Origin of the sequence: Marinobacter alkalisoli (genome assembly GCF_045449855.1) — a bacterium.
Classification (GTDB): Bacteria; Pseudomonadota; Gammaproteobacteria; order Pseudomonadales; family Oleiphilaceae; genus Marinobacter.
Genome location: NZ_JBJJLC010000037.1, coordinates 115,343 through 173,013 on the forward strand (window position 1 = coordinate 115,343; position 57,671 = coordinate 173,013).

51 protein-coding genes and 1 pseudogene (2 of these 52 running past the window's edge) are annotated in these 57,671 nt (G+C 56.4%); 14 read left to right on the top strand and 38 right to left on the bottom strand.

What is annotated here, in order from left to right:
* The 19 genes from ACJO5Y_RS15110 to ACJO5Y_RS15200 all read right to left on the bottom strand — a co-directional run.
* Positions 1-629, bottom strand: partial view of a sulfotransferase family protein gene (locus ACJO5Y_RS15110; RefSeq protein WP_406988339.1) — the 5' portion only. The gene continues 82 nt to the left of window position 1, outside the view; only the first 629 of its 711 coding nucleotides appear in the window; its start codon is at positions 627-629; the stop codon falls past the left edge of the window.
* A gap of 47 nt (positions 630-676) precedes the next feature.
* The gene (locus tag ACJO5Y_RS15115; RefSeq protein WP_406988340.1) at positions 677-1,417 is read right to left on the bottom strand and encodes a sulfotransferase family 2 domain-containing protein; all 741 of its coding nucleotides are present in this window, start codon (positions 1,415-1,417) and stop codon (positions 677-679) included.
* A gap of 52 nt (positions 1,418-1,469) precedes the next feature.
* Entirely contained in the window at positions 1,470-4,259 is a 2,790-nt protein-coding gene (locus tag ACJO5Y_RS15120; protein WP_406988341.1) for a glycosyltransferase, read from the bottom strand.
* Between the two features lie 48 nt (positions 4,260-4,307).
* Complete coding sequence (gene rfbA, locus ACJO5Y_RS15125) at positions 4,308-5,180, bottom strand: glucose-1-phosphate thymidylyltransferase RfbA (protein WP_406988342.1); 873 nt, start codon at positions 5,178-5,180, stop codon at positions 4,308-4,310.
* Positions 5,177-6,052: a dTDP-4-dehydrorhamnose reductase gene (gene rfbD / locus ACJO5Y_RS15130; protein ID WP_406988344.1), complete on the bottom strand. Its 876-nt coding sequence runs from the start codon at positions 6,050-6,052 to the stop codon at positions 5,177-5,179. The genes rfbA and rfbD overlap by 4 nt, the downstream gene beginning before the upstream one ends.
* Positions 6,049-7,197 carry a dTDP-glucose 4,6-dehydratase gene (locus ACJO5Y_RS15135; protein ID WP_406988345.1) on the bottom strand — a complete coding sequence of 383 codons (1,149 nt, stop codon included), beginning with the start codon at positions 7,195-7,197 and terminating at the stop codon, positions 6,049-6,051. The genes rfbD and ACJO5Y_RS15135 overlap by 4 nt, the downstream gene beginning before the upstream one ends.
* A gap of 109 nt (positions 7,198-7,306) precedes the next feature.
* A complete protein-coding gene (locus tag ACJO5Y_RS15140; RefSeq protein ID WP_406988346.1) occupies positions 7,307-8,599 on the bottom strand; it encodes a glycosyltransferase family 4 protein in 1,293 nt (430 codons plus the stop codon).
* A complete protein-coding gene (locus ACJO5Y_RS15145; RefSeq protein WP_406988347.1) occupies positions 8,503-9,522 on the bottom strand; it encodes a capsular polysaccharide export protein, LipB/KpsS family in 1,020 nt (339 codons plus the stop codon). The genes ACJO5Y_RS15140 and ACJO5Y_RS15145 overlap by 97 nt, the downstream gene beginning before the upstream one ends.
* A gap of 73 nt (positions 9,523-9,595) precedes the next feature.
* A complete protein-coding gene (locus tag ACJO5Y_RS15150) occupies positions 9,596-10,681 on the bottom strand; it encodes a KpsE/RkpR family capsule polysaccharide export protein (RefSeq protein WP_406988348.1) in 1,086 nt (361 codons plus the stop codon).
* Positions 10,678-11,340 carry an ABC transporter ATP-binding protein gene (locus ACJO5Y_RS15155; protein ID WP_406988350.1) on the bottom strand — a complete coding sequence of 221 codons (663 nt, stop codon included), beginning with the start codon at positions 11,338-11,340 and terminating at the stop codon, positions 10,678-10,680. Before ACJO5Y_RS15155 ends, ACJO5Y_RS15150 begins: the two co-directional genes overlap by 4 nt.
* Entirely contained in the window at positions 11,337-12,131 is a 795-nt protein-coding gene (locus ACJO5Y_RS15160; RefSeq protein WP_406988352.1) for an ABC transporter permease, read from the bottom strand. The genes ACJO5Y_RS15155 and ACJO5Y_RS15160 overlap by 4 nt, the downstream gene beginning before the upstream one ends.
* A gap of 9 nt (positions 12,132-12,140) precedes the next feature.
* On the bottom strand, positions 12,141-13,892 hold the full coding sequence (locus tag ACJO5Y_RS15165; protein ID WP_406988353.1) for a polysaccharide biosynthesis/export family protein: 1,752 nt from the start codon (positions 13,890-13,892) through the stop codon (positions 12,141-12,143).
* Positions 13,889-14,299 carry an RT0821/Lpp0805 family surface protein gene (locus ACJO5Y_RS15170; RefSeq protein WP_406988355.1) on the bottom strand — a complete coding sequence of 137 codons (411 nt, stop codon included), beginning with the start codon at positions 14,297-14,299 and terminating at the stop codon, positions 13,889-13,891. The genes ACJO5Y_RS15165 and ACJO5Y_RS15170 overlap by 4 nt, the downstream gene beginning before the upstream one ends.
* Positions 14,300-14,431: 132 nt before the next feature.
* Positions 14,432-15,379, bottom strand: coding sequence for a hypothetical protein (locus tag ACJO5Y_RS15175; RefSeq protein ID WP_406988356.1), 948 nt, complete (start codon positions 15,377-15,379; stop codon positions 14,432-14,434).
* A gap of 210 nt (positions 15,380-15,589) precedes the next feature.
* Entirely contained in the window at positions 15,590-17,656 is a 2,067-nt protein-coding gene (locus ACJO5Y_RS15180; RefSeq protein WP_406988358.1) for a YjbH domain-containing protein, read from the bottom strand.
* A 211-nt stretch (positions 17,657-17,867) separates the two neighbouring features.
* The gene (rfaH, locus tag ACJO5Y_RS15185; RefSeq protein WP_406988359.1) at positions 17,868-18,350 is read right to left on the bottom strand and encodes a transcription/translation regulatory transformer protein RfaH; all 483 of its coding nucleotides are present in this window, start codon (positions 18,348-18,350) and stop codon (positions 17,868-17,870) included.
* A 3-nt stretch (positions 18,351-18,353) separates the two neighbouring features.
* Positions 18,354-19,112: a 3'(2'),5'-bisphosphate nucleotidase CysQ gene (gene cysQ / locus ACJO5Y_RS15190; protein WP_406988361.1), complete on the bottom strand. Its 759-nt coding sequence runs from the start codon at positions 19,110-19,112 to the stop codon at positions 18,354-18,356.
* Between the two features lie 130 nt (positions 19,113-19,242).
* Entirely contained in the window at positions 19,243-20,325 is a 1,083-nt protein-coding gene (locus ACJO5Y_RS15195; protein ID WP_406988362.1) for a Fic family protein, read from the bottom strand.
* Between the two features lie 247 nt (positions 20,326-20,572).
* Positions 20,573-21,271 carry a Fic family protein gene (locus tag ACJO5Y_RS15200; RefSeq protein WP_406988363.1) on the bottom strand — a complete coding sequence of 233 codons (699 nt, stop codon included), beginning with the start codon at positions 21,269-21,271 and terminating at the stop codon, positions 20,573-20,575.
* Positions 21,272-21,594: 323 nt separating this feature from the next.
* Between ACJO5Y_RS15200 and ACJO5Y_RS15205 the strand changes: the two genes are divergently transcribed.
* Entirely contained in the window at positions 21,595-22,956 is a 1,362-nt protein-coding gene (locus ACJO5Y_RS15205) for an MBL fold metallo-hydrolase (RefSeq protein WP_406988365.1), read from the top strand.
* A 242-nt stretch (positions 22,957-23,198) separates the two neighbouring features.
* On the opposite strand, the gene ACJO5Y_RS15210 is transcribed toward ACJO5Y_RS15205, so the two are convergent.
* The 4 genes and pseudogenes from ACJO5Y_RS15210 to ACJO5Y_RS15225 form a co-directional block, all read right to left on the bottom strand.
* Positions 23,199-23,342 carry a hypothetical protein gene (locus ACJO5Y_RS15210; protein ID WP_406988366.1) on the bottom strand — a complete coding sequence of 48 codons (144 nt, stop codon included), beginning with the start codon at positions 23,340-23,342 and terminating at the stop codon, positions 23,199-23,201.
* Positions 23,343-23,412: 70 nt separating this feature from the next.
* Positions 23,413-24,921, bottom strand: coding sequence for an O-antigen ligase family protein (locus ACJO5Y_RS15215; RefSeq protein ID WP_406988368.1), 1,509 nt, complete (start codon positions 24,919-24,921; stop codon positions 23,413-23,415).
* A 51-nt stretch (positions 24,922-24,972) separates the two neighbouring features.
* Positions 24,973-25,326 carry a pilin gene (locus ACJO5Y_RS15220; protein ID WP_406988448.1) on the bottom strand — a complete coding sequence of 118 codons (354 nt, stop codon included), beginning with the start codon at positions 25,324-25,326 and terminating at the stop codon, positions 24,973-24,975.
* An 11-nt stretch (positions 25,327-25,337) separates the two neighbouring features.
* Positions 25,338-25,443, bottom strand: a pseudogene (locus ACJO5Y_RS15225) (pilin); the annotation flags it as partial.
* Between the two features lie 412 nt (positions 25,444-25,855).
* Here ACJO5Y_RS15225 and pilB point away from each other — a divergent pair.
* The 12 genes from pilB (at position 25,856) to yihG (ending at position 39,863) form a co-directional block, all read left to right on the top strand.
* Positions 25,856-27,571 carry a type IV-A pilus assembly ATPase PilB gene (gene pilB, locus ACJO5Y_RS15230; RefSeq protein WP_406988369.1) on the top strand — a complete coding sequence of 572 codons (1,716 nt, stop codon included), beginning with the start codon at positions 25,856-25,858 and terminating at the stop codon, positions 27,569-27,571.
* A 2-nt stretch (positions 27,572-27,573) separates the two neighbouring features.
* The gene (locus tag ACJO5Y_RS15235; RefSeq protein ID WP_406988371.1) at positions 27,574-28,791 is read left to right on the top strand and encodes a type II secretion system F family protein; all 1,218 of its coding nucleotides are present in this window, start codon (positions 27,574-27,576) and stop codon (positions 28,789-28,791) included.
* 86 nt (positions 28,792-28,877) lie between these two features.
* Positions 28,878-29,753, top strand: a complete 876-nt coding sequence (locus ACJO5Y_RS15240) for a prepilin peptidase (protein ID WP_406988373.1) — start codon at positions 28,878-28,880, stop codon at positions 29,751-29,753.
* Positions 29,753-30,352 carry a dephospho-CoA kinase gene (gene coaE / locus ACJO5Y_RS15245; RefSeq protein ID WP_406988374.1) on the top strand — a complete coding sequence of 200 codons (600 nt, stop codon included), beginning with the start codon at positions 29,753-29,755 and terminating at the stop codon, positions 30,350-30,352. The genes ACJO5Y_RS15240 and coaE overlap by 1 nt, the downstream gene beginning before the upstream one ends.
* Complete coding sequence (locus tag ACJO5Y_RS15250) at positions 30,345-31,424, top strand: hypothetical protein (RefSeq protein WP_406988376.1); 1,080 nt, start codon at positions 30,345-30,347, stop codon at positions 31,422-31,424. Before coaE ends, ACJO5Y_RS15250 begins: the two co-directional genes overlap by 8 nt.
* Positions 31,421-32,152, top strand: a complete 732-nt coding sequence (tsaA, locus tag ACJO5Y_RS15255; protein ID WP_406988377.1) for a tRNA (N6-threonylcarbamoyladenosine(37)-N6)-methyltransferase TrmO — start codon at positions 31,421-31,423, stop codon at positions 32,150-32,152. Before ACJO5Y_RS15250 ends, tsaA begins: the two co-directional genes overlap by 4 nt.
* Positions 32,153-32,237: 85 nt before the next feature.
* Entirely contained in the window at positions 32,238-34,589 is a 2,352-nt protein-coding gene (locus tag ACJO5Y_RS15260) for a hybrid sensor histidine kinase/response regulator (protein ID WP_406988379.1), read from the top strand.
* A gap of 39 nt (positions 34,590-34,628) precedes the next feature.
* A complete protein-coding gene (yacG, locus tag ACJO5Y_RS15265) occupies positions 34,629-34,817 on the top strand; it encodes a DNA gyrase inhibitor YacG (protein ID WP_406988449.1) in 189 nt (62 codons plus the stop codon).
* A 160-nt stretch (positions 34,818-34,977) separates the two neighbouring features.
* Complete coding sequence (locus tag ACJO5Y_RS15270) at positions 34,978-35,538, top strand: YfaZ family outer membrane protein (protein WP_406988381.1); 561 nt, start codon at positions 34,978-34,980, stop codon at positions 35,536-35,538.
* Between the two features lie 135 nt (positions 35,539-35,673).
* A complete protein-coding gene (locus tag ACJO5Y_RS15275; RefSeq protein ID WP_406988382.1) occupies positions 35,674-37,893 on the top strand; it encodes a hypothetical protein in 2,220 nt (739 codons plus the stop codon).
* A 105-nt stretch (positions 37,894-37,998) separates the two neighbouring features.
* Positions 37,999-38,928 carry a glucosaminidase domain-containing protein gene (locus tag ACJO5Y_RS15280; protein ID WP_406988384.1) on the top strand — a complete coding sequence of 310 codons (930 nt, stop codon included), beginning with the start codon at positions 37,999-38,001 and terminating at the stop codon, positions 38,926-38,928.
* The gene (gene yihG / locus ACJO5Y_RS15285; RefSeq protein ID WP_406988386.1) at positions 38,928-39,863 is read left to right on the top strand and encodes a 1-acylglycerol-3-phosphate O-acyltransferase, YihG family; all 936 of its coding nucleotides are present in this window, start codon (positions 38,928-38,930) and stop codon (positions 39,861-39,863) included. The genes ACJO5Y_RS15280 and yihG overlap by 1 nt, the downstream gene beginning before the upstream one ends.
* Positions 39,864-39,879: 16 nt before the next feature.
* Here yihG and ACJO5Y_RS15290 read toward each other — a convergent pair whose 3' ends face one another.
* From ACJO5Y_RS15290 to zapE, 5 genes are all read right to left on the bottom strand, one after another.
* Entirely contained in the window at positions 39,880-42,576 is a 2,697-nt protein-coding gene (locus ACJO5Y_RS15290; protein ID WP_406988388.1) for a helix-turn-helix transcriptional regulator, read from the bottom strand.
* 278 nt (positions 42,577-42,854) lie between these two features.
* Complete coding sequence (locus ACJO5Y_RS15295) at positions 42,855-44,216, bottom strand: DUF1329 domain-containing protein (protein ID WP_406988389.1); 1,362 nt, start codon at positions 44,214-44,216, stop codon at positions 42,855-42,857.
* Positions 44,217-44,249: 33 nt separating this feature from the next.
* Positions 44,250-46,103 carry a DUF1302 domain-containing protein gene (locus ACJO5Y_RS15300; protein WP_406988391.1) on the bottom strand — a complete coding sequence of 618 codons (1,854 nt, stop codon included), beginning with the start codon at positions 46,101-46,103 and terminating at the stop codon, positions 44,250-44,252.
* Between the two features lie 454 nt (positions 46,104-46,557).
* A complete protein-coding gene (locus ACJO5Y_RS15305) occupies positions 46,558-47,742 on the bottom strand; it encodes a thiolase family protein (protein ID WP_406988392.1) in 1,185 nt (394 codons plus the stop codon).
* A 188-nt stretch (positions 47,743-47,930) separates the two neighbouring features.
* Positions 47,931-49,028, bottom strand: a complete 1,098-nt coding sequence (gene zapE, locus ACJO5Y_RS15310; protein ID WP_406988451.1) for a cell division protein ZapE — start codon at positions 49,026-49,028, stop codon at positions 47,931-47,933.
* 243 nt (positions 49,029-49,271) lie between these two features.
* On the opposite strand from zapE, the gene ACJO5Y_RS15315 reads away from it, so the two are divergent.
* Positions 49,272-49,718 (top strand): Z-ring associated ZapG family protein, encoded by a 447-nt coding sequence (locus ACJO5Y_RS15315; protein WP_406988394.1) that lies wholly within the window; start codon positions 49,272-49,274, stop codon positions 49,716-49,718.
* Between the two features lie 271 nt (positions 49,719-49,989).
* On the opposite strand, the gene ACJO5Y_RS15320 is transcribed toward ACJO5Y_RS15315, so the two are convergent.
* The 10 genes from ACJO5Y_RS15320 to mlaE all read right to left on the bottom strand — a co-directional run.
* Positions 49,990-50,733 carry a Nif3-like dinuclear metal center hexameric protein gene (locus ACJO5Y_RS15320; RefSeq protein ID WP_406988395.1) on the bottom strand — a complete coding sequence of 248 codons (744 nt, stop codon included), beginning with the start codon at positions 50,731-50,733 and terminating at the stop codon, positions 49,990-49,992.
* A 252-nt stretch (positions 50,734-50,985) separates the two neighbouring features.
* Positions 50,986-52,047, bottom strand: coding sequence for a histidinol-phosphate transaminase (gene hisC, locus ACJO5Y_RS15325; protein WP_406988397.1), 1,062 nt, complete (start codon positions 52,045-52,047; stop codon positions 50,986-50,988).
* A 200-nt stretch (positions 52,048-52,247) separates the two neighbouring features.
* On the bottom strand, positions 52,248-53,555 hold the full coding sequence (hisD, locus tag ACJO5Y_RS15330; RefSeq protein WP_406988399.1) for a histidinol dehydrogenase: 1,308 nt from the start codon (positions 53,553-53,555) through the stop codon (positions 52,248-52,250).
* A 220-nt stretch (positions 53,556-53,775) separates the two neighbouring features.
* Positions 53,776-54,420: an ATP phosphoribosyltransferase gene (gene hisG, locus ACJO5Y_RS15335; protein WP_406988401.1), complete on the bottom strand. Its 645-nt coding sequence runs from the start codon at positions 54,418-54,420 to the stop codon at positions 53,776-53,778.
* A 29-nt stretch (positions 54,421-54,449) separates the two neighbouring features.
* Positions 54,450-55,712: a UDP-N-acetylglucosamine 1-carboxyvinyltransferase gene (gene murA, locus ACJO5Y_RS15340; protein ID WP_406988402.1), complete on the bottom strand. Its 1,263-nt coding sequence runs from the start codon at positions 55,710-55,712 to the stop codon at positions 54,450-54,452.
* A gap of 30 nt (positions 55,713-55,742) precedes the next feature.
* Entirely contained in the window at positions 55,743-55,985 is a 243-nt protein-coding gene (locus ACJO5Y_RS15345; RefSeq protein WP_406988403.1) for a BolA/IbaG family iron-sulfur metabolism protein, read from the bottom strand.
* A gap of 119 nt (positions 55,986-56,104) precedes the next feature.
* Positions 56,105-56,422 (bottom strand): STAS domain-containing protein, encoded by a 318-nt coding sequence (locus ACJO5Y_RS15350; protein WP_406988405.1) that lies wholly within the window; start codon positions 56,420-56,422, stop codon positions 56,105-56,107.
* Positions 56,419-57,072 (bottom strand): MlaC/ttg2D family ABC transporter substrate-binding protein, encoded by a 654-nt coding sequence (locus ACJO5Y_RS15355; RefSeq protein WP_406988406.1) that lies wholly within the window; start codon positions 57,070-57,072, stop codon positions 56,419-56,421. The genes ACJO5Y_RS15350 and ACJO5Y_RS15355 overlap by 4 nt, the downstream gene beginning before the upstream one ends.
* Before the next feature lie 55 nt (positions 57,073-57,127).
* Complete coding sequence (gene mlaD / locus ACJO5Y_RS15360; protein WP_406988408.1) at positions 57,128-57,577, bottom strand: outer membrane lipid asymmetry maintenance protein MlaD; 450 nt, start codon at positions 57,575-57,577, stop codon at positions 57,128-57,130.
* Positions 57,578-57,634: 57 nt separating this feature from the next.
* Positions 57,635-57,671: the 3' portion of a lipid asymmetry maintenance ABC transporter permease subunit MlaE gene (gene mlaE, locus ACJO5Y_RS15365; RefSeq protein WP_406988410.1), read on the bottom strand. Its footprint extends 746 nt past the window's final position; the window shows 37 of its 783 coding nt (coding positions 747-783); the start codon falls outside the window, past its right edge — the gene reads right to left on this strand; it ends in the stop codon at positions 57,635-57,637.

Below are 57,671 nucleotides of genomic sequence, written 5' to 3' on the forward strand. Positions count from 1 at the left end.
TCCCGTATTTTCTTTTCTACACTCACCTTGCTATTTATCGCAGAGTTTTTATGAGGAAAAACATTATCTCCTTCCTCTAAGCCAGCCCATGTCGAAATACTTTTCCTATATGAAATGTCTTTTATGAATTCTTCAGCGACCACAATCTTACATCTATCCCACTCTATACCTTTCAAAAACTTTTCTATAAAATCACAGTAAAACCCTCTATTTATATACTCATAAGGATTCACAGATACAGAACCATAATCTTTGTCAGGTTTTGAGAAAAGTGCTTCTTCAATAGGCCTATTCTCAAGCCCATTCTCAACTGAAAAAAAGTAGTTAGATATTGCTCGATCAATCGGATTTCTAATCGATATTATCACTCTATAATTATCGAAATTACTTGCTATTAACTCAGAAACTTCAGGATACTCAATATAGCTAGTCGCTTTATCTATATTAACAAAACCTTCTTTCCCCGCATTTATAATCTCACTTTCCCAGTTTTTGCTTAATAACGGCTTCCTTTCTGGTCTTATTGGGTAAGGCAAGTATGCCTTTCCGAAACTTCCAAGAAAATTAACCAGAGAGGTTGTTGCACACCTTTGGCAGCCTACTATAAACAACCACTCATCTTTAATCATTCTAGTCACCTAAATTGAAATATATACACTAATCACAACATGAAAATTTATTGAGAATAATATCGCTTGAGCAAAACTTCATAAAGCGTACTATCATATTCGTTCGCATCCATCAATTTAGAAAATACCTCCGGCGATATTCTCTGTTCAAACTCCTTGAGTTTTTCCTTCAGGGCCTTATTAATATCCCGACTTACATTCTTCTCCACAGGCTTGAGCTGAATATCTTTGAATCCATGTTCACGAAGCCAGGTTTCCAAGCGTGCCATGGAGTCTGCAAACTGCTCGACGATTCCAACGAACGGTAATGTCCCCAGTGCCTTCTCAGCACGGGTAAATTCGTCCCCTTGTTTCTCACCAAACATCATGGCTAAACGCTGCATATGAAAATTTCGGCACTGCCTGTCGTGCGGGAGTGCTAAACGGGTTTCAATATAGCCAGACAAGTCTGTATTTCTGGCAAGTACCGCACCAAAGCTGTCACCACCCTGCTTAGTTTCGAAGGCATAGGCAGAGGCAATCCGATCAATGGGATGGCGCATGAAAATTACGGGGAGCACCTTGATGCCCTCCAGTTTTGGCGGCGGAAGGTAAGCCGTATGGGATGAAAACACCTTGGCTTGTGGATTATCCTGTATCCACTGGGCAACCTGTTCCCGATTCTGTTTGAGATTTCCCGGGAATTCCTGGGTTACCCACTCGTCGCCTTTGAAGTTTTCTTTAAAGGCCGCGTCCAAGGAAGTTCCGGCGTTTTTGAAAAGGTGATAATGAAGAATGACTTTCCGCATGTATGTGTTCCAGAGTTAACCCGGCATGGTAGCCGGGCGACCATGTGTTTACTCAGGCACTCAGCAACGCCCGAATGCGATTGGGCGGATACACACCCACGCCCTCAAGCACGCCCTTCATGCCCTTGATTCCGTTTTCCAGACTGTAGTTGCTTCGCGCCAGTGCCAAGGCGTTGTCAGAGATCTGCTGCCAACGCGTTTCACTCTCGTACAATTCCTTGATGGCGTCTACCCAGGCTTGGGGCTCTTCCACGATCATCGCGCTTACGCCGTGTGTTAGCCCGGTAGCTTCTGCTGCTACTGGCGAGAGTACCTGAGGTACACCGGCAGACATACCCTCCAGTACTTTGCCTTTAATACCAGCGCCTGACAGCAACGGCGCTACAATAACCCGGCGGTTCTCGAACACGTCGTCCAGGTTTTCCACGAAGCCTTCGAGCACCACGTCGTCGGCTTCAAACTTGCTGAAGCTCTCTGGCATGTTACTGCCGTACACGTGGAATTTAGCATCGGGTAACTGCTTTCGCAGAAGCGGCATGACTTTCTCGGCGAAAAATTCGACTGCCTCAACATTGGGGGCATGCTTGTAGCCACCCAGGAATCCGATGCCGGTACGTTCTTTGTATGGGGTTTGGTGGCCACGGCCATCCAGTACCCAGGGGCACATAAACAGGTTGTCCCCTTTAAGGTTGTGGCTAAGGATCACCGCGTGCTCCGTGGGATTGTAGGAGAGAATGCCATCCACCTGGCGCATCAGGGTTAATTCCCTGTCCCTTGTTGCCAGCGGGCCGGAAAGGTCGCTTTTCTTCGCCGCCAGGGCGGCGCGCAATTCCCGCAGGAAATGCAGGTCGGCGTTGTTGAACAGCACCCGGGCTTTCGTGTGCTTGCGGATTGCTGGCAGGTGGCGCTCTGCTACGTCGTAACGGGTAATGTAAACAATATCGAATTCGTCACCGCGTTGTTGCAGGATTTGCTCGATAGAGCTATTGAACGGTGCGTAGAAGGTTTCCACACCCATTCGATGCAGGTTGTCCGAATATTTCCCCATATGGGCCATGTTTTCCGCCACGAAACTGACTTTGCAGCCGTTGGCTTGCAGCATCCGCATTTCCTGGATGGCCGCGTAGGAACCGGCATCGTGATCGGGCCTCGGCACGGCGTAATCAATCATCAATACCCGGTACGCCACGTTGCGATCCTTGTTGAAACGCACATTGTCCAGGGATGCCTGGCCATTGCCCATGTAGGCGTCCACCCACTTGGCCCGAAATTTCGGGGCGTTGATTGCCTGATTTTTCTTGATACCCTGGGTCAGGTCACGGCCATTGCTCATGCCTTCAAAATGGACCACTACGGATTGCGGTACATAGACCGTCTTGTAACCGGCATCGCGGATTTTGAAGGCCAGATCAGTATCTTCGTAATAGGCTGGGGCAAACTCATCACTAAAGCCGCCGACTTCCTGCCAGATCTTGGTGGGGATCATCAATGATGCCCCAGACAGGTAGTCGGCCTGGCGTGCGTAGTTCCATTCAGGAGCTTCGGCATTCTGCCCGTTGCCAAGATTCCACGGATTGCCATTGCCCCAGACGATGCCGCCGGCTTCTTGCAATACACCGTTCGGGTAGATCAGCTTGGATCCTGTCATCCCCACCTTGTCGAATCGCTCCATGGCTTCCAGCTGTTCGTCCAGCCAGCCGGAGGTCACCTCGGTATCGTTGTTAAGCATCACCAGGTATTTACCTTTGGCTTGTTTGGCTGCTTTGTTGCAGTTGCGCAGGAAGCCAAGGTTATGCTCATTCACAATCACATTGACGTTTTCAACGATGTCTTTCAGTTCCGTGGTCTTATCGGATGAGCAATCGTCCACTACGATGACTTCGTAGCTGGCCTTATTCCAGGCCAACAGAATCGACGCCAGAGCGTGGTAAGTCAGTTCGAATTTGTTATGGACCGGAATGACAATGGATGCGTCGGGCTTTTTGACTTCAGGAAGGGTGAGGCGAGGGTATTTTTTGCGCCCCTGCCAGCTTTCCACGACAACCTCGTGGGCCTGCATGACGTTTGCGGTAAGCTCGCGGGCTTTGACAGGGTCTTTCAGCTTGCTGATTTCTTCAAGCTGTTTACGAAGTGACGTATAACGGTAGCCCGCAGTTCTTGAAAGTGACGAATAATTCAGTTCTTTGGCGCTGTTGGTCAAATGCTCCCAAGGGGTTTGGATACTCGGGAATACATCAACATAGGTTGCTTCCGCTGTATTATTGCCAACAACTGACACCGTCAGGGCATGTACGCATCCGTCACACATGGACGTTGGCAACGGTATGTTGAAGTGATACGAGCCGTCGTTGCTGAGAACAGCCCCGGATTCTCCCACCGTTTTCCCTTCTTCGTCGGTAAGGATGAGGCCAATACTTTCATCAGTGGCCTGCGGAATACTCACAGTTCCCCGCAGATGGGACCATTCAATGTTTTCGAATGTAATCTCCGCTTTCTGCAAGCCTTCGAGCTTCAGCGGCTTTTCCGTAACAATTTTTCTGCTGCTTGCTTCAATCAGCATCAGCTCAACGGAATCCAGATGCTTTGGTATCTGCACTTTGATCCGGAACCCGTAGTTCCCAGTGCCAATTCCCTGCTTCTCGAGATCATCCCTGAACAGTTCCGCCACCCCTGTTCCCAGAACGTCACCTGACCGGGAATGCACTTCCAGAACTACACTTTTGTCCGGCTCATTGGGATTCCATGCCCAACCGCTGACATACCCGCCATCGTAGGCATCCAGACAGCCCTGAACTTCCGGTCGTTTCACTTTACTTGTTTCAGTCGCAAACAGTTTTTTCATGTCTAAAATCCATTTCTTAATTGTGTAAGGTTTGATCTTTTTTTATTGTTAGTGTCTACCTGACAACAAACCCATCAGATAGGATCCGTAATTGGTTTTAGTAAGATTTTCCGCACAGTCACGCAGGTATTGATCCGATATCCAGCCTTGCGACCACGCAATTTCCTCTAGACACGCTACTTTCAGCCCCTGCCGGTGCTCGATGGTTTGCACGTAACTGCTGGCTTCCAACAGGCTGTCGTGGGTGCCGGTATCCAGCCATGCGAACCCGCGGCCAAGGCGCTCCACATGCAGGTCGCCCCGTTCCAGGTAGGCGTTGTTCACGCAGGTGATTTCCAACTCGCCACGGTTTGAAGGCGTTACGCTCTTCGCGATTTCGACAACGTCGTTATCGTAGAAGTACAATCCGGTCACGGCGTAATTAGATTTCGGCTCTGCAGGTTTTTCTTCGATGGAGATGGCTTTGCCGCTATCATCGAAGTCCACCACGCCGAATCGTTCCGGATCTTTCACCATGTAGCCGAAGATGGTGGCTCCGGATTCTTTGGCGGCTGCCCGCTTCAGCTGCTCTGTAAAGTGCTGGCCGTGAAAGATGTTGTCGCCCAGTACCAGGCATACAGAATCATTACCAATAAACTCTTCACCAATGATAAACGCCTGGGCCAGGCCATCCGGGCTGGGTTGTTCGGCGTAGCTGAACTGAATGCCGAACTGGCTGCCTTCACCAAGGAGCTTCTGGTACTGGGGCAAGTCGTCCGGGGTGGAGATGATCAGAATCTCGCGGATTCCAGCCAGCATGAGTACCGAGATGGGGTAATAGATCATCGGTTTGTCGTAGATGGGCAGGAGTTGTTTGGATACGCCGTGTGTGATGGGATGCAGCCGCGTGCCGGAGCCTCCAGCTAGGATGATGCCTTTCATTGTTTCTCCAGATATTCACTCAGGGTCAGCGCCAGTTGGCTCTGCCAGTCTGGCAGCCGGATGTTCAGGGCAGTCTCGATTTTGCTCAGGTCCATCCTTGAGTTCAGCGGGCGCTTTGCCGGTGTCGGGTAGTCGCTGGTGGGGATGGGGTGGGCGTCATCAGGGCCCATGGTTAATGCTTCCCCGGCTTGCTGCGCCTGGCGGAAGATGTCCTGTGCGAAGCCGTGCCAGCTGGTTTCTCCCCTTGGGGCCAGGTGGTACACGCCGTTGGGCATGTTGCTGCGGATGGCCAGTACGGTGGCTTCGGCAATCAGTCTGGCCGGTGTGGGGGCGCCTATCTGGTCTGCCACGATGTTCAATTCGGTTTTGCTTTTGGCCAGGCGCAGCATGGTTTTCATGAAGTTGTTGCCACGGGCGCTGTAGACCCAGCTGGTGCGGAAGATGAGGTGTTCCGCGCCGCTTTGCTCAATGGCCTGGTCGCCTTCGAGCTTGGTTTGGCCGTAGGTGCTTAGCGGGCCGGTGGCGCTGGTTTCCCGCCAGGGTTCGGTACCGCTGCCGGGGTAGACGTAGTCGCTGCTGTAGTGCACCAGGAAGGCACCCTGCTCTGCGCTGTATTTTGCCAGTTGTTCGGGCAGGCCGGCGTTGAGTCTTCGGGCGGCTTCGGTGTTTTCTTCGGCGGCGTCTACGGCGGTCCAGGCGGCTGCGTTTACGATCAGGTCCGGATGCTGGCATTCCAGATAGTCGGCCACGGCCTGGGGGTTCATCAGGTCCAGTTCTTGTCTGCCTGGGGCTGTAATGGCGCCCAGAGGGGCCAGGGTTCGGTGGAGTTCGAAGCCCACTTGGCCGGTTTTGCCTAGGAGTAGAATTTTCATGTGCTCACCCCCAGCCGTTCCCCCTGGTAGCTGCCGTCTTGTACGCGTTTCCACCAGATTTTGTTTTCGATGTACCACAGCACGGTTTTGCGCAGGCCGGTTTCGAAGGTTTCCCGGGGTGTCCAGCCCAGCTCCCGTTCGATTTTGCTGGCGTCGATGGCGTAGCGCAGGTCGTGGCCCGGGCGGTCGGCTACGAAGGTGATCTGGTCGCGGTAGTTTGTGCTCTTGGGGACCTGTTCCTGCAGGATGTCGCAGATGGTTTGCACCACTTCGATGTTTTGTTTCTCGTTATGGCCGCCGATGTTGTAGGTCTCCCCGACTCCGCCGTTCTGTGCCACCAGGATGAGGGCGCGGGCGTGGTCTTCCACGTAGAGCCAGTCTCGGATCTGGCTGCCGTCGCCGTACACCGGAAGTGGTTTGCCCGCCAGGGCGTTGAGGATGACCAGCGGGATGAGTTTTTCCGGGAAGTGGTACGGGCCGTAGTTGTTGCTGCAGTTGGTGATCAGCGTGGGCAGGCCGTAGGTGCGTTGCCAGGCTCTTACCAGGTGGTCGGAGCTGGCTTTGCTGGCGCTGTATGGGCTGCTTGGGGCGTAGGGAGTGGTTTCCGTGAATAGTGGTAAGGATTGCCCCCTCTCCCCTGGCCCCTCTCCCGCAAGGGGAGAGGGGAACGCAGGTTCCGACCCGTGCGGAGTTGGAAACGTTTGTTCGGCCAGGTCGCCGTAGACTTCATCGGTACTGATGTGGTGGAAGCGGAAGGTTTCGGCTTTGGCGGGGTTGGTTTCTTTCAGGCTTCGCCAGTAGTTCTTTGCGGCTTCCAGCAGGGTGTAGGTGCCGATGATGTTGGTTTCCATGAAGGCGGCGGGGCCGTCTATGGAGCGGTCTACGTGGCTTTCGGCGGCCAGGTGCATGACGACGTCTGGCTGATGGGTGTTGAAGGCCTGTTGCATGGCCTTGGCATCGCAGATGTCGGCCTGGATGAAGGTGTAGCGGGGGTTGTTGGCTACGGTTTCCAGGGATTCCAGGTTGCCGGCGTAGGTGAGCTTGTCCACGTTGATAACGGTGTGGTCGGTGTTGTGGATGAGTTCACGTACTACGGCAGAGCCAATGAAGCCGGCGCCGCCGGTTATTAGAAAGGTTTTTGGCATGGTGCTTTGGTTTCCTTGCTTGGCCACTATACCCACAAAAGAACACGAAAATAAAAACAAAAAATCTTTTATCTATTTCGTGTCTTTTCGTGGTTTTAGTGGCAAAAAATCAGTATCTCTTCCCCGCCGCCTGCTCTGCAGTCGCAAGGCCGAGGGTGCTCAGGATTTTCTGGTTGATTTCCCGTACATTAAAACGCTCCCTGGCCAGTTTGTAACTCGCTTCGCCCATGGGAGCGATGAGACCGGGGTTTCGGATCAGCTTCAGCATGGCTTCTTCAAGCTCGTGCTGGTTGTGGGGCTTTACCAGGTAGCCGTTGACCTCGTGCTCTACGGTTTCGCGGCAACCGGGCATGTCGGTGGTGATCACCGGGCGGCCCATGGCGAGGGCTTCCTGGGTGCTGCGGGGGACGCCTTCGCGGTAGTAACTGGGCAGAACGAACACGCTGCTTTCCGCCAGCCAGGGCACCACGTTGTCCACAGTGCCGGGGTAGGTAATGATGTTTTCCGCCGCCAGCTGTTTCATTTCATGTTTGCTGATGCCGTGCTTTTCGTCTGGCGCGCCCAGCACAATGAACTCCACATCGGGATAACGGTTTTTCAGGGAGCGCGCCGCGTCCAGAAAGTATCGAATGCCTTTTTCCCGTATCAGCCGACCTACAAATATGAAACGGACCGGGTCGGCAACTGGCGGATTGAATGAGTAGCGGTCGAGGCAAACACCAATACCCCCGATCATTGTTGGTAAGGGTTTTTTGATGCCTAGATTCTGCAGGTCTTGCTGATCGTCACGGTTGAGTACCAGCACATGATGAGCTTTGGGCAGGCTGAACCGGAACAGAAGATTGACCACGCTCTGTAACAGGCGTTTCCTCAGGCCTGAGCCTTTGGGACCATTGGTAAATACCCGGCCCATGCCTTCGATTTTGGCCACACGGACGGACACGCCCGCCATGCTGGCTGCCAAAGTGCCCCAGATGGATGGTTTGGTGAAGAAGCAGAACGTCAGCGAGATGTTGTAACTCTTGAACAAACGGCATAACTGCCAGGTGCTGATGAGATCCGCTACCGGATTGGTATTCAGCCGGCCCATCTGATATTTGACCGGGATCGCACCCATGGCAAGGATGGCACGCTCTGTCTTCCGGCTGTAATTGGTGGCGAAGGCATACACTTCATGCCCTGCACGCACCATATCTTTTATCAGCTCTCCCCGGAAACCGAGCAGGGTTTCGGCCAGATTCCCCACCATCGCAATGCGATGACGTGCCTGTTGCGGTTCGTTCAAGGGAATCGCTGATCTGTTGATCAGTGCTTTCCGATCAACACGCTCGCCAGGCCCCTGGTCCACTTTCCGCATTGGGTCTGAAAACGTTCCGGCCACGTGGCCGACTGTTCTCGCCATTCCTGTAACTCTTCCAGTGTGTTTTCGGGAGTGGTGTAAGTGCCGGTTTTGCGGCTAATGTACAGTGGGTAATCAATCAGGGCGGCTGCCACCAGCTCCTGCAACGTTAAGGTGCGCTGGCGGCGGACACTGTCGCTTTTATCGATCGTCAGCCCCCAACCTGCATAAAAAGGTTGCCCATGGCATGTGACCGGTTTATGTCGGATCAGCGCTTCAAAGCCAGTCAGAGAGGTGTTGACGTGTACCTCGTCACAGCCGTCCAACAGGTCCGTCAATGCGGCGTTGGACACCACTTCATCGCAGATGTGATGAATTCTGTGCTCCCCCTGCCCTTCTGCCCTGGCGCCGGCAACGACATCCGGATGAGGCTTATAAACAAGCCAGGCTTCGGGATGCTCTGCTCGCACGGCTTCCACCAGTGCCAGGTTGGTTTGCACGGTTGTCGCACCGTAAGCGATGGAGGCATCACTTTCCACTTGCCCCACAACGAGTATGACATGTTGCTTGTCTGCGGGGCGGTTCCAGGCTTTACCGGCAGTATTGTATTTGCTGATTCGGGCTTTATTGATCTGGTCGAGCAGGTCCTGCGCGCGCCGGCATTCCTGCTGCGTGTATTCCCGGGCGCACAGCATGTCTTCCAGATCCGACGGGCCGGTTGCGTCGAAGTAGAGCCCACGTTGGTCGACCACCCAGGATAATGGCTGGGCAAACTGCGATCCCAGGCCGACGGACCTTAAGAAGCCGTCTTCAATGCGCAGCAATATGGCGTTTTCCGGCAAACCGGGCGTCGGTCTTTGCCCCCAAATCAGCGCCACATGGCCGGGGCCTACCTGACTTGCCTGGCTGACGAAGATCAGGTCGCTGCCCTGGAAGAACTGCTTGACGTACTTCCGCCAGTATCGCCGGAATCCAATGGCATACACCGGTGCAGTGCCATTAACGCCCAGGGCTTTGGCTTTTTGTCGCCAGGTTTGAGGCTGCTCGGAAACAATGGGGTTAATCGCGATGATCCCGTATCACAGTGGCTATCAGCTGGGCGATGGCAGCAAACAGCATGGCAAATATAACGAAAACGGTGATGTTGTAGAGCCGATCCGGCCGCGTGGAATATTCCGCGAGCGTTGGATACTCCAGAATGGAGATCTGTTTCAGCTTGCGTGCTGATTCCACCCGCGTGGATTCCAGCGTGGTCAATGCATTGGAATACAGGTCGAGCGCGAATTGCGCCTTGAGTTCGAGGGTTTGGTATTCCGCGGACACCCGGTTCAGCGAGTTGCCGTTTTCCTGGGCCATTTTCCGCTTTTCGATGCCGATCTGCTGCTCCAACGCCTGGGCTTCGGCTTTCAGGCGGCGGATTTCCGGCGAGCTTTCGCTCTGGTAGGAGCGCTGCGCTGTGATCCGGGCTTTGAGCACCGCCAATTCGCCCTCTAGCCGGGAGACTGTTTCAAAGATGGCTTCCACGGTCTGGGTGGGTGCCACCAGGCCATGTTCGTTCTGATACTCCAATAAGTCATCACGCGCCGCAAACAGCCGGCCTTCAAGCTCTTCGACCTGTTTATCGATAAAGAACACCTGCTCTTCCGCCAGCCGTTGGCCCATTTGGTTCATGTGCTTTTCCCCTTCATCCAGCAACGCCCGGGTGATGGCCTGAGCCATTTCCGGGGTATAGGCCTGCACCTCTATCTTCAACAGGCTGGCGTAATCGTCAAAAACGATGCTGATGCGACCTTTCATGTAGTCGTGAAACATCTCCATGGGGAGGTCTTTGCTTTCCAGGCGCGCAAAGCGGTCTATGTCTGTGCTGCTGTAGTGGCTGCGTAAGTCCAGCTTGTTTTGCAGGGTGCGCAACATATGGACGGATTCAAGGTGGTCCTTCAGCAACAGCAAGTCTCCGGAGCCGCTGGTGCCGGCAAGCAGCGACGAGACGTTCATCCCTGTTGGCATTATTTCAGGCGTTTGCAGCACCACATGGGCGCGGGATACGTAGCGGTCCGTGGCGATTAACCCCCAGTAAATCACGGCACCGAGAATGGCAACCAGGGCAACAACCCAGAAGGGATTACGTTTAAAAAAGCGGATCATTTACCAATGCTCTCGTGGTAGCTTTTGATGGCTTCTTTGATGTCGTCAAACCAGATGGCGGACCCGTTGTTGATCCACAAGCCGGCCTGGCACATGTCTCTCAGCATGCCTATCTGGTGAGACACCATGATAATGCTGGCCTGGCCGACACGGTCCTGGAAGGCTTTTTTCGCCTTTTCACGGAACGCCGCATCGCCAACAGCGGTGGCCTCGTCCGACAGGTAGACGTCGAAATTGAACGCCAGTGACAGGCCGAAGGCCAGGCGGCTCCGCATACCGGAGGAATAGGTTTTCACTGGCTGATCGAAGGCTTTGCCGATTTCAGCAAAGGCCTGGACTTGTTCGATAATCTCGGGGATGCGATCACCACCGCCCTGAATCCGTGCAACGAACTTGACGTTCTGACGACCGGTCATGGAGCCCTGGAAGCCGCCACCCAAGCCAATGGGCCAGGAAATACGGCAATTGTGGCGAACGCTGCCTTTGTCGGGCGTGTCCATGCCGCCGATGATTCTCAGCAGGGTGGACTTGCCGGCGCCATTGCGGCCCAGCAGGCCGACACTGACGTTATCGGGAATGGTGAAGTTCACATCCTTCAGCACCCAGTCCCCGCCAAAGGGGCCGTGATAGCGTTTATACAGGTTGCAGACCTCGATCATTGCGCCATCAACCGTATCTTATAGCGGGTGTGCAGTAGCAGGCCTAAGCACAGGCTGCCCCATACCCACCAGTGAAGATAAAGGTGGTTAACTCCCTCCACGGCCCTATAGCTTTCAAAGAAGCCCATACGCATCAGTTCAATCGCGTGAAGCATGGGGTTGTAAAGCAGATATTGCTGAAGGTCGTGGGGGAAATATTGCACCGGAATCATAATCCCCGACAGAAAATACAGCGGCAACATGGTCATTCGCACAAATTTGGCGCTCTCCGGCAAGGTTGTCGCCATCACCGAGAACACCAGTGCCACCCCAGTCCCGAACAGCCAGACACTGACCCAGATATTCAGGACTTCCAGTGGATGATGGGGCACGAGATTCTGGCCCAGTAACGTAAAACCAATCACCATCAGGATCATCACGATAGTACTAAGGATGCCTTCCAGGGCACCCCGTACCAAGACAGTGTCCACCGGGTGCACCTGGCGATAGGCGAACAGGCCCCGGTTCGCGTTGATGGCCTCCATCCCCCGGTTCATCTGGTTGCGGAACATGATGAACAGGGTGATGCCGACGACCAGCCAGGGAATAAATTCAGCCCCGGGGACAATGCGTATACGGCCGATCAGCGTGCGCACCCAGACCATCAACGCCACATGGGCAATCGGTTCGGCGAGCAGCCATAACCAGGCAATTCGATCGGCGCTGATACGGGCCACGGCTTCCCGCAGGAACAGGGCGTGCCATACGTCTGCGGTGATTCGCCAACGGCTTCTGGGTGCTATGGTGCTCACAAGGGTTTCTTAAAGATCCAATGCGACTTTGGTGGCGACGGCAATCTGGTACAGTATCTGGGTTACAGTGGATGCGATCTGGAGGTTTTTGGTCTCTACTTTCGGCATCACCAGAATCTGGTCCCCTGGCAGCAAGGGGACGTCGCTGGCGTGGCGAACCTCACCATTCTGGCGTGCAACCAGGATATGATCCTCATCCGCGTGCTGGCTGAACCCTCCGGCGCCTTCGATGTAATCCATAGCATTCTTGCCCGGCACAAACACAACTGATTGCGGAATATAAACTTCTCCAGACACCTGAATGGCATCCGTACGTTGAGGCAGCGTGATGACGTCTTTGTCCTGCAGGCGGACGTCCACCAGTTCGCCTTCGTTGGCCACCACCAATCGACCGTTTGGCTCCACTTCCCGGGCACGCTCAACAAACTGGCTGATCAGCTCCGCCTCTTTGATGCGGATGGCCGACTCTTCCGCCGTGGACGACGAGGCGCCCAGGTAGGTGGTTTCCAGACGTCTCAGGCTGTCTTCCAGAGCCTTGCGTTGCTGCTCTGCAACACTCTCACGGCGAATGGAGATGCTTTCGTAGGCGGTTTCGCTCGGATCAATGGCGACGCCATTGAGTAGTTCATGCAGCGTTGTGCCTTTTGAGAGCACGAAGTAGGAGCTGCCCAGATACGCTCCTTCCAGTTGAACGACAATTTCGTCCTGGCGCTGGTCTTCGAGAAAGACAATGTCGTCACCGCTGGATATTTCAGCGTCACGGAAGTGCTCGAGCTCCTGATATTCAAAGAATGGTCCTGTCTTGCGGTTGCCCCGAACCAGCACATGGGACACACCGGATTTCAGTTGAACCAATTCAACCAGGCTTTTTCCGTTCAGTTCTTCCTTTAGTAACTCGTAGTAATACGGGCGCCCGACATCGCCGGATACCAGTACCGATGGCCCTCGGGACTCAACCAGCACCGTGTCACCTTCCTGTAGCTGGGGATGGTTCAGGGCGCCGGTGCGCAAGAATTCGTACAGATCCAGGCGGGCGATGGTTTCACCGTCACGGATCAGGCGAATTTTACGGTAACTACCCAGATCCTCATCCACACCGGACGCTTGGTCGAGCAGATATAGAATGGAATCACTGGGTACGCCTGCGTACCGCCCGGGCTTTTCCACAAATCCTGTAACAAACACGGCAACTGGCTGTACGCCTTGCAGGTTTGTGTATACGTTAACGTTGTTCGGATAGACGTCTTCAACGGCTTGACGGACCACCGCATCGAGTTGGCGGTGGCTTACGCCTTTGACCTGAACGGGCCCAACAGCGGGTATGAAGATATTACCCTGGGCGTCGACGGGCATGACCTGGTCAATATCCACCGCTCCCCAAATGCGCAGGGTTACCTGGTCACCCGGAAGAACGCGGTAATCCGGATTCAGGCCGTCTGAGCGCAGCCCACGAAAACCACCACTGAACAGGTCCGCCCCAAAGGGTTCGACGGCATCCCGCGCTTCGTCGGATAGGACCGGCCCGTAGGTAGCTGCGGTTCTCCAGTTGGTGTTGGATGTTGGTTCCTGACCTTCTGCGCTCGCACTGGCTGAGGAGGAAAGCGAGCCACTTTGCTGCAACTGCTCTATCTGAGGTGCAAAACGCTCCCGTTGGCTGTCGGGGATATCACCAAAGCTCTGACTGATTGCCAGAGTGGGAATTAGCATGCTGATAAACGCCGTAGCGGCCATCAGCAGGCGAAGATACATTGGCTTGTTCATTGGGCGCCTCCGTTGGGAACGGCTGCCCGTATCGATTTCGTGGCGCCCCACAGGTCATTCTTGTGCCGGCATACGTTAACCAAACGCTCCTGACCCTGTGACGCTTCGAGAGTTGCCCCCAGGCATCGTTTTCCTGAAGCGGCGAAGTAACGATTATTGACGGTCAATCTGGCTTGTTTTCCCCACGGCGTATCACCAAGGACTATGTTTTCACCGACGCTGGCCTTTTCAAGCATTGGGGTAATGTCTGTCGGTAGGTAGGTCACTGTGCTCCCTCTTGACGTCCAGGTCTGAAAGCTATCTTCCGGGCTGATACCTCCCGGATAGGATGCACAACCGGAAAACGCAAGTAGTGAGAGCGTCAAAGTGTATAACCGTGCAGTCATCGTCATTTGATTCTTGAGCATCTATAAGAGTAGCCGTGTGACAGGAAACGAATGTGCGGAGTTTTCATGCCGGAGGGGATTGGGTCATTGCTTTAACAACAAACAAAGGGGCTGACAAAGCCAGCCCCTTTGTTCAGTGTCGATCACCGACACTCAGGAAGTGCCGGAACCGCCGGTCGCGCCGGTTGCGCCTGTCGGCTCTTCAGTGACGTCTTCTTCGATGATCTCTTTAACGACCTCGTCTTCGGAAGCCTGCTCTTCGATCTCCTCGGTAGTCGGTACCGAAGGCGCGGTTGCGCTTACGATGACTTCCGCCAGAGCGGTTTTCAACTCAGGCAACGCCAGGCCAGCGGTGTCATTGTCTACGGCCTGTTTTACGTTGGTTGCGTTCAGTTTGTTGACCAGGGCGCCAAAGGCAGCAGTCTCATTGCCATTAGAGTTGGCGTTGGCTTGCGGTACCAGGGTCGCAATCTGCTGGCTCAGCACCTGGTTAACCAGGTGAAGCTTGGCGGCGTTGGTTTGCGCTTCCTCGGAAGTGCTGCCGTCGGTCTTGGCGGCAATCGGGTCGAACGCGGTGAGATCCACGCCATCTACACCCAACTCAGTCGCAAGCTCAGCGGCGGCGCTCGCCTTGAGGTTCGCCAGGCTGGCTGTTGAGCCTTCCGCCAGGGCTTTCTCAACTTTTGCCTGGATAATGGTGCTGAAGCCACTAATGGCTTTGCTGCCGGCCGGTGCCAGGAACTTGAGGTTGCCGTCAACCGAGGCACCGTCGTCTTCATCGATGGTGCTGGAGGTCGCCTGTAGAACCAGTGGCAGTTGCACCTGCGCATCCGTCAGAGAGTCCAGAGAGAACAGGCCGCCGTCACCGGTGGTGGTTCTAGGCTCGCCAAGGTCACACGCCTTGTTGAGGTTTTCGTCAACACATACCACGGCATTCTTGAGGTAGCCATCGTATGCAAAGCCTTCACTGGAGCCATCGGCACCGTCAGACGATGACGAGGAGCCACTGCTGGACGAACACCCAACGATTATCATAGTCGGGGCCAGAATAGCGGTGGCGGCCAGGTTGCGTGAGAACTTTCCTTTGTTAAATTGACTCATAATTAGCCTCTAAATCTCCTGAATGAGCTTTCGCACGGTTTGGTTTTTGGTTGTTGATGTTGGCTCCGCACCCCTGTGCGGCAGCGCCCTGACGTAATTGGCCAGAGAAGGCCATTTTTTCACCCACTATAGGCAAGTGAGGTTAAAACGCAATCACACTTTGTTTCTTGCTATTGAATAATATGGTTTTTCAGGCCAGACCCTACCCTATCAGTTATTCGTTATCCTGCCCCGATTGAGGTATACGGACTGAATTGGGTTGGCCGAACGAACAATAGCCGCACCGCCAAACGAAGTCAGATTCTGGTCTTCGTTGATTCGGGTTTGCACGCTGTAGCTCCAGTCAGCATCACCGCGAACCTGGGCATAGCGGAACTGGCGGGTTTTCTCCGGCGTGAGCGGAATCACCCAGCCCAGGCTGATGAACTCAGCATCGGTGTTCTTGTAGCTCAGAGTAATTGCGTAGTCCCCAAACCAGAAGCGGCTATCAATCCGAACGCCGGTATCTTCAGCAAAGAACTGGCCGCCGTAGATATCAAACTGGGCGTCCAGATCCGGGTTATAATAGCTGTATCGGCCCAGCATCTGATTGCGCTTTGTGTCGTTGTCATCTCTGTGACGGAACGCCCCCCCCAGATAGCTCAAGCTGTGGCGCCCGTCTGGACTCAGGATCATGGTCTCGTTGAGGCCGCCGTTCCAATCGATAGCGTAACGGCCGCCGTGGAAACTCGTGTAAACCTGAGGATGCAGCTTGAAGGTTTGCTGGACTTCCGCCTCGATCAGAGCGTTGCGCTGCCGGTCCCCATAGAACACACCGCCTCTCTCAAAATCCTCGGTCTGGTAGATTTCTGTGTTGTAGGTCGCGGAAGCCAGCGCACCCGTCCAGAGCGAGGCAGATACTTCCGCGCTGATGCCGACCGAGGCGTCCCAAACGCCGTATTCGGTCGCCACCCCGGAACTGATGGTCGGGCTGAGAGTGATGCGCGGTTTCCAGGTGGGGCCGTAGCTGCCTTGGAAGTCCCAGTCACGCTCTTCCCGGTTCAACAGGCTGGTGTCAGAAAAGCCTGAGGCGATGGCGTAGGGTTCATCGCTGCCATCCGGATGGGCTTTCTGCAGTGGGACGGTTCGTTCTGCTACGGGAATATTTTGGTTAAGCAGGGTGAGCCTGGCATTCTTGTGGGCACCGGCTGCTGACTTGGCCCTTCGCGCTACGTCCAGAACGGAATCCCGTTCGTCCCGTACGTAGATGTTGTTTTCCCATTGGATATGGAGGGTGTCACCTTCACTGGCGACGGAGACGCGGTCGTAGCCGGCACTGACCAGTTCTTGGCCCAGGCGGCGGGCTGTCTTCTCGCCGGTGTTCTCTTGGTCTGGGGCTGTCGGATTACGGCTTTGCCTAATCCGACCTACAGGGGCTGGGACTTCTGAATTAGTGCTTTGGCTGATCCGACCTACGGCTTTTGCGGATTCAGCGGTTTCCAGGCGCTCCTTGCTGGGCTTGTTGCCGAACGGAATGGAGAGCCCCAGGGAGAAGAAATGGCGACCGTTTTCCGTGTCGCCTTCATCGTAGGCGAGCACTTTTCCCTTAATCTGCATGCCCAGGGGCAGCATCCCCTCAGGCGAAGCGGCGCCCAACCCCAGCCGAACATCCTGACTGTCGTATTCGGCCATAACGTTCAGCCAGGGTACCGGGCGGTATGACACCCCGCCAAACGCACCGTCCAGGTAGCGGCCAGACATCTTTGGGTCACCGTAACCCGCTGATATTTCGACTGGCCCGAACTGGCGGCCGGCAACCACATACATAGACTCAAAGTCGTCTGTTTCGCCCCCAATGTCCTGAACCCCAACTGCCAGGGTAAACCAGTTTTCCGGGATGAGAGGAGCTTGCACCTTGATATTCGCGGACAGATCGCGGATGCGACAACCTTCGGTATAGCAGTTCGATTGAGTTCGATCCCAGGCAATACGCCCGCCAACTTCCACCAGGGGAAAGACCCCGAACGCGCCAGCAATGTTGTTTAGGTAGGCGTATGTATCGCCAGCAGAACTCTGGCGTGTATTCAGCGCCTGATCCGAGTACATGATATCGGCCTGGCCGTGATTGAGCACAGTGGCGGAGGGCACGTTGAGGTAGCCGCTGTAGCCCGGGAACGCCAGATCACGCGGCTCGGCCTGCGCAACCGCCAACGAAAGTCCGCCGGCAATGCCAGTCAGGGCGATCGGTTTCAGGCACGCTACCGCCCCACCGACCAGGGTCCAGTGTTTTGAGGTCATAGTATTTATCTGGTGAATGACGGGGAAGAAAGGAGGCAAGCACGCATTGCCCTGACTAGCTCCCTGTCAGGTAATTTTTATGGTTTTTCTCAAAAATGTGACGCAATTCTACCTAAGAAAACATGACAGACAAGTAACAAATCGTCCGATTCCGTCAGGTTTCGAAAGTATTGGCGTCAAAATCTGCAAAATAATGTTAGTTAGAGCTCTATTATTTCTTATAAATAGATGCGACTGATACCTTCACCGCCTGTTGCTTCTGCATGAAGCTGATCAGCACGATGGCCCGCTCCTCACCATCATAAGCCTGAAATATCGCTTCCAGCCCCTGAAACGGCCCGTCACTGAGCTCAACAGACTGCCCCGGCTTGATGCCGCCCTGCTCCGCCACGGTATGCAGACTGTCCCTGACATGCTCGATTACATCATCCGCAATGGGGGCCGGCTTGTTGGCAAAGCTAACTACCCGCAGCACGCCCCGGGTAGAGCGGAGTTTGGACCACATGGGATCGGTCTGTTCCAGGTTCACAAACAGGTAGCCAGGGAACAGCGGCTCAAGTTTGCGGGTGCGCTTGCCAGCCTTGATTTTCTCCACAGTGATCTTGGGGTAGAAGCAGGCAATGTCCTGATTCTGGAGATTTTCCAGGGCCCGGTCACCCTGGGCAGGTTTGTGTTGCAGTGCGTACCAGGTCATGGGCTACTTTCCGGACGCAATGAAATGGGGATTGAGTACGTCTTCCTTGCCGTATTTTAGCGGCTGGCCTTCCAGGGTTTCCACTTTGCCGCCGGCGGCGATCAGCACCGCGTGTGCTGCACCGGTGTCCCATTCGCAGGTGGGGCCAAGGCGCGGGTATACATCGGCAAGCCCTTCCGCCAGGCGGCAGAACTTCAGGGAACTGCCAGCCTGCACCAGTTCGTGCTCGCCAAGTCTATCAATAAAGGCGCGGGTGGCTTCGTTCATGTGGTTCTTGCTGGCCACGACCCTTTTGGTGGCTGCCGGCCTGGCGACCTGAATGGATCTGATCTCGCCAGCGTGATCCCGCTTGTAGGCACCCTCGCCGCTTATCCCCCAGAAGGCCTCCTTCAACGCCGGCGCGGTGACCACGCCCATCACCGGTTCGCCATCTTCAATCAGGGCAATGTTCACAGTGAATTCTCCCGTGCGCTGGGTGAACTCCTTGGTGCCGTCGATGGGGTCAATCAGCCAGAACCGGTGCCAGTGCTTGCGTTCTTCCCAGGGAATGTTGGCGCCCTCTTCGGACAGGATCGGGATGTCCGGGGTGAGGCTTTCCAGGCCCTTTACGATGACATCGTGGCTGGCAACGTCCGCAGCGGTGATGGGGGATTTATCTTCCTTGTAGTGGACTTCGAAGTCGGACTGGTAAATGGGAAGTATCCGCTCTCCGGCTTCATCGGCAATCCTGATGATATCCGGGAGGATGGCGCTGTATTGCATGAAGGAGCATCCTGCTGGTGGGTTTTGGCGTAGTTTAACGGAGTGTTGGGGGTTGATGTTAGTGCTGTGGCGATTGATGGTTAGGCTTGTCGGATTAGCGTAGCGTAATCCAACAAAGCTTCTGGGCCCGCTACTCCAGCACCAGCCGATAGCGAGCATAACGGCCTTTGCTATGGACCGGTGTAAGAATCCCCTTCGCCACCAAATCCTGGAGGTCCCGAGTGGCGGTTGCTTTCGAACACCGTGCCAGATTCTTGTATTTGGCTGCGTTGATGCCTTCTCGAAAAGACGCTGTCTCTTCCCCCAACATTTTTCTGATGAGCTTGGTTTGCCTCTCGTTCAACGCACGCGCTTCTATGGAATCCCAGAACCGGGCTTTTTTCACGACATGTTGAATAACGCCAATGGCTCCTTCGAGTGCATCCAGAACCCGCGCACCGAACCAGTCAACCCAGGGCGTTACGTCCAGCGAGTCTTTCGATGCCTTATTCAGATGTTGATAGTAAGCTTTCCGCTGCCTGCTCAGCACCGTTGCCAGGCTCATCATCATTGGCTGCCCCAAAGTCTGGGAAACGGCCAGGTCTGCGATGGCTCTGCCCACCCGGCCATTGCCGTCTTCATAGGGATGAATGGTTTCAAACCACAAATGCGCTATGGCAGCTCGCGCAATTCCGGGAAGCTCGCAGGAACTTCCGTTAAACCATTGCAGGAAGCTTTCCATTTCGGCGGGCACCCGGTCTGAAGGTGGTGCTTCGAAGTGAATTGTTGGGTTATGAATCGGGCCGGAAACAGATTGCATTGCATCCTTATGGGTTCGCCAGCAACCAGTTTGGGGAATCACCAGCTCGCTCCAGTGATGCAGGCGCTCCTCCGTCAATGGCTCTTCGTATAAGTCCATCACCTCCAGAATCAGAGCGGATATACCCGCAGCTACGGGGTCGTGTATTGCTAACTTATCCCCCGGACTCAGGAAATGATTTTTAATGGAGCTGCGCACATCCTCTCGGTTCAGCACTTCCCCCTCAATGGCACTGGTTTCAATGGCACCACTGACCATCAGATCCAGCTTTGCCTCACTACCCAGTTCAGCAGGCACCACTTCCAGAGCCCCAAGAATTCTTTGGGAGGCCAATCGCGCTTTTTCGGTCCAGTAAACACCGGTCTGTTGGTCGAAGATGTAGTTTGGCCAATGTTCCAGTTGCCAAGTATACATTGCATGAGCCTTTAAGTTGATTCTATTGGCTCAGTATGGGTTATTTTTTGAGCCGTTAGAAAGATTTTAACGGCTCAAAGGGAATGTCGGATTACGGCTGCGCCTAATCCGACCTACGGTTGCGGGCTGGGGGCTGGGGGCTGGGATTTTATGCTTTTGTAGGTCGGATTTACCGGTGAACGACACAATGAGCGAAGCGTAATCCGACAACCTGCGAAGCTGCATCTGTCCATACGGCGAATATTTTCTATTCTTTCATGATCTCAACGGCTTTGGGATTAAGGCAGCTCCGCATGAATTCATTCATTTCGCCCATATCGCCACTTTCATAGAATTTCAGCATCAGTTCGTTAAATTCCAGCTGCCGGGTCGCGGGTACGTTAATGGCCGGGTAACCGTAGGACAACAAGTGACCATTCATCATCAAGCGTCCCATGCGTTTATTGACGTCATAGAAGAACTGATTTCGGGCCATGGTCAGGAAAACGTGAATGGCCTGATCGTATACGTCATCAAACGCAGTCATGCCCTCAACCATCTGGGTGAACCTGGCGGGCAGTGTGCTGGCATTTGGCGGCTCATAATCCGTACCGGCAATGAGGACACCCCCTGAGCGAAACTGCCCCCACTCCAGGGCTTCTTCTTTTGCCGCGATAGCGTGAAGCTGGCAAGCGAAAATCTGTGAAACCTCGAATTTGCCCTCTTTCAGCATGTCAAAGAGCACCTTCCAGGCCTCTCCCTGGTTCAGAGCAATTTGTTGATCACTCAGTTTATGCCCACCAATGGTAATTCCCTGCAGTAATGTCTGAATCTCTGGCAGCGTGAAGTTGATTCCTTCCAGCCGCACAGCGTCATACACAAACACCGACACTTCCCGCTGTACGAGCATAAGGGCCTTTGCCGGGTTCGGTCGCATTCCCCAATGTCGATCTGTTGGTTGTTGCATTGCAGGTTGCCGTTAGTTGATTGATGACTGGGGGAAATTTTAGCACATGGGTGCGGGGCTTGACTGCGGTGTTGGGATGTCGGATTACGGCTTCGCCTAATCCGACCTACAAAGACACCACATTCAAACCTCACCCGTAGCACCCGTAGGTCGGATTAGCGAAGCGTAATCCGACACCCCACCCCAAAAGCACCACCTTCAGACCTCACCCGTAGGTTGGATTAGGCAAAGCCGTAATCCAACACCAACCCGACACAAATCAAATCCGTATTCCTCGCTTTGCGCTAAGCTGACTATCAGCACTCACTGAATGGAGTCAGCCCATGAAACTGCGCTTCCTCGGCGGCGCCGGCACCGTAACCGGTTCCCGTTACCTTCTATCAGATGACAAACACCGGTTGCTGGTGGATTGCGGCATGTACCAGGGTGTAAAAACCCTGCGCAGACGAAACTGGGCGCCCTTCCCGGTGGAGCCTTCCACTATTAACGCCGTGGTACTGACCCATGCCCATATCGATCACAGCGGTTACCTGCCGGCCCTGGTGAAGAACGGCTTCAAGGGCAAGGTGTTCTGCACCAAGGCCACCCACGAGCTGTGCAAAGTTTTGCTGCCGGATGCCGGCTTTCTTCAGGAAGAGGACGCCAAATACGCTTTCCGCAAGAAATTCTCCAAACATGAAAAGCCGGAACCGCTGTTCACCGAGAAGGACGCCTGGGAAGCACTGAAGCATTTTGAATCCCTGCATTACCATGAAACCTTTGAACCGGTAAAAGGTATGGAAGTGACCTTCACGCCTGCCGGCCACATACTGGGTTCATCCTGCGTGCACGTCCACCACAAGGCGAGTGGCCGTACGGTGGTGTTCTCTGGCGATGTAGGCCGGCAAAACGATGTAATCATGCGCCCGCCAGAACCCATCCAGAAAGCGGACATCCTGGTGTGCGAATCCACCTACGGTGATAGACGCCACGCGGTGGCGGACCCTGAAGAAGAACTGGCGCAGATTATCACCAAAACCGCCGGGCGCGGTGGCATTGTGCTGATGCCGGCATTCGCCGTGGGTCGGGCCCAGATGCTGCTGTACCTGATTCACAAGATCATGGGGCAAAAACGCATCCCCAAATTGCCGGTGTACCTGAACAGCCCGATGGCCATAAAAGCGACGGAGATCTTCTGCCGGCACAATAAAGAACACCGGTTAAGCGCCGCGCAATGCGAAATGATGGATGACCAGACGCAATTCGTGAGCACCGTTGAAGAATCTATCAAGCTGGATGCCGCACGCTATCCCTGCGTGATTATCTCCGCCAGCGGAATGGCCAGCGGTGGGCGGGTGCTGCACCACTTGAAGACCCTGCTACCCAACCCGCGCAACAGTGTGGTGTTTGCCGGGTTTCAGGCTCCGGGAACCCGGGGAGACGCATTGGTACACGGGGCGGAGTCAGTAAAAATCCACGGTGAATACTGGCCAGTGAAAGCGGACATTCAGAACCTGGATTCTCTGTCTGCCCATGGCGACTATCAGGAAATTTTGAGTTGGCTGGAACAGGGGCAGCTGAAGCCTGAGAAGGTGTATGTCACCCATGGGGAGATGGTGGCCAGTGATGTGATGCGCAAGCGTATTGTGGAGGAGCTTGGTTGGGAGGCTGAGGTGCCGGAGTTGTTTGATGAGGTTGAGGTTTAGATGCATTGTCGGATTACGGCTTTGCCTAATCTGACCTACGGGGGGATGAGCCTGGTGCTTTGCTGGGCGGGCGACTTTGTCGGATTACGCTTCGCTAATCCGACAAACCTCAGACCACCCCCGGCAACAACCCACCTTGCAGACGAACCACCCGGTTACTCAGCCGCGCCACCCCCAGGTTGAGCGGAAACAGCACCAGACTTTTGACGGTGTCCCGAACTACCAGGCTGCGGGGCAAGCCATCATAAATGTTGATGTACGCGCCGGAGCAGTCGGTTCTTATCGGGGTAGGTACTCATTTCAATCAGCATATCGCCCAGGTGCTCAGTATCCGCCATCAGCACGCTGATGATGTAATCCCGCACAAAGCTCCACTTGGCGGCCACAAACACATCCGGCACATGCCAGGCCCGGGTTACCCGTGCCCGTGCCGCGAAGCGCCTCTTTTAAAATAACTCAATTTATTTGTTCTGACTCTACAATTTGGTATGAGCCCCGCACGTCCACAGCATTCCCGTGAACCCAGAACCTTGGGAAATATACTGCCTCCCCGTTTCCGAAGTAACGCTGTTCATCCAATGACATAGACGAATAATATTTTGATGCATTTATGATGAACAGCAACGCTATCACACCACAACTCAGACCAATCACGAATTGAAAAAATTTCCACCAACCAGAGGTTAATAGAGTTTCCACTTCCTTGTTAACAGCGGAGAATAAGATCCCATGTGTCAACGCAAGCACAATACCACCTAAAATCATTGACGAGGGAACCAACAGAACCCCCGAAACACCTGCATGCACCATACCTGCGAAACTGGATGCGACAAGTCCAACCAACACTTCATTACTACCTAAATTCTTGCTTGAACCCAGACTTTCTAACTTTTTATAGAGCAAAATCTTCTTGAAAAAACCGGCGACTATTACTAGCACCCCAATAACCGCCAACCAGCCGTACTCCGCTGCCCATAGAAGATACATATTATGAGGGTGACCTTGGGCTCGAGGCCGGTAAAATCCATCAGATAGCTCCGAATGCGTGACCCAGGACTCTGACCCCATACCAAAAGGAAAGTTAACAAGGCTCATCAGCATCGCCTCTTTCCACAACATCAAACGCCCAATAGGATTCAATTGAACTAACTGCACTTTTTGACTTTCAATCCCCGAATTCATCGATTCATAAAAGAACCAAATCACTATTGCAATCAGTAGAGCTCCGAAAAAAACCTTCAAAAACCTCCGGGATTCAGCTCTGAAAAATAGAGGAACCGCCAACCCCGCGAGAACAACGGATAGAAGCGTCCCCCTGACAGATAAAGATAGAACAAAAATCCATAACAAAATTAGCAACACAAAAAGAAAGAGCGCGACTCCCCTAAAACCACGATCAAAACCTTCTATTATAGAAACGCAATATAAAGGGATGATCCATGTTGCAATTTGCCCGAAAAAATTTATGTTTACATAGCCAGCATTGAGGACAGCATACGTTAATGCCAGCTTACCTTTGGATATCACCCAAAACACAAGAACCAACAGGCAGATTATTGAGAATAATGCAACAACAAGGCATATGAGTCGCCTTGCAAAAACAACTCCTTGACCAAAGCTCTCAAATATCGCCCCGCCAATTACAAAAAACCAGAAAAAGGAAAAGAGAAAAATATTCGACAGCTGGAATAATGAGGAGTCAGAGAGGATATCAGAAACAACAGCCGAAAAAAGAAAAATCGATATCCCAAACCATGTAACTTTATCATTACAGATAGAAGATACCTTTATCCTTGGCAACTCTATCGCAACGACAATGGTTAGAACGGCGATTAAGACAAAGCGATTTAGATCGTATGCAAGATGTGCACTTCCGACAATAATTCCAAGCATGAAAGCGCTGACGAGCGCTACACCGAGAAAGATAAACAAACTTCTAAGTCGAAAATTTTCAGTCATTATCATGCCAAACCTCCCGGAACTTTTCAGGACCGGGAGGATTGTACTCAACTAGCCTTAGGTAGAAGTGGCATTACGACATTCGTTAGGAATGCGGTTGTAATAGGCACTATCGATATCAGTCCAACAAGTAACATTAAGCCCGTTAGCAGAAGGGGTCAGCGTAAACTTCAGCTTTTTACCATCAAGATTCGTGGCATCACCAGTGTTGTTCAGAGTCAATTCTACCAGGCTTGCATCTGAGGTAGTCGAACCGGCAGTGTAATCAGATCCTGAAACCAGATCGGAGTTGGCCTGCACTTTAGCAGCAATAGCATCACCATCTCCGTCGTCGGGCCAAGAGCCCTCAGAGACCATTCGCTCGTAGATATCCAGCTTGGCAGCTGACATCAGGGAGACAGGCTCAGCCATACGGGCACGAGTGGTGTAATCCTGGTATGCAGGGATTGCTACTGCAGCCAAAATACCAATGATCGCCACAACGATCATCAGTTCTATCAGCGTGAAACCCTTTTGCGCTTGGTTCATCTGCATGTTCTTCATTATTAAACCTCTGTGTTAGTCGGTTTTTGAACTCGGAATGGCTCCGGGGCCGGTGGAGCTGTGCCCCGCAACCGGTTTGAGCCTGAGAAGTTTGTAAGCAGGGGGCATGCCAACATCCTGATTAAGTTAATAAATGCCCTGATAACAGCGCGATGCGGGGTCCATGTGAACTAGATCACACAGGATACGAATGTGAAATAATGTCAACCAGCGTCAGTGTGTGACAATTTTGGTCACCCACCCGCTCGACTTCGCCACTCTTCCAAACTCGCCCATTCTTGAGCTGGATCATGCTTTACAGTTCGTGACTTTCCAAACCATGCCTGGACATCTAAACTCTTGTTCATTCGCTCTTGGCAGAGTTTCAGCAACTTAGGCAGCACTCTTTATACCCTTTATGGCTACCAACAAATCCAACGTAACGCTTACCGGCCTTGCACGTCGCTTTGTGGAGGACGGGCTACTTGATGAGGCAACCGCGAAGGATGCTTTTATCCAGGCCTCCCAGAACCGCATTCCGCTAATCACTTATCTCGTTCAGAATAAATTAGCAGACAGTAGCGGGCTGGCCTTTTCAGCGGCCATGGAATTTGGCGTATCCGTTCTGGACCTCAGCTCCTTCCTTCCAGAGATGTTTCCGGAAAAGGTAGTTGATGAGAAGCTGATTCGGAAACACAACGCGCTACCCTTGTACAAGCGCGGAAATCGTTTGTTTATTGCAGTATCAGACCCCACCAACATCCAGGCGCTGGATGAGATCAAGTTCAACACCGGCCTCAGCACGGACGCCATACTGGTTGATGACGCAAAACTTCATGACGCCATCGACAAGTACCTGGAATCTCAGGACTCTACCATGGGAGATCTTGAGGACGCCGACCTGGAAGGCGTGGAGACTGAAGGCGGAGAGAAGGACGACGATGGGGCGGTTAGTGCCAGCGAAGTTGATGACGCCCCTATCGTAAAGTATGTGAACAAGATGCTTCTCGACGCCATTCGAGGCGGCGCATCGGACGTCCACTTTGAGCCCTATGAAAAGGTGTACCGGGTACGCTACCGGACAGACGGCATTCTGAAGGAGATGTCCCGCCCCTCGATCAAGCTGGCCCCCAAGATCTCGGCCCGGGTAAAAATCATGGCGCAGTTGGATATTTCCGAGCGGCGGGTTCCCCAGGATGGCCGAATCAAGATGAAGCTGTCCAAGACCAAAGCTATCGATTTCCGGGTGAACACCCTGCCAACCCTGTGGGGCGAGAAGATCGTACTCCGGATCCTGGACCCCAGCCAGGCCAAGCTGGGCATCGACGTGCTGGGGTATGAAGAAGACCAGAAGAAACTGTACATGGATGCCCTGCAGCAACCACAGGGCATGATTCTGGTGACCGGCCCCACGGGTTCGGGCAAAACTGTTTCCCTATACACAGGCCTGAACATCCTGAATACGCCGGAACTGAACATCTCCACAGCGGAAGACCCGGCCGAGATCAACCTGGAAGGCATTAACCAGGTGAACGTGAATACCAGGGTCGGCCTTGGGTTTGCCGAAGCCCTGCGGGCTTTCCTTCGCCAGGATCCGGACGTGATCATGGTGGGTGAGATCCGGGATCTGGAAACGGCCAATATTGCCATCAAGGCCGCCCAGACAGGGCACCTGGTACTTTCCACCCTGCACACCAACAGCGCGGCGGAAACGCTGACCCGGATGATGAACATGGGCGTGCCCGCTTTCAACATCGCCACCTCCGTTAGCCTGATCATTGCCCAGCGACTGGGCCGGAGGCTATGTAACAGCTGCAAAAAGCCCGCAGATATTCCCCACGATGTGCTTTTGGCCGAAGGGTTCACACAGGAACAAATTGATACAGGCTTCACGTTGTACCGCCCCAAGGGCTGTGATAAATGCAATGGTGGATATAAAGGCCGCGTCGGTATTTACGAGGTGGTCAAGATTACCGACGAGTTGGCGAACATGATTATGGAAGAGGCCAGCTCCATTAAAATTGCAAAGCAGGCTCAGGCCGAAGGCTTCCAGAATCTTCGCCAGTCCGCCCTTAAGAAAGTGATTGAGGGTGTGACCAGCCTTGAGGAAGCCAACCGCGTGACGAAGGATTAACCATGGCAGAAAAAGCGCAAAAGCTTCAGGCATTTGTCTGGGAAGGTAAAGACCGCAAAGGCAATAAAACCAAAGGGGAAGTGTCCGGTTCCAATCTGGCTCTGGTGAAAGCCCAGTTGCGTAAGCAGGGCATCAACCCGGACAAGGTCAAGAAAAAGCCCAAGCCCCTGTTCGGCGGCAGCAAGAAAATCACGCCGTTCGATATCGCCATGTTCACCCGTCAGATGGCGACGATGATGAAGGCAGGGGTTCCACTGGTACAGAGTTTCGACATTGTGACGGACGGGCTGGAAAACCAGGGACTAAAGGAACTTGTTGGCGCTATTCGGAATGACGTTGCCTCGGGTACCAGCTTTGCCGGTGCTCTACGCAGGCACCCCAAGCATTTCGATGATCTTTACTGCAACCTTGTGGATTCTGGTGAGAAAGCCGGTGCACTTGAGCAGATGCTTGATCGCATCGCGACGTATCTTGAGAAAACCGAAACGCTGAAGAAGAAAGTCAAAAAGGCAATGACCTACCCGATTGCGGTTATCGTCGTTGCCATCGTAGTTACCGCCATCCTTCTTGTTAAAGTGGTCCCCCAATTTGAAAGCCTATTCCAGGGTTTTGGAGCGGATCTTCCAGCATTCACACAGTTCATCATCAGTATCTCGGAATGGATGCAGCAATGGTGGTTCATCGTGCTCCTGGGAATTGTTGGTTTCATCTTCCTGTTCAAGGAGGCCATACGACGATCGCAGAAATTCTCGGATCTGGTTGATAAATATCTGCTCAAGCTGCCAGTAGTTGGGGAGATTCTCGATAAATCCGCAGTGGCCAAATTTGGCCGAGTACTTTCGACCACCTTCGCTGCGGGCGTGCCTCTAGTTGATGCGCTCGAATCGGTATCCGGTGCGACGGGTAATGCCATATACCGAGACGCTGTCAGCAAGATAAAAGATGAGGTTTCCAGCGGCACGCAATTGCAGGCGGCGATGAAGCAAACCGACGTTTTCCCGGTCATGGCCGTACAGCTCACCGCCATCGGCGAAGAGTCCGGTAACCTGGACGAAATGCTGGAAAAGGTCGCAGACCACTACGAGGGAGTGGTTGATGATATGGTCGACAACCTGACTGCCCTGATGGAACCGATGATTATGGCAGTTCTGGGTGTTCTGGTTGGCGGTCTGATCATTGGTATGTACCTGCCGATCTTCCAGATGGGTCAGGTGGTATAAGCGTCATAAATCAGCTTGTTGTGTCGGATTACGGCTTCGCCTAATCCGACCTACGTTTCTTTCCGCTCCTGGTTTTCGGATATTTCATGCTTATTCTTGAATCTCTGCTGGCCACGCCGTGGCTGCTGTATTTGTCGGTGGTTCTTTTTTCCCTGTGTATTGGCAGTTTCCTGAACGTGGTAATTCTTCGTCTGCCGAAGATGATGCATCAGGACTGGCGTTGCCAGTGTGAGGAATTCCTGGAGCTGCCGGAGGGGCAGCGCAAGCCTGAAACGCCCATTACTCTCGCCTCCCCCGCGTCCACCTGCCCCTCCTGCGATCACAAAATCCGCGCCTGGGAGAATATCCCGGTGGTCAGTTATCTGGTGCTGGGCGGTAAGTGCTCCTCCTGCAAGGCGCGTATTTCGCCCCGTTACCCGATCATCGAGGCGCTGACGGCGATTTTCTCGGTGGTGACCGTTGCCATTCTGGGGCCAACGGAATCCTCGCTCTGGGCGCTGCTGCTGGTGTGGACGCTGGTCGCTCTGACGGTGATTGATTTTGATACCCAACTGCTGCCGGACAGCATGACGTTGCCACTGATGTGGCTGGGGCTGGTGTTGAACTATTTCGGAGTGCTGACGGATTTTCACAGTGCATTCTGGGGTGCGGTGGCAGGTTACTTGTCGCTGTGGTCGGTGTATTGGCTGTTCAAGCTGGTGACTGGCAAGGAAGGCATGGGTCATGGGGATTTCAAGTTGCTGGCCGCCCTGGGGGCCTGGCTGGGCTGGCAGTTGTTGCCGGCGGTGATTTTGTTGTCGTCCGTGGTCGGGGCCGTTGTGGGGATTTGTTTGATCGTATTCCGCAAGCAGGGGCGTGAGGTGCCGATTCCATTTGGGCCGTATTTGGCGGCGGCCGGGTTGCTTTGTTTGTGGTTTGGTGCGGAAATTCAGAGTTGGTGGTTTGGTTTTTTGGGGGTCTGATGGCGGTTATCGGGTTAACCGGGGGCATTGGCTCTGGCAAATCTACCGTGGCGCGGATGTTTGGGGCGCTGGGGGTGCATTGGGTGGATGCGGATGATGTCGCCCGTGAAGTGGTGGAGCCGGGCACGCCGGCACTGGCCCGGATTGCTGAGCATTTTGGCACGGAGATTCTGCAGGCGGACGGTTCGCTGGACCGCGCCCGGTTGCGCACGATTGTGTTTGAACACCCGGATGAGCGGGCCTGGCTTGAGGGGTTACTGCACCCCGTGATCCGCGAAGAGCTGATGCGCCAGCTGCACCCGGCGGACTATGCCCTGCCCTATGTGTTGCTGGTGTCTCCGCTTCTGCTGGAGACCGACCAACACCAGTTGGCGGAAAAGGTGGTGGTGGTGGATGTGCCGGTGGAGGTCCAACTGGCCCGTACCATGGCCCGTGATGACAATGATCAGGCGCAGGTTGAGCGTATCATTGCCGCCCAGATGCCCCGCGAAAAACGCCTGCAAAAAGCCGATGAAGTGGTCGATAATAATACGATGTTGAGTGACGTGGAACGCCAGGTCAGTGAGCTGCACAAGAAGTTTATGGTGGCCTTTGGGTAACAACCGTCTGGCAGTACCGGCATTGGTCTGTGGTGGACTCCTGGCGGCTACGGCGGCCCATGCCGCTGACCCTGTTTTCATTGTCCGGGAGCCGGACATTCACGATGTGCTCTCCCCCGAATCGCTGCCGCCGGATTTCTATGATTTTTCCCCCGATGACTACTGGCTCGAACCCAGGGATTCCTATTGGCTGCGTTTCAGCAACTGGGTATTGCGCCAGGAGCGCACCCAGGGTTCCCGCGTACAGGCCCTGGGCGAGTGGGCGGACCGCACGTTCTCCGGCGCGGCCACCGGCATGCCCAACAATCAGAGCTACCTGCGGCTGGGTTTTGCGACCGAGTCCGAATACGGGGATCCCGCCCAGTTGGACCCGGAAGCGCGATTTCGCCTGGATATTCCCACTGTGGAGGAAAAACTGCGGCTGGTCATCGAGAGTGAAAGCGATGAACTTATTCCCCTCGCCGAACGGCGTCGCAACCGCCAACTGACCGAGGAAGAACGCTCGGAAACCGAGGCGACCGGCGCCCTGCGTTACCTGTCGGAAGTCGGCGATGCGATCAACCTGAGTAACGATGTGGGTGTGCGCCTGCGCTTCCCCACCGATGCGTTCTGGCGGGTAACGGCCGACAAGCGCTGGCAGCTGGATGACAACTGGCGCCTGAAAGCGGAACAGCGGCTGTACTATTTCCACCAGGACGGCTGGGGCACACGGACCTCCTTCGGGGCCGGACGAAATCTGGGCAACGGCTGGAAATTCCTGTCCGCCAGTGAGATGGAATGGGTGCATGAAGAGCGTAAGTTCGAGATGGCACAAACCTTTAACTTCCACAAACGCCTGAACAACCGCGCTACCCTAAGCCCACGCCTGGGCATTCTGGGCGAAAGCCAACCAAACTGGCGACAAACCTCGATTTTCGCGGATCTGACCTATCGCCACCGGCTGCACAGTGACTGGCTGTACGGCGAGATCATTCCCGCGCTGGAGTTCCCCCGGGACGAGAGTTTCAAGGACCGGGGTTCCCTGGTGTTGCGGATCGAACTGTATTTCTCCGGTACCATTGACCGATCATGACCTACACACCTGAAGACGCATTGACGTTAACGCCCATCGCCCACGCCCGTTCCTGCTTCCGGGACAAATTCGGGGTGCCCCGCCAGCCGGGGCTGACTCGCCATGCTCACGCCGATCTGGTGATTGCCCCGCCCTTCGACCGGGAAGACGCGTTCCGGGGTCTGGAAACCGCAAGCCACCTGTGGCTGACCTTCCAGTTCCATGAGGCGGTGCGGGAGGAGTGGCGGCCGGTGGTGCGCCCTCCCCGCCTTGGGGGAAACCGTAAGATGGGCGTATTCGCCAGCCGCTCGCCGTTCCGCCCCAACAGTCTGGGGCTGTCGGTCGTGCGCAACGAAGGGCTGCGACGGGAAAATGGCCAGCTGATCCTGCAAATCAGCGATCATGATTTGATTGAAGGCACGCCGATCCTGGACATCAAACCCTACCTGCCCTTTGCGGATTCGATACCCGACGCGACCCTGGGCTGGGCGGATTCGCCACCCACGGAGCGCCTGCCGGTGGTGTTCCTGGACGAGGCGGAAGCGCAACTGACGGCACTGCCCACGGAACCCTATCGCGATCTCCGGCGTCTGATTGAGGATGTGGTGAGTTACGACCCCCGGCCATCGTTCCGACGTGGGCGTGAGGAAGACAGGATATATGGCGCTCACCTGTATGATCTGAATGTGCGCTTCCGGTTTATCCATGATCCGTGCGGGGAACGTGTCGAAGTGCTGACTGTCTGTTAAACTCGCATCAGTTGAAAGCGGTTCCCGGTTTATAACTTTATACAAGAAGGGATCGCCAGTTCATTAGTCACAGGGAATACGTGCCTTGCCCTTGATCCGGTTATTCAAACGAATAGGTGTACGGCCACTGGCGGCGAGGCTGCTGGTGTATGTGCTGCTGTTCAGCCTGGTACTGTCCCTGGCAGCTACCGGGCTGCAGATGATCGGTGAGTATGAACGCCGTACCGATGAACTGCGCAGCACCCAGGAAAAGGCAGCCGAGCTGATTTCCGGCAGTATGAGCAACAATATCTGGCTGATGAATTTCAGCGAGGTTGCCAACAGCCTGGATGACATGCGCGCCATGCCGGTGATTCAGCACGCCCGCGTGGTCACCTCCAGCGGTGAGGAGTTCAGTACCGGCACCTACCCCGAGGGCCGGGTGATCTCCCAGTCCTTCCCGCTGATTTTCAATCGTTCATCATTCCGTGGCACCCAGAACCTGGGTACGTTGACGATTACCTCGTCCGCAGAACAGGTACACAACGAACTGGTGGACCGGGCGCTGGTTACCCTCGGGTTCCAGTCGCTGATTGTGTTGCTGGGCACCCTGGGGCTGTTGCTGATCGTCAGGATGATGCTGTCCCGCCATCTGGAAACCATGGCAGACTACGCCACGCGTCTGAATCTGGATGCCCTGATCGAACCGCTGCGCCTGCGCCGCAAGCCCCCCAAACATCCGGATGAACTCAGTGAGGTTGAGCAGGCGCTGAACAAGATGCGGCTGCAGTTGCTGGAAGATACCCGTTCACTGAGACAGACCACCCTGCAATCCCAGGGAGAACGGGACGAGGCCGTTCGCGCCAACCACGCCAAGAACCAGTTCCTGGCCAACGTCAGCCATGAATTGCGCATTCCGCTGCAGTCGGTACTGGGCTACGCCAACCTGCTGACCGACACACCGCTGGACCAGGAACAGCAGGAGTACGTCCAGACCCTGTTGAGCGCCTCCGAGAGCCTGTCGTCGATCATCAATGACCTGCTCGATATCTCCAGCATGGAAGCCGGCAAGCTGGTGCTGGAAGATTTGCCGTTTGATATGCGGGAAACCCTGAACGATCTGGTGCACATGCTTGGCACCCGCGCCCGCGAGAAAGGTCTTGCACTGGAACTGAGGGTGGACGAAAACCTACCCTGGGCGTTGCGCGGTGACCCGGTCCGGGTACGGCAGATTCTGCTGAACCTGACTTCCAACGGTATAAAATTCACCGATTCCGGCCACGTGCTGATCAGCGTGGAAGTGCTTGGTCGCAAGGACAATGTGGTGCGCCTGCGCCTGGCCGTGGAAGATACCGGGGTCGGTATCAACCCCGAGGACATCCCGCTGGTGTACGAACCCTATGTCCAACTGGGCCAGAGTTTCCAGCGCCAGCTTCCCGGGGCCGGCCTGGGGCTGACCATCTGCCGCCAACTGGTCCGGCTGATGGATGGGAACCTGGAAGTGGAAAGCCGCCCCGGGGAAGGCACCACTTTCTGGGCGGAACTGTCACTGCCGGTAGCGCCGGAGAGCGCGACCCGCATCCGCCCGGACACCCGGATGATTCAGGGCCGGCGGATTCTGGTGGTGGATTCCTACGAACTGTCCCGCAAGATTACCCTGGAGATGCTGTCACGCCATGAACTGCATATCGAAGCGGTGAAGTCGGCGGGCGAGGCCCTGACCTCGGTCCGGCTGGCGGCGGACAACCAGCAGCCCTATGACGCCATTGTGCTGGACGGCTTTGTGCCGGATATGGACAGTGACCTGCTGTGCCGGCAGATTCGCAGCAACCCGCATTGGAGCGACACCCGCCTGTTGTTGCTGTCTTCCAACCCGCAGCGGGGGGATGCCGAGCATTTCCGCCAGGCCGGGGCCGATGCATTTCTCAGCAAGTCCCTGCGGGAATCCTGCCTGACTGCGATTCTTCACCAGCTGTTTGCCGACCGCGCCGCGGGCGAGCGCCGCTTCCTTACCCGGTTCTCGCTCCAGACCGTCAGTGACACTTCCCGCCGCAGGGAATTGCCCTGTAGTCGCATGAAAGTGCTGCTGGTAGAGGACAACCCCGTCAACCGCACCCTGACCCGCCGCCTGCTGGAAAAGCTGGGGTGCGATGTAATGACCGCCAATGACGGCGAGGTTGCCGCCACACTCTGGCAATGGCACCCGTTTGACCTGGTGTTCATGGACTGCATCATGCCCCGCGTGGACGGGTTTGAGGCCACCCGGCGTCTGCGCCAGTGGGAGATCGACAACGGCCGCGACCGGGTGCCCGTGGTCGCCCTGACCGCCAGCGCCATGGAAAAAGACGAAGAGCGGTGCCGCGAAGCCGGGATGGATTCCTTTGTTGCCAAGCCTGTCAATATTGAAATGTTGCGTGCAGTACTGGAACAATACTGTAAGGCATCCGCGCCTTCCTGATTCACCGGCTGACGACACCGTAGGTTTCTCTCTAAAATGATGAAAGTAGAATGCCCCAACTGCAAAAAATCCGTCGAATGGAGTGAGAGCAATCCGTTTCGCCCCTTCTGCTGTGAACGCTGCAAGCTGATTGACCTGGGCGCCTGGGCCAATGAGGAATACCGGGTTCCGGCACAGAATGTTTCGCCCGAGGATCTGGATCAACTGGACGAAAATACCCGGCACTGACGCCGGGTTGCAGGCCCATAATCCCGTATTAACAGGCCCTTACCCCGTTTTAAGTTGAGCCGCCCGCAGCGTCCCGTTACCATGCGCTCATCTGAACAATCGTCGGCGCCGGCTGGTTCCGGTACCGGACTCCGTTCATTGACCCATGAAAGGTAGAAGAATGAAAGCAACCCGTATTTCCGTTCTTGCTCTGTCACTGGCCGCGGCTCCTGCTCTGGCATCTGATCTGGACCTGAGCCTGACCAACGATTCCGTCAAGGGCCAGGTGAACTTCTTCGGCAACACGTCCGATCTGCAACTGGGTACCGGTTACACCTACCACGAAGGTGGTCGCCACATCGGTAACGTGGATTTCCACGCTCAGGGCCAGACCGCTCTGGGCAACCTGCCGACCACCGCTGGTATCGGCCTGCGTGCCATCGGCTGGGATGACGACCACGTCGACGGCGGCGCGGTCGGCCTTGGCGGCTTTGCCACGGTCAACATCCCCGAAGTACCGGGCCTGTCGGTGACCGGTGGCCTGCACTACGCGCCGAGCATCCTGTCTTTCGGTGATTCCGAGGACATGACCAGCTTTGAGCTGCGCGGCAGCTACCGGGTTATCCGTAACGCCGAGGTGTTCGCCGGCTATCGCTACCTGAACACCGACCTGGATGCGCCCCTGCGCGGCGACATCAACCTGGACGAGGGCGTCATGGCCGGTATGAAGATCTTCTTCTGATCCTGCCTGGCACCTGAGTCTGATAGCGGGCGCCCTTCGGGGCGCCCGTTTTCGTTTCGTGCCCTGCCTCACTCTTTGCGTTCACCGCTCTTGCTAGACTGCCGGCTCATGTTCCGATAATGGATTGTCCCAGGCATGGCACTCAGCACACGTTTACCCGCATCCTTTCCCCGTTCCGGCAAACCACGCCTGCTCCCCTGCCTGTCACTGGCGGTGGCCGTTGTAGTGGCCGGTTGCGGCGGCGACAGCGCCGTTGATGAAGCGGGTTCCCGGGGTAACAGCTTTCCTCCGGCGAAGAACCCCCAGAATGACTTCAACCCGGGCAGCACCGGCGATTCCAACAACTCGACCGGTCTGGAGGCCAACGAGGTCCGGGTCACCCTGGAAGTGCCGGCGGCCGTGGCGCCCGATGGGGAACTGACCCGCCGCAACCTGCGGATCGTGGCCCCGGACCGGGTCGACGTCTACCGCACCGACCAGAGCCTGCGCAACCTCGGCTCTGTTGACGTCAGCCGCCGGACCGAAGACAGTGGCCGGGAAGTCATCGCCTTCAGCAATGGCCTGCCCCTGGGGCCCGATGTGGTGATTGAGGCAGTCTATGGCAACATCCGGATGCGCGCCTTGGCGGCGGATGCGGACCGCGATGTAAAGATCAACCCCTTCTCTGAGTACCTGGTCAGCAACACCATCAGTGGGTATTCCCCGGGCCAGTTCAGTCAGATCATGGATTGTGTCAACGATGCCTCTGGTGAGCTGTGTCTGAACAAGTATGTGTGGTCCACCCTGGCGGACCAGGTTCACGATTTCGAGATCGATATTCCCGATCAGGCCGATCTTGGAGACGCGCTCGATCACCTCGACAACCGGGGCGACTTCGCCCGTTATGTGGAGGAGATGGCCCGCTACGCGCTTCTGGACGAAGAGTCCTCTGGCAAGATCAGCGCCAGCTCCGCAGACTACAACACCGTGTTCCTCGGGATTGAACTGGGGCAGACCTTCCGCGAGTCCAGCCTGGCCGGTTCCGGACAATGGGGGGTACGTACCGCCCAGGAAGAGAGTGTGACCGACAGCAACGGCGGCACCGGCTACGTCTACCCGGCCCTGACCCTGACCAGCTTTGACGCGTTCAATATTCGCGTTACTTCCCTGGCCTCGGATGTGCCCTACGACCGTGAAGCCCTGATTCATCAGGCAGGCAACGGGTTTTATCCTCGGGGAGCGGACCACTGGGATCTCAATACCCACGCATCCTCGCCGGGCGCCGCCACGCTGCTCGAAGACACCCGGCTGCTTGCCGGCCGGGCGCTTTACCAGAGTGTGACAGGCCGTGGCAGTTCCCAAATCCTCGGCTGGACGCGCAATCCCTACTTTCTGGATGGTTTTGTCAGCACCACAGAAGAGGCCAGCGAAGCGCCTGATCGTATGCTGGCCGGGTATTTCAGCGCCGGCAAGGCCATCGAACTGGAAGCGACCGCAGACACCTTGCAACGCAAGTCGGTGCAGGAAGACCACTACCTGTCCGTACTGGAAATGAACCTGTTGCGGGAGGAAGGCTTCAGCCTGAGTGAGCTCAATGGCCGTCAATACAACGTGGTCTTCCTGGCAACCCGGTTTGCGGATGGCGCCGAGCCGCTGGCAATTGAGTCCGGGGTGGGTGACTGGACCATCAGCGGGGAGGATATCGCTCAGGTGATGGCCACCACGTCCATCGGTCGAGACGGCGGTTCCGGCGCCGTCACCGGGCCTGTGGCGGGCAACCGGGACGCCAGCTGGACGATCAGTTCCCGCCCCTCGCGACTCAGTGTGGGTGACCGGGAGATTGGCCGCCTCAATCTGGATATCAGCAATCCGTCCGGGCAATTTGCCACGCCGGATCTGGGCATTGGCGCCAGCACCCCTGACGGCTCCCTGCTGGCGTTCAACCTGGACAACGCCGACACCGGTGACGGCCTGCTCCTCGCCGCCGAGCAGACCACCACGTTTCCCCAGAGCGGTCGCTACCGCCTGCAGGGATTCGCCATGGGCCTGGCGGAGAGTGAGAACCGCCTGCGCCATTTCGACAACGCGGTGTTGACCCTCGATTCGAACACTCAGGCGACGCTGGACAGACGCACCCTTGATGTCGTGCATTCGGTGGATGCGGAGAGTGTCTCCGGGCCTGCACCTCTCGACGGCGGCGAGTTGTCTCTGGCTTACTCCCAGGGCGCCAACGGTGAGGTGGCTTTCGTGGCGGGGGATCTGACCTTGACCGGTTTCGTGACGGCTGGCCAGGACCAGATTTTTTTGCAATTGCAAAACACAGAAGGCGGTGAGCAGCACCTGGGGCTGTTGATTGCAACGCGACTGCCAGAGTGATTGTCGGATTACGCTAGCGCTAACCCGACATGGGTAACCCGGCCAGGATACAGCCACGTATAACCTGTTATAATTCAAGTCATATCGATTGTAACGAGAGGTTTTATGTCTGTAGGTATCCGGGCTATTTCGCTGGTTTTCCCGTTGGTGGTTTTCGCATTCTGGGGCAGTATCCACACACCGGATCCCGACGGCCTGTTTGGTGACGGCAGCGGATCGGATCTCGTTTTGTCTTCCTTGCCCCCACTCCCCACCTGGGCAGGCGATGAGCTGCCGGATTTCACCAGTTACCGCGATACCACGGAACGCAAAGCCGCGTTTTTCTCCTTCCTCTATCCGCGGATTGTGCTGGCCAATTCACGCATTCTGATCGAACGGGATTACCTGGATGCCCTGGCGCAAAAAGACGAACTGAGCAAATCCGAACGCAGCTGGCTGACCGGCCAGGCGAAGCGCCTGCGGGTTGAGGAAGAGCCTACCAGCCCGGAGCTGTTTAATCAGCTGCGCCAACGCCTGGACGTTATCTCCCCTTCCCTCATCCTGGCGCAGGCGGCCAACGAGTCGGCCTGGGGCACCTCGCGCTTTGCCACCAGGGGCAATAACCTGTTCGGCCAGTGGTGTTTCTCGAAAGGCTGTGGCCTGGTGCCCCGGGGACGCGTGGAAGGCGCCACCCACGAAGTGGCCCGGTTTGCCTCCCCCTACCGGTCCATCCGGGGGTATATCCAGAATCTGAACCGTCACCCGACCTACCAGGCCTTGCGTGACGTGCGGCAGACCGCGCGCGATAACGGAAAGCTGGCTTCCGGGATAGCACTGGCCGCAGGCCTGATTGGCTATTCAGAACGGGGCGAGGATTATGTAAAAGAGATTCGTAACATGATCCGGTACAACAACCTTGCGTATTTCGACAGGGCTTTCACCGCTACGGTCGATGGCAGCAATACCAAAAAGCTACAAACCCTGGCTTCTGCCAGCAAAGAACGTGCTCTCCTGCCCAGCGCCGGGGACAATGACGATTCCGGGGACATCCACTGATGCTCGATTTTTTGCCTGCGCCGCTCAAGGGTACCCTGGCGGCCCTGCTGATATTGCTCAACACCCTGATCCTGTATCCGGTGCTGATGGTCGTTTCACTGGTCAAGCTTATTATTCCGCTGACGCCGGTGCGAAAGCTTTGCACCGTGGCGCTGAACAACATTGCGTTTATCTGGATCGGATTCAATAACCGCTTCCTGGATCTGCTTCACCGGATTGACTGGGATGTACGGGGAGCGGACAACCTGAGCCGGGAACACTGGTATTTCGTGACCTGCAATCACCAGAGCTGGGCCGATATCCCGGCCATTCAGTATGTGCTGAATAGCCGTATTCCCCTGCTTAAGTTTTTCCTCAAAAAGGAGCTGATCTGGGTACCGCTGCTGGGCGTCGCCTGGTGGGCGCTGGACTTCCCGTTCATGCATCGCCATACCAAGGAACAGATCGCCAAACGTCCGGAGCTGAAAGGCAAGGATATCGCCGCCACCCAGGCCGCCTGCGAGAAATTCCGCTACACGCCGGTGACCATTTTCAATTTCATGGAAGGCACCCGCCTGACCCCGGCCAAACATGCGGCCCAGAAGTCCCCCTACAAGCATTTGCTGAAGCCCCGCGCGGGCGGCACGGCCTTTGTGCTGGGCGCTATGGGGGAGATGATTCATACCATGCTGGACGTCAGTATTGTTTATCCCGATGGCCGCTCCGGGTTCTGGGATTTCCTCTGCGGCCGCACGCGCCGGATTATCATCGACATTCGCGTTCGGGAGATTCCTGAGCGTTTCCTGGGTATGGACTACGAGGGTAGCCGTGAAACCCGGGTGGATTTCCAGAGGTGGATCAGCGAGATCTGGGCGGAGAAAGACGCCCGCATAGAAGCCCTCAAAGCCCCAGCGCCGCACCCCAGCAAAGAAGTAGGTCAGGTTAGCGAAGCGTAACCCGACACCGGGGCATTTACAGTAAACCAAGCTCCCGCGCGCGGACGATGGCCTGGGTGCGGGATCTGACTTCGAGCTTGGCGTTGATGCGACGGGCGTGGGTTTTTACGGTGTGCAGGGAAATGTGCAACCGGTCGGCTATTTCCTGGTTGGACAGGCCGTTGGCGATTAACTCCAGCACCCCCTGCTCCCTTTCGCTGATGGGTTCCGCCAGAGGTACGGCATTAACCTTGGCCATCGACAGCCCGAAAAGCTGCCCCAGTGAACGGGTAAAATCTCCTTCCGGGAGGTGCGGATAGGCCTTCTCCATAAGCTCGCCCATCTCGGTGTAAAGTTCGGCAAAGAGGCTGATAAAGTGCTCCGGCGCCGCGATATTGACCGCCCGGGTCAACAGTTTTTGGGCAGCCGCCACGCCCTTCTCACGGAACACCAGCAGGCTTTCCAGCAGTATAAGATGCAAATCCACGGCAAACGGCATCACCCGACCGTTGTCCAGACGAATGGAGCGCAGGGTGTCCGCCGCCTTGACGTCATCTCCCCTGGCCAGCTCAATCCTCATTTGCAGCGAATCCAGCAAGCCCGGCATCATCGGAATCAACTCCGGCACACAACCGGTGTCCCGGTAGGGCTGCAGGCGCTCCATGGCGTGGGCGGCGCTTTCAATGTTACCGGACGCCAGCCAGCAGCTCGCTTTCAGCGCCTCCAGCACCGGCACGAAAACGGACTCGTCCACTTCCCAGGCATGCATGGTGCGCTCGGCACGACCAATCCACACGAAGGCATCCTCCAGCCGGCCCTGGGTACGGCAAATCAATACCCGCAAGGCCATGGCCAGCAACAGCCCCAGGTCCCGGGCCTGCTCGGCGTGGCGACTACAGGTCACCAGCAGCCGATCGGCCTCGGCCTGTCGGCCCTGATGCCACAACACCAGCACCAGGTTCAGTTGCAACCTGGTTTCGCCAACCCGTGTCGGGCGTGCGGTTTCATTCATGGCGGTATCAAGACCGGTCCGTAACAGCTGCTCGGCGTGCTTCAGCGCCCCCTTGCCCAGCTCAATGCGGGCATGGGTATAGACCGCCAGAGCTTCCGAGCCGGAATCCCCGGCTTCGCGGGCAAGCCTGGCGGTTGCCCGGTTGGCTTCTCTGGCATCCGCGAATCGCCCGGCTGCGCAAAAAGCGCTGGAACGGACCATCTGAGTCACCAGCTGGCCCTGGGTGGACAGCTTCTCGGCTTCCAGGGCCCGATCGGCAACCTCCAGGGCTTGTTCAACGTAACCCTCGCCTCTCAGGATGAAGGCTTTCAGGGCATCGATCCGGCCGGACAATGCCTCGCGCTCGGCATCCGGAAGGCCATCAAGCAGGGCCCTGGCCTGGGAGAACTGGCCCCCAATAGCGTGAACCCAGCTGTACACCAACTGCAGCCGTGCGCTGTGTTCCAGCAGACCGAGCGGCAGTGAGCGGCGCAAACGCAATAGCGAGGCGGTATCCTGGCCAATCAGCAGGGCCTCGGAACCCTCGGAAGCGATCCTGATGGCTTCATCAGCGTTTTCCGACAGCAAGGCGTATCGCAGGGCTTCCGGAAGCTGGTGATGCTGACAGAACCAGCGACTGGCCGCTAGCGCGCGATCCGTGGCGCCATCAAGAGCGGAACTTCTCAGCCACTCATGAAAAAGCGGATTAAGGCGGAACCATCGCCCCCGTCCGGGGAGCGGACGCAGGGGCAGGCCGGCCTCCGCCGCCACGGACGGTCGGAACCCGGTGTCACAGGCCCGATCCGTCAGGCTGCCAAACAGGTCGTCGGAGACAATATCCATTTCGGCCATGATCCGCAGGGCCCGCTGCTGGGGCGGAGTCAGGCGGGCAAGCACGGAATCCCGCAGGAAACGTTCAACGCTGACCGTTTCCTGGATCGGCAACCGGGATTCGGCCAATGCGGCCAGCTCCCGCTGGTACAGTGCCAGCGGGGTAATCCAGCCTTCCGTCAGGGAATACAGGTGGTCAATCGCGACGGTGGTGAGCTGGCTGTTAGCCTGCGCCGAGGCATAAAACTCAAAGGTTTCCTGCCGGGTCAGCTCCAGCGTTTCGGGACCAATTCGTGTAAAGCGCCCTTCCAGTTCCGATTTGTGAGTTTCAAACGGCAGGGGTTTGCGGGAAACCAGGGCCAGGGCCAGACCGTTGGGCAGCTCGGTAATCAGCTGCTCCAGCAACGCAATCAGCATCGGGTGGGTGGCGGAGGCCAGGTTGTCCAGCACCAGCACGGCCTTGCGCTCGGGCCGTTGCCAGTAGTCCTGGGCCAGCAGCAATGACAGTGCCTCACTGTGATTTGCGGTGGCGTGGGCCAGGGTGCTGTCCTGGGCAGTCTGGGGGTTGAGCGCAATGCCCAGCAGCATCATCAGCCGGGCGGGATCATTATCCTGCGTGGTGAGGGATATCCACTTGATAGCTTCCTGCGGTCGGTCTGCCTCATGCAGCGCCGACAGCAACGCGTGGGACTTGCCATAGCCACAAGGCGCTTCCAGATAGAGCACGCGCCCGGGCTCCAGTGACGCCTGGATTCGCCCGGTTAACACAGGTCGCTTCAGATCACCGGAAGGTGGTGACGGAATACGGACCCGTTGTCGCAAAAGATCTCTGACCAGCTCGCCCCGATGCGCGCCAGACGAAACCGACTGGAACTCATCATTGGCGGCACTGCCATCATCAAATGGTTTCACACTTCGCCCCGCTCAAGTCCGGCTCACGGGCAACCGCGAGTTGCACTGACGTGCCTCCGGAATATGCAATGTTTGCACAATGTATCTGGGTACCATCATCGGGTACGCCTTTAGTATGAGAGAGAGGTTAAACCAAATGCCGGGCGGGCTGCAAAACTTTGACGTAGCAGTGTGTAAAATGGCGGCGAATTTTCAACATTTTCGCAAAAAAAGTCCGGACATAAAAAAACGGCGGGCCCGAAAGCCCGCCGTTTTTGTCTTACGGATAGACGCGCGCGTTATCGTACGCCAGCCCGACGCAGAGCTGCCGGAGTGTACTCACGGGAGCTACGCTCCACACCGAAGGTGTAGGGGTCGTTTTCCTCATTGGTCAGACCAAGGGCCAGGTAACGACCGGAGAGCAGATCGTACAGCACCTCGATCGCGTACCAGGGAACCTGCTGATCGTAAAACTGCATGGCATGGGCTTCAGCAACACGCCACAGTTCGCCACGACCGTCGTAGTGGTCAATCACACTGGCCTGCCAGGAGTCTTCATCCAGGTAGAAATCCCGCTGGGCGTAGATGTGACGCTCACCATCTTTCAGGGTCGCGCGAACATGCCACACACGATGGAGTTCATAGCGGGTCAGGTCCTGATTGATATGCCCGGCCTTGATGATTTCATCGTAGTTCAGGTCACGATCAACCAATTCGTAGGAGTTGTACGGGATGTACATTTCCTTCTTGCCCACCAACTCCCAGTTGTAGCGGTCTGGCGCGCCGTTGAACATGTCGAAGTTATCGGAGGTACGCATACCGTCCGCTGCGGTACCCGGGCCGTCATAGGCCACCTGGGGCGCACGACGAACACGGCGCTGACCGGCGTTGTATACCCAGGCACGACGTGGCTCAGCCACCTGATCCAGGGTTTCGTGGACCAGCAGTACGTTACCCGCCAGACGAGCCGGTGCGGTAATGGCCTGCTTGAAGTAGAACAGGACGTTGGGATCCTGATCCGGCGCGTAGTCCTTCAGGTACGCGCGCCAGGTCAGCTCGTCCTGGAACTTGACCACGCTGAAGTTGCCGTTTTCGGTTGGCGTTACCTGACCCACGTTACGCTGGACAGAGCCGCCACGGTAGCGGGTGATGTGGTTCCAGATGGCTTCAACACCGTTGTTCGGAATCGGGAACGGCGTCGCATCCTGGTAGTTGGCGATGCCGTTGCCATCCTTGATCAGTTCAGCGTTGGTCGCGTTCTTGACGGTTTCATCCATCACTTCCTGAGGATAGGTGGCGGTACGACGCGTCTGGTAGACCGGGATCTTGTAGTCATCGTACTTCTTGATCATCGCCACCTGTCCGGGAGACAGGTTGTCGGAGTACTGATCGACATTGCTCTGATCAATGGTAAACAGCAGCTCGTCGTCCGCGAACGGATCCACGTAGATGCCATCGTCGTTATAGCCGGCAGGCGCTTCCTTGAGGCCGCCGTCCCAGGCCGGAATTTCATCCCCGTTGCCGGCTTTCTCGGCGCCGATGGGCGTCAGGCTGTCACCCAGCTTGGCGGCTTCTTCGGCGGGCACCACACCGTAGGCATTGCCGGCAAACATGGATGCTGCCAGAACGCCGGAGGCCATTAGCTTCTTGTTCAGTTTCATTTAGATTACCTCGTTAAACAAATTCGCACCGGTTCAGAAGGAGTAGGACACACTCGCGCTGACAAAATCACGATCAGTTAACTCGTTATACGGTTTACCGCCGAAAAAGTTCGTATAACCGATATTACCGGTGATCTTGTTCTGGTACACGCCCTCTAGCGAGACACCAATGGCCTTCTGGCCTTCATTAAAGGCGCCACCTGGCTGCGGGCCGTAACCCTCGACGTCATGACTCCAGGCCAACTGCGGTGACAGGTTGATCCCAGCAATCGCGTTCGGGTAGCTCCAGACCAGACGGGTACGATAACCCCAGGAGAAATCCGTCACGAAACCGTCGTTGGTGCAGTAGCTGGTATTGATGTTCAGCGCCGCTCCAGTGGCGCCGGTTCCGTCACAGGCGCCGCCCGGCAGTTCACCGATACCAAAGGTACCTGAACGACCATAACGGGCTTCGTCCTGGTCCGGCAGATCGTGAACGTAGGTTGCACCGAATTCGGTAATCAGCGACAACCGGCTTGCGCCCATGACCTGGTCAAAGAACTTGATCAGGGTGAACTGGGCCTGGGAAACGTTGAAGCGGTCATAACCTTCCACCTCCATGCCCCGCAGATCAACACCGGGGTTCTCCGCTTCACGCTGAACCTGCAACAAACTGGCCGGCTCGCCGGTTTCCGGGTTCACCTGCTGAAGACCGCCGTAGATCAGCTCAAACGCGTTCCACTGGATCGGCATGTTGTCACGGAAAGAGTATTCCGCACCCAACGACCAGCCGCCCGGCGTGGTGGTGTTGATACTGACACCGTAGAGGTTGATGTTCTCCGGGTACTCGATGAAGTAGGACGGGAAACGCTCGCCTTCGCGATCATCGCGCACGGTACCGCTGACGTATGGCAGACGGCTGTTGTACTTGATGTAGTAGAAGCCAAGTTCCGAGTCATTCAGCGCGGGCACGTACCAGCGCAATGCCACACCGAACTGGTCTTTGGAATCTGCTTCCTTGTCACCCAGACGCGGAGCAATGAAGCCCTGGGCGAATGCCTGGGAATCCGGCAGCTGACCCGCGAGAAGTACAGGGCCACAGCCATCGGCAGTGAAATCGTTGGTGGAGAAGAAAGTGCCGCAATCATCGATGCGTACCGGCTCCCAGTCCGCCTGGACAAAGGTTTCAACGGTCACATTCTCTGTTACACCGGCGGACATGTAGAACATCTCCACAGGCAGCAGCGCGTCTTTCAGCTCAGAACCCGGCGCGCGGAAAGCCGGCACATCAATCGGGTTAATGACGTTAATGCCGCCCTGAATAAAGGTACTCTCACCCCAGCTCACCACCTGCTTGCCGTAGCGCAGACTGACCGGCACATTGCCGAAATACCAGTCGGAGAAGACGTAGGCATCCAGGAACTCACCACCCGAGGCGTTATCCTTGGCATCGTCATTGAGCTCACGTTGCTGACCAACATCATCAACGGCACGGTCGCCGTCCTTCAGTTCGAAGTCGTACCAGTAACGGCCCCGGACCAGTGCGCCAACACGATCCAGATAGTCGCCCATTACGTTGTAGTTCAGGAACAGCTCACTGTTGCCCTTGGCCACGTGGGAGACCACATCGCCCTTTTCGAAGTTAAGGTTGCCGTCGTCGTAGTTGTTGGTGGAAGCGCCAACCGTGGTGTTCGCGAATTCAGGTCCGAGGTTACCCTGAGCGATCAGGCGCCGGTCACGTTCCTGGGTGCGCCAGATAGCGCCGTATGACAGCGTGGTGTTGAACTGGGCTTCCACGTCCCCCAGGTAAAACGAATAGGCAGTTGCCTGCCCGGACATACCGGCTGCAACCGCCACGGCCAGCGGCAATTTGGCCCACTGATGCCATTGTTGAGTTTTTCTTGTCATTGGAAGGCTACTCCATTGTTGTTCTGAGTCGCTGCTCTGATTATTGGTGTTCACGATGTTTGGAGGCTTCATGCACAGTGCTCGTGATGCTGGCACTATAGCTAACGCCCTTGGGCGCTTTGATCAGTCAAAAGTATGATTTTGCGGTCACACCCTGTTTTACCGCCGGGTTCCCTCGCACTGAATCACTATAGACAACAATATTGGATGCAACCACCTTGTTTAGATGTCCATTTCCGGGGAAGGAGATAGGCTGAATGAGGTGCAAGCACGGAGGGGCGTTTCTCTCTCCGCGTCCAGCCAAAGGCGTAGGTCGGGTTAGCGTAGCGTAACCCGACAGCGGGTCAGGATGGGGTGTCGGATTACGCTGCGCTAATCCGACCTACTCTGTTTGAGCGTGTTTTGGAAAGGGGATGACACCTCTCCAAAACACCAAAGACAAAGGCCCGGAGCCTTAAAGCATTTCGATAGCCATGGCCGTAGCCTCACCGCCACCGATACACAGCGCTGCGACGCCCTTCTTCTTGCCGTAACGCTGCAGTGCGTACATCAGGGTGACCAGCAGGCGGGAACCGGTGGAGCCGACAGGGTGGCCCTGGGCGCAGGCGCCGCCGTGGATGTTGACCTTCTCCGGGTCCAGACCCAGCTCGCGGATCGGCATCATTGCGACCATGGCGAAGGCTTCGTTGATCTCGAACAGATCGACGTCTTCCTTGCTCCAACCCGTTTTGGAAAACAGCGTTTCGATCGCACCCACCGGCGCACAGGTAAACTCGGACGGGTGTTGGGATTGGGTGCTGTGGCCGACGATGCGGGCCAGCGGCTTGAGGCCGCGTTTCTCGGCTTCGGACTCTCGCATCAGCACCAGCGCAGACGCGCCGTCGGAAATAGAAGAAGCGTTGGCGGCGGTGACGGTGCCGTCTTTGGCAAACGCCGGGCGCAGACTCGGGATCTTCTCAATATTGGCGTTGTGGGGCTGCTCATCGTCTTCTACAACCACGTCGCCTTTACGGGTCTTGACGGTAACCGGAACGATTTCGTCCTTCAGCAGGCCTTCGTCGATGGCTTTCTTGGCCCGCGTCAGAGAAGTGATGGCGTATTCATCCATCTCTTCCCGGGTATAGCCTTTCTTGTCCGCCATTTCCTGAGCAAAGGCACCCATCAGCCGACCGGTTTCGGCGTCTTCCAGCCCATCCAGGAACATATGATCCTGCGGCGCCTGACCCGGCCCCATGCGGTAGCCTTTGCGGACACCCTGCAGAACGTAAGGGGCGTTGGACATGCTTTCCATGCCGCCGGCAACCAGAATGTCGTTGCTGCCAGCCTTGATGATGTCATGGGCAAACATGGCGGCTTTCATACCGGAGCCACACAGCTTGTTGATGGTGGTGGCGCCGGTGTTGTCCGGCAGACCGGCCTTGCGCATGGCCTGACGGGCCGGGCCCTGCTTGAGGCCGGCGGGCAGTACGTTGCCCATAACCACTTCCTGTACATCTGCCGGCTGCAGGCCAGCGCGCTTCACGGCTTCAGCGATGGTGATGGCGCCCAGGTCCGGAGCGCTGACGTCGGCCAGACTGCCCTGAAAACCACCCATGGGGGTGCGGACGCCGCTGACGATGACTACGTTATCTGTGCTCATAGCTGAATCTCTCTATTGGTTGTTTGGTAGGTTTGTCGGACTACGACTGCGTCTGATCCGACCTACTCTTTGTTCATTGTTGAACCGGGGTTGTCGGATTACGCTTCGCTAATCCAACCTACTTAAATACTCAGCTCCGTGCGTAACGGTAGGTCGGATTAGGCGCAGCCGTAATCCGACACTGGCTCTTACGGTTTATGCGCCGCTTCCAGATACTCCCTGGACTGCATCTCCAGCAACCGGGATTCGGTTCGCTCAAACTCGAAGCCCAGGCGGCCGCCGGCGTACAATTCGGTGATGGCGGCAGCGGCGGAGATGATGACTTTGACGTTACGGTCGTAGAATTCGTCGATCATGTTGATAAAGCGGCGGGCCTGGTCGTCTTTGTCGCCCCCCAGCACCGGGACGTTGCTGATGATGATGGCGTGAAACTGGCGCGCCAGTTCGATGTAGTCATTCTGGCTGCGGGGACCGTCGCACACGTCTTTGAAGTCGAACCAGACCACGTCGTCGGCGTGGGCGATGGCGGGGATCTTGCGGCCGTTGATTTCCATGGACTTACTGTGCTTGGCCGCTTCCACCGCCAGGGCATCGTAGCTCTTGCGGAGGCTGACGTCGGCTTCGTCATCCAGCGGGAAGTGGTAGAGCTCGGCCTGTTCGAGCGTACGCAGGCGATAATCCACGCCGCCGTCGACATTCACCACTTCGGTGTGTTTTTTCACAAGGTCAATGGCTGGCAGGAAGCGGGCGCGCTGCAGACCGTCCTTGTAGAGGCCATCGGGAACGATGTTGGACGTACACACCAGGGTCACGCCGCGGCTGAACAGACCGTCCATCAGGGTGGCCAGGATCATGGCGTCACCGATGTCGGAAACAAAGAATTCGTCGAAGCAGATCACCCGGGTTTCGTCAGCGAACTTTTTAGACACCAGTTCCAGCGGGTTTTTCTCCCCTTTCAGGGATTTGAGTTCGTTGTGGACACGCTGCATAAAGCGGTGGAAGTGAACCCGCATTTTGCGATCAAACGGCAATGACTCATAGAAGGTGTCCATCAGGTAGGTCTTGCCACGACCAACCCCGCCCCAGAAATACAGTCCCTTGACCGGCTCTTCCTTACCCTTTTTCAGTTTTCTTCGCAGTTTTGCCAATCCTTTATGGCGTTCGCTTTCGGCTTCCACGAGTTTGTCGTACAGTGACTGCAAACGCTGGACGGCATCTTCCTGTGCCGGATCCCGGAGAAAATCCGGGCGTTCGAGATCCTGCTGGTAGCGTTGCCAAGGGGTCATGTGGTCGGTCATCAAGCCTGTTCCCGAAGTGTGGTCGTTCATTTACGGCGGCGTATTGTGGCCGATTTTGGGATTTTTCGCCACGTCAGTGCAGGCGCGGGGCCTCTGATCCGGCGGTCAGGGCGCTCCTGATTGAAGCAATACGACGATTGGCTCAGGCTGTATGGATGGGCGCAGGCGGCCTGGAACGTTATACTCCATTAACGGGCTGAGCTCTTAATACGTAAAAGGACGACACATCTTATGACGAACCTGATTCTGGCAGCGATTGCCGCATTGGTTGTTGGCATTGTCATCGGCGTACTGGTTGGCCGCTCGGGGCAGACTACTAATCTGCGTCAGCGCCGTGTCGAGCAACAGATTGAGGAGCTGCGTAGCGAATATACCCGCTACCAGGCCCAGGTAAATGAGCACTTTATGGAGTCTGCCCATCTGCTGCGCCGTTTCAATGATTCGTATCGCGATGTGAATCAGCACATGGCGCGGGGGGCGAACCGGCTGTGTAATGATGAGGACTGGATGGATGAGCTGGAGCGGGAGACGTCCCGTGCTCGTCTGGAGGATGTTCGCGAGGATGGCGTGGAGCCGCCTCGGGATTATGCGCCGAAGGCCGGGCCTGAGGACAAGGGCACGCTGGCTGAGGACTTTGGGCTTAAGAAGGGTGAGAAGTCTTCAACCTCGAAGGCCTGATAGCCCGATAGCTTGGTGTCGCCCAGGCCTAAGTCCTGGGTGAAGTGGCTGGTTGAGTGCACCGTTCCAAAACACGCTCCTTCGGCACCCCTGCGGGGTCCGGCCAGCAATCACAGATTGCTGTCGCTCAGCTGCACATGAAGCTTTGCTTCATAAACGTTTGCTTCGCCCATGTGGCGCTTGGGCTCCGCCATCCATGGCTCCGCACAGTTTTGGAACGGTGCACTCAACCAGCCACCCAGACTTTCGACGCGCCTTCCCCCCACCATTTTTAGACTGGGTTATCGCAATCGATAAACCGGTGGTTTACACCAAACTCTTTCTCCAACGCCTTACCCAATGCCTGCACACCATAACGCTCCGTCGCGTGATGGCCTGCTGCGTAGTAGTGAATACCGCATTCCCGGGCGGTGTGGGTCGTCGGTTCTGAAATTTCGCCGCTAACGTAGGCATCTAGGCCCGCGTCCAGCGCGGCGTTGATGAAGCCTTGAGCCGCACCGGTGCACCACCCTACCCGTTTTATTTCCGGTTTTCCTTCGCCCACCCACAGCGGTTCCCGGTGGAGTTTCTCGGCGATGAGTTGGCCGAACTGTTCGGGGCTGACCGCTTGTGGCAGTTCGCCTTCCCAGACCAGGCCGCCGAGGGGGCGCGGGTTTTCGATGCCCAGTACGTCGGCCAACTGGCGGTTGTTGCCGTATTCGGGATGGTCGTCCAGTGGCAGGTGGTAGGCGACGAGGCTGATGTCGTGGTCCAGGAGCTGTTTGATGCGCTGGCGTTTCATGCCCTGTATGCGTTGGTCTTCGCCTTTCCAGAAGTAGCCGTGGTGGACGAGGATCATGTCGGCGTTGGCTTCGATGGCGGCGTCGATGAGGGCTTTTGAGGCGGTAACGCCGGTGACGATGGTGTTAACGTCGTCTTTGCCTTCGACCTGGAGGCCGTTTGGGCAGTAGTCCTGGAAGTTTTCGGGCTGGAGCCATTGTTCGATTGTTTTGAGAATCTCGTTGCGGTTTGCCATGGCGATGACCTCTCTTATGTAGCTCGAGTCAGGAAACTCATGTGCGGACCAATGGGACCGTCAGCCTCATTGACGGGCCTGCCCCCTGGGGCAGGTCACGGGGCGGGGGCACCTTTTCCAATGGGAAAAGAACTCGCTGCGCTCAGACACCTTTGTCCCGCCGGAAAAGGTACCCCCACCCCATGACCGACCAGACTCCGCAGTGAACCTCTTTTCGCTCCGTGTATCTCACGGTGCAAGATCAAGTCTTATTTATTGAATCGCCCGTCTTTCTAGACCGTCAATCAAGGCATCGTTCTGCTGAGCGGTGCCAATTGTGATTCGGAGGAAGTCACTGATTCTGGGCTTATTGAAGTGGCGGACTATGATGCCCTGCTCTCTGAGGCCCTTTGCCAGAACTTCGCCGGCCTGAGTTTTGTGGCGGGCGAAGATGAAGTTGGCTTTTGACGGTAGCACCTCGAAACCCAGATCTTCCAGCGCGCTGGTCACTCGCTCACGCTCGGAAATCACACCATCGCAGCATTTCTGGAACCAGGCCTCGTCTTCGTAGGCGGCTTTTGCGCCGGCGAGGGCCAGGCGATCCAGGGGATAGCTGTTGAAGCTGTTTTTGACGCGGTTGAGGGCCTCAATAAGGTCCGGGTGGCCTACCGCGAAGCCGACCCGCAGACCGGCCAGTGAGCGGGCCTTGGACAAAGTTTGGGTCACCAGCAGGTTCGGGTATTTGTCGACGAGTGTGATGGCGCTTTCGCCGCCGAAATCGATGTAGGCTTCGTCTACTACGACTACGCGGTCAGGGTTGGCCTGCAGGATAGCTTCTACATGCTCCAGGCCGAGGTAACGCCCGGTTGGCGCATTCGGGTTCGGGAAGATGACGCCGCCGTTGGGTTGTTTGTAGTCGGCCGGGTTGATTTCAAAGGTGTCGGTCAGCGGGACGGTTTTGCCTTCGATGTTGTAGAGGCCGCAGTACACCGGGTAGAAGCTGTAGGTGACGTCCGGGAAGAAGACCGGTTCGCCGTGCTGGAACAGGCCATAAAATATGTGGGCCAGGACTTCGTCGGAGCCGTTGCCGAGGAAGACTTGTTCGGGCTTGACGTTGTGGTAGCCGGCGATGGTCTGGCGCAGACTTTCGCCTTCCGGATCCGGGTACAGGCGCAGGCTGTCGTTCAGTTCGGCCTGGATGGCTTCGATGACTTTGGGTGACGGGCCGAAGGGGTTTTCGTTGGTGTTCAGTTTCACCAGGTTGGCCATCTTCGGCTGTTCGCCCGGTACATAAGGCACCAGGTCGTTGACCAGTGGGCTCCAGAATTTACTCATTTGGGAATTATGCTCCTGAGCATATTGGTGCAGGAGCCCGGCAGGCAGGTCGTCCCAAAAACCGCTACGAGCACATCCATGTGCGCTTCTCTCAGGCCATCCTTGGCCTTCGAAATTTTTGGGACGACCTGCCTGCCGCGCTCTCAAACTTGGGTGATAGCATATTGTCGGATTAGCGAAGCGTAATCCGACAAACTAACTCAATCTTTAACCCGATATTCCGCCGACCGGGCGTGGGCCGTTAACCCCTCACCCCGGGCCAACACCGACGCCACGCGCCCCATGCGATCCGCCCCTTCGGCGCTGAAACCAATGATGGACGAACGTTTCTGGAAGTCATAAACCCCCAGCGGCGAAGAGAACCGTGCCGTGCCGCTGGTGGGCAGCACGTGGTTCGGGCCGGCGCAGTAGTCGCCGAGGGCTTCGGCGGTGTAACGGCCCATGAAAATCGCGCCGGCGTGGCGGATTTCTTCCACCAGGGCTTCGGGGTTCTCCACCGAGAGCTCCAGGTGTTCCGGAGCGATCCGGTTGGAGACTCTGGCGGCTTCACTGAGGTCGGCGACCTGGATCAGCGCGGCGCGGTCGGTCATGGAGGTGCGGATGATGTCTGCGCGCTCCATGGTCGGCAGCAGTTTGTTGATGCTGGCTTCGACCGCGTCCAGAAATTCTGCGTCCGGGCTGATCAGGATGGACTGGGCCTGTTCGTCGTGTTCCGCCTGGGAAAACAGGTCCATGGCGATCCAATCGGGGTCGGTTTTGCCGTCGCAGATCACGAGGATTTCGGACGGACCGGCGATCATGTCGATGCCGACGGTGCCGAAGACTTCCCGTTTAGCGGTGGCGACAAAGATGTTACCCGGGCCGACGATCTTGTCGACAGCGGGAATGGTTTCCGTGCCGTAGGCCAGAGCCGCAACCGCTTGCGCGCCACCGACGGTGAATACGCGGTCGACGCCGGCAATGGCTGCGGACGCCAGCACCATATCGTTCACCACTCCGTCCGGTGTCGGAACAACCATGATTACCTCGCTCACACCCGCAACCTTCGCAGGAATGGCGTTCATCAACACGGAAGACGGATAGGCAGCCTTGCCACCCGGAACATACAGGCCTGCACGATCCAGCGGTGTTACTTTCTGGCCAAGCACGGTGCCGTCTTCGTCCTCGTACTGCCAGGACTTCTGGTTCTGGTGTTCGTGATAACTCCGCACCCGCTCGGCGGCCTTTTCCAGGGCCACACGCTGATCTTCCGGAATGGCACCCAAAGCCTTTTGCAGTCTGCTCTGGTCCATTTCCAGCTCGGCAACGCTGCCGACCTTCAGGCGATCAAACTTCTCGGTAAACTCCAGAACCGCCTGGTCACCGCGGGTTTTCACTTCATGCAGAATATGACGCACCGACTCATTCACCTGATGATCCACGCTGTCGTCCCAGGCCAGCAGTTTGGCCAGTGCACTGTCAAAGTCACTTTGGGAGGCGTTTAATCTAGTGATGCTGATGTCGGTCATTTCACCTTTCCTGTATTCGGAGGATTACTCCGCTGTATAAAACTAGCTGGATACACCAAGGCGCTCGAAGGCAATACAGCACTTGGGGAAGTGGTCAGGTAGGGCTTTCCAAAACTGTGCGGAGCCATGGATGGCGGAGCCCAAGCGTCACATGGATGTGCCGAAGGAGCGTGTTTTGGAAAGCCCTACCTGACCGCTTCGTACTCCCAAGTTCGCCTTATTAGTTCTGCCGGCGCTTGTCCACAGCAACGGACATTTTTTCAATTATGGGGTTAATCCGCCCATGTTTCATCTTCATGGACGCGCGATTAACCACCAAACGGCTGCTGATGTGTTCAATCAGATCCCTTGGCTCCAGGCCATTGGCCTTCAGCGTGTTGCCGGTATCGACGATATCAACAATTTCGTCCGCCAAATTCAGGATCGGAGCCAGTTCCATCGCACCATACAGTTTGATGATATCGGCCTGGCGCCCCTGAGCTGAATAATAACGGCGCGCCAGGTTGACGAACTTGGTGGCCACACGGATGCGTCCGGCCGGTGCCGGCTTATCCTTCGGGCCCGCCGTCATCAGGCGGCAGCGGGAGATGTTCAGGTCCAGCGGCTCGTAGAGGCCGTCACCACCGTGCTCCATCAGCACATCCTTACCCGTTACCCCGAGATCGGCCCCACCGTACTGGACATAAGTCGGTACGTCCGTGGCGCGAATAATCAGAACGCGCACATTGGGATCCGTGGTGGGAAACACCAGCTTGCGGGATTTCTTGATGTCGTCAACCAGCTCAATGCCTGCCTCGGCAAGCAACGGCAGGGTTTCATCGAGGATTCGCCCCTTCGACAATGCGATGGTGATGGAGTCGGTCATGTGTCCTTCCGGTTTCTGATCCGTGTCGATCATGCTGGCAGACGGCGGATACTGGCGCCCAACAGCTGCAGCTTCTCTTCAATACACTCGTAGCCACGGTCAATGTGGTAGATGCGATCCACAATGGTGTCGCCATCCGCCATCAGACCGGCAATAACCAGGCTGGCAGAGGCACGGAGGTCAGTCGCCATAACCGGTGCTCCGGTCAGGTACTCAACGCCCTTGATGATCGCCGCGTTGCCCTCGAGGGTGATGTCCGCGCCCATTCGGCTCAGTTCATCCAGGTGCATAAAACGGTTCTCAAACACCGTTTCCACGATGGTGCCGGTGCCTTCCGCGACGGCGTTCATCGCCGCGAACTGGGCCTGCATGTCTGTCGGAAATGCAGGATACGGCGCTGTGCGCAGGCTCACCGCTTTCGGGCGATTGCCTTTCATATCCAGCTCGATCCAGTCTTTGCCGGTGGTGATGTGCGCCCCGGCCTCTTCCAGCTTGAGCAGCACCGCTTCCAGCAGGTCTTCACGGGTATCTTTCAGTTTCACCCGGCCACCGGTAGCGGCTGCGGCCACCAGATAGGTGCCGGTTTCCACGCGGTCAGGCAGTACGTCGTAGTGGCAGCCGTGCAGGCGCTCCACGCCGTTGATTTCGATGGTCGCGGTGCCATGACCCTTGATGTCGGCGCCCATGGCAATCAGGCATTCGGCCAGGTCCACCACTTCCGGTTCGCGGGCGGCGTTTTCCAGGATGGTTTTGCCGTCCGCCAGGGCTGCGGCCATCATCAGGTTCTCGGTACCGGTGACGGTCACGGTGTCCAGGAAGATGTGGGCGCCCTTCAGGCGACCATTGGTCTTGGCCTTGATGTAGCCGTTTTCCACTTTCACTTCCGCGCCCATCATTTCCAGGCCGTGGATGTGCAGGTTCACCGGCCGGCTACCGATGGCACAACCGCCCGGCAGCGATACTTCCGCCTCACCGAAATGCGCCACCAGCGGACCCAGCACCAGGATGGACGCCCGCATGGTCTTGACCAGCTCGTAAGGCGCGTGGAAATGCTTGATGGTGTTGGCGTGTACTTCCACGCTCATTTTTTCATCAATCAGCAATTCCACACCCATGCGGCCCAGCAGCTCGATCATGGTGGTGATGTCGTTCAGGTGCGGCAGGTTACCCACGGTGACCGGCTCGTCCGCCAGCAGGGTGGCAGCCAGTATGGGCAGTGCGGCGTTCTTGGCGCCGGAGATCCGGATTTCGCCATTCAGGGGCTTACGACCCCTGATCAGAAGTTTGTCCACAATAGTCTTCCTGTTATTGGCGGGCAGCTATCAGCCCTGGCGCGCGGCCCACTCAGCCGGGGTAAATGCTTTCGGGTGCAGGGCGTGTATGGTGCCATCCATGATGTGCTGGAACAGCACCTTGTTGATCATTTGCTGTCTCTTGATGGTTGGCAGGCCTTCAAAAACCTCCCCTACCACGACAACCATGTAATGGGTGCCATCGACCTGAACCTGCACGTCGCAATCCGGCAGGGCCTGCTTTACCAGTTCGGTAACTTCGGCGGCTTCCATAGAAATTCCTCGGGTGTTTATAAATCAGGGGCGAGATTGTAACCAATTACGCGGCCCGGGTCAGCCAGCAATGAATGACAGAATGGAGAGAGTCAACGGTGGGGCAACGGAGATAGGTATCAGGCAGCGCCCGATCGAAAACCCGGCAACTGTTCATCCAGGTTGCTCAGGGCTGCCAGTGAGTTCAACCGGTCACTGACGCCACTGAACGACAGGGCAAGCCCCTGGCTCCCGGCGAGCCGCTGCCAGCAAAGCAACAGGGACAACACGACGCTGTGTGCCGTTTCCATGGCGCTGAGGTTCACGGTCAGATCGCCGGTGGCGGATCGGATCAGCGTCTCACCCCGCTTTCTGGTTGCCAGTACGGTGAGCGGGTCAATCGTCCCGCTCACCGTCAGGGTATCGCCGCGGAGCTCTACCTGAGCGGCTGAACTCATGAATTATCCACTTCGTCTTCGAGGTTGAGGGCTTCCACGGCACTGTCCCAGCCATCGATCACAGCCTGCACTTCCCCGGCATTCTTTTCCATTTCCTGGGCGAAACGGTCACGGAAAGCCAACCCGATATTGATACCCTCAACGATGATGTTTTCCATCATCCAGCGCCCTTCGCCGTTCACGTACATGGAGTAAGTCACCGGATAACGGTTGCCACCGGCGGTCTGCACTTCCATCTGGACAGAGGCTCGCTCGCTATTGCTGGCATTGATCTCGGCGCCCTGAACTTCGATGGAGAAGTCATCCGCACTCACCAGCGCCTGGGCGTAACTGTCGAACAGGCTGCGCTTGAATTTCTCAACGAACTCGTCCCGCTGTTCGGGAGAAGTCTGGCGTGCGTACCGGCCCATCACCCGGGCAGCGATCCGACGAAAATCCACGAATTCCCGCAGTTCCTTGTCCATACTGCTGTAGAAGGCTTCGGGGTCTTTGTCATACAGCCCCTTTTCTGCGTTCAGCTTGTCCACCAGGCGCTGGGTGTTTTCGTCCACATACGCCACCAGGTCTTCCTCCTGACCCGCGTGGGCAGGAAGCACCAGGGCTGCCATTACGAAAGCAACAAAGAGCATGCTGCGTCTGATCAATACCATGTCTTTCTCCTGTAACGTTTCAGATCCTTGTATCCCCACCCCTTCATCACCCGCGCTATTTGCCCGAGGCAAAATTGGTGATCAGGCGCTCAAGATTCATGGCTGACTGGGTTGAATAAAAGCTGTCGCCGGGCTTCAGGGAGTCCATGTCGCCACCGATCGAAATATCAATGTACTGGTCCCCGAGTAACCCGGATGTACGTATTACTGCGGAACTGTCCGCCGGGATATTGTCCACGTCTGCATCTATGGCCAGTTCCACCCTGGCCTGGAAGGTCTCCCTGTCCAGGGTCACGCTGCGCACCGAGCCCACCGTGACACCCGCCATAGCGACCTTGCCCCTGCGTGAAATACCACCAACATCGTTGAAGCTGGCGTACAGGGTGTACGTGTCGCCCGCGTTTTTGGTTGACAGCCCGCTCACCTGCAACGCCAGGACCAATATCGCGGCAAGCCCCGCTATCATGAACAGGCCGGTGATGATTTCCGTGGTTCTCTGTGCCATTTCCGGCTCCCGATTAAATTCTGGTCAACTCTGCTGTGCTCGCACCGCAAATCCGGGTCAGAAATTCCCGAACATGACGGCAGTAAGCACAAAA

What these genes read in the sequence shown, in the direction of transcription:
- ACJO5Y_RS15115 (WP_406988340.1), bottom strand. Translation starts at nt 1,417, where the DNA reads ATGCGGAAAGTCATTCTTCATTATCACCTTTTCAAAAACGCCGGAACT.
- ACJO5Y_RS15120 (WP_406988341.1), bottom strand. Translation starts at nt 4,259, where the DNA reads ATGAAAAAACTGTTTGCGACTGAAACAAGTAAAGTGAAACGACCGGAA.
- rfbA (WP_406988342.1), bottom strand. Translation starts at nt 5,180, where the DNA reads ATGAAAGGCATCATCCTAGCTGGAGGCTCCGGCACGCGGCTGCATCCC.
- rfbD (WP_406988344.1), bottom strand. Translation starts at nt 6,052, where the DNA reads ATGAAAATTCTACTCCTAGGCAAAACCGGCCAAGTGGGCTTCGAACTC.
- ACJO5Y_RS15135 (WP_406988345.1), bottom strand. Translation starts at nt 7,197, where the DNA reads ATGCCAAAAACCTTTCTAATAACCGGCGGCGCCGGCTTCATTGGCTCT.
- ACJO5Y_RS15140 (WP_406988346.1), bottom strand. Translation starts at nt 8,599, where the DNA reads ATGGCGAGAACAGTCGGCCACGTGGCCGGAACGTTTTCAGACCCAATG.
- ACJO5Y_RS15150 (WP_406988348.1), bottom strand. Translation starts at nt 10,681, where the DNA reads ATGATCCGCTTTTTTAAACGTAATCCCTTCTGGGTTGTTGCCCTGGTT.
- ACJO5Y_RS15155 (WP_406988350.1), bottom strand. Translation starts at nt 11,340, where the DNA reads ATGATCGAGGTCTGCAACCTGTATAAACGCTATCACGGCCCCTTTGGC.
- ACJO5Y_RS15165 (WP_406988353.1), bottom strand. Translation starts at nt 13,892, where the DNA reads ATGAACAAGCCAATGTATCTTCGCCTGCTGATGGCCGCTACGGCGTTT.
- ACJO5Y_RS15170 (WP_406988355.1), bottom strand. Translation starts at nt 14,299, where the DNA reads ATGCTCAAGAATCAAATGACGATGACTGCACGGTTATACACTTTGACG.
- ACJO5Y_RS15175 (WP_406988356.1), bottom strand. Translation starts at nt 15,379, where the DNA reads ATGAGTCAATTTAACAAAGGAAAGTTCTCACGCAACCTGGCCGCCACC.
- ACJO5Y_RS15180 (WP_406988358.1), bottom strand. Translation starts at nt 17,656, where the DNA reads ATGACCTCAAAACACTGGACCCTGGTCGGTGGGGCGGTAGCGTGCCTG.
- rfaH (WP_406988359.1), bottom strand. Translation starts at nt 18,350, where the DNA reads ATGACCTGGTACGCACTGCAACACAAACCTGCCCAGGGTGACCGGGCC.
- cysQ (WP_406988361.1), bottom strand. Translation starts at nt 19,112, where the DNA reads ATGCAATACAGCGCCATCCTCCCGGATATCATCAGGATTGCCGATGAA.
- ACJO5Y_RS15195 (WP_406988362.1), bottom strand. Translation starts at nt 20,325, where the DNA reads ATGTATACTTGGCAACTGGAACATTGGCCAAACTACATCTTCGACCAA.
- ACJO5Y_RS15200 (WP_406988363.1), bottom strand. Translation starts at nt 21,271, where the DNA reads ATGCAACAACCAACAGATCGACATTGGGGAATGCGACCGAACCCGGCA.
- ACJO5Y_RS15205 (WP_406988365.1), top strand. Translation starts at nt 21,595, where the DNA reads ATGAAACTGCGCTTCCTCGGCGGCGCCGGCACCGTAACCGGTTCCCGT.
- ACJO5Y_RS15215 (WP_406988368.1), bottom strand. Translation starts at nt 24,921, where the DNA reads ATGATAATGACTGAAAATTTTCGACTTAGAAGTTTGTTTATCTTTCTC.
- ACJO5Y_RS15220 (WP_406988448.1), bottom strand. Translation starts at nt 25,326, where the DNA reads ATGGCTGAGCCTGTCTCCCTGATGTCAGCTGCCAAGCTGGATATCTAC.
- pilB (WP_406988369.1), top strand. Translation starts at nt 25,856, where the DNA reads ATGGCTACCAACAAATCCAACGTAACGCTTACCGGCCTTGCACGTCGC.
- ACJO5Y_RS15235 (WP_406988371.1), top strand. Translation starts at nt 27,574, where the DNA reads ATGGCAGAAAAAGCGCAAAAGCTTCAGGCATTTGTCTGGGAAGGTAAA.
- ACJO5Y_RS15240 (WP_406988373.1), top strand. Translation starts at nt 28,878, where the DNA reads ATGCTTATTCTTGAATCTCTGCTGGCCACGCCGTGGCTGCTGTATTTG.
- coaE (WP_406988374.1), top strand. Translation starts at nt 29,753, where the DNA reads ATGGCGGTTATCGGGTTAACCGGGGGCATTGGCTCTGGCAAATCTACC.
- tsaA (WP_406988377.1), top strand. Translation starts at nt 31,421, where the DNA reads ATGACCTACACACCTGAAGACGCATTGACGTTAACGCCCATCGCCCAC.
- yacG (WP_406988449.1), top strand. Translation starts at nt 34,629, where the DNA reads ATGAAAGTAGAATGCCCCAACTGCAAAAAATCCGTCGAATGGAGTGAG.
- ACJO5Y_RS15270 (WP_406988381.1), top strand. Translation starts at nt 34,978, where the DNA reads ATGAAAGCAACCCGTATTTCCGTTCTTGCTCTGTCACTGGCCGCGGCT.
- ACJO5Y_RS15275 (WP_406988382.1), top strand. Translation starts at nt 35,674, where the DNA reads ATGGCACTCAGCACACGTTTACCCGCATCCTTTCCCCGTTCCGGCAAA.
- ACJO5Y_RS15280 (WP_406988384.1), top strand. Translation starts at nt 37,999, where the DNA reads ATGTCTGTAGGTATCCGGGCTATTTCGCTGGTTTTCCCGTTGGTGGTT.
- yihG (WP_406988386.1), top strand. Translation starts at nt 38,928, where the DNA reads ATGCTCGATTTTTTGCCTGCGCCGCTCAAGGGTACCCTGGCGGCCCTG.
- ACJO5Y_RS15295 (WP_406988389.1), bottom strand. Translation starts at nt 44,216, where the DNA reads ATGAAACTGAACAAGAAGCTAATGGCCTCCGGCGTTCTGGCAGCATCC.
- ACJO5Y_RS15300 (WP_406988391.1), bottom strand. Translation starts at nt 46,103, where the DNA reads ATGACAAGAAAAACTCAACAATGGCATCAGTGGGCCAAATTGCCGCTG.
- ACJO5Y_RS15305 (WP_406988392.1), bottom strand. Translation starts at nt 47,742, where the DNA reads ATGAGCACAGATAACGTAGTCATCGTCAGCGGCGTCCGCACCCCCATG.
- zapE (WP_406988451.1), bottom strand. Translation starts at nt 49,028, where the DNA reads ATGACCCCTTGGCAACGCTACCAGCAGGATCTCGAACGCCCGGATTTT.
- ACJO5Y_RS15315 (WP_406988394.1), top strand. Translation starts at nt 49,272, where the DNA reads ATGACGAACCTGATTCTGGCAGCGATTGCCGCATTGGTTGTTGGCATT.
- ACJO5Y_RS15320 (WP_406988395.1), bottom strand. Translation starts at nt 50,733, where the DNA reads ATGGCAAACCGCAACGAGATTCTCAAAACAATCGAACAATGGCTCCAG.
- hisC (WP_406988397.1), bottom strand. Translation starts at nt 52,047, where the DNA reads ATGAGTAAATTCTGGAGCCCACTGGTCAACGACCTGGTGCCTTATGTA.
- hisD (WP_406988399.1), bottom strand. Translation starts at nt 53,555, where the DNA reads ATGACCGACATCAGCATCACTAGATTAAACGCCTCCCAAAGTGACTTT.
- hisG (WP_406988401.1), bottom strand. Translation starts at nt 54,420, where the DNA reads ATGACCGACTCCATCACCATCGCATTGTCGAAGGGGCGAATCCTCGAT.
- ACJO5Y_RS15345 (WP_406988403.1), bottom strand. Translation starts at nt 55,985, where the DNA reads ATGGAAGCCGCCGAAGTTACCGAACTGGTAAAGCAGGCCCTGCCGGAT.
- ACJO5Y_RS15350 (WP_406988405.1), bottom strand. Translation starts at nt 56,422, where the DNA reads ATGAGTTCAGCCGCTCAGGTAGAGCTCCGCGGCGATACCCTGACGGTG.
- ACJO5Y_RS15355 (WP_406988406.1), bottom strand. Translation starts at nt 57,072, where the DNA reads ATGGTATTGATCAGACGCAGCATGCTCTTTGTTGCTTTCGTAATGGCA.
- mlaD (WP_406988408.1), bottom strand. Translation starts at nt 57,577, where the DNA reads ATGGCACAGAGAACCACGGAAATCATCACCGGCCTGTTCATGATAGCG.